This window comes from Porphyromonas somerae DSM 23386 (assembly GCF_000372405.1).
Taxonomy (GTDB): Bacteria; Bacteroidota; Bacteroidia; order Bacteroidales; family Porphyromonadaceae; genus Porphyromonas_A; species Porphyromonas_A somerae.
Genome location: NZ_AQVC01000018.1, coordinates 1 through 43259, shown reverse-complemented (window position 1 = coordinate 43259; position 43259 = coordinate 1). Strand labels below are relative to the sequence as shown.

General features: G+C 46.3%; 31 protein-coding genes and 1 pseudogene. 29 read left to right on the top strand and 3 right to left on the bottom strand.

The genetic code is table 11. From position 1 onward, the window contains the following. Positions 1–283: 283 nt before the first annotated feature. The 17 genes from A3GK_RS0104935 to A3GK_RS0104840 all read left to right on the top strand — a co-directional run bounded on the left by A3GK_RS0104935 (position 284) and on the right by A3GK_RS0104840 (position 24747). Positions 284–724, top strand: a complete 441-nt coding sequence (locus A3GK_RS0104935; protein ID WP_155799437.1) for a hypothetical protein — start codon at positions 284–286, stop codon at positions 722–724. A 20-nt stretch (positions 725–744) separates the two neighbouring features. Next, complete coding sequence (locus A3GK_RS0104930) at positions 745–1251, top strand: HU family DNA-binding protein (RefSeq protein ID WP_018028367.1); 507 nt, start codon at positions 745–747, stop codon at positions 1249–1251. Between the two features lie 736 nt (positions 1252–1987). Then, positions 1988–3196, top strand: a complete 1209-nt coding sequence (locus A3GK_RS0104920; protein WP_018028365.1) for a phosphoglycerate kinase — start codon at positions 1988–1990, stop codon at positions 3194–3196. A 170-nt stretch (positions 3197–3366) separates the two neighbouring features. After that, positions 3367–3912 carry a hypothetical protein gene (locus A3GK_RS0104915; protein WP_018028364.1) on the top strand — a complete coding sequence of 182 codons (546 nt, stop codon included), beginning with the start codon at positions 3367–3369 and terminating at the stop codon, positions 3910–3912. Positions 3913–3918: 6 nt separating this feature from the next. Continuing rightward, a complete protein-coding gene (locus A3GK_RS0104910; protein WP_018028363.1) occupies positions 3919–4887 on the top strand; it encodes a GSCFA domain-containing protein in 969 nt (322 codons plus the stop codon). After that, positions 4884–7352, top strand: coding sequence for a bifunctional UDP-N-acetylmuramoyl-tripeptide:D-alanyl-D-alanine ligase/alanine racemase (locus A3GK_RS0104905; RefSeq protein WP_018028362.1), 2469 nt, complete (start codon positions 4884–4886; stop codon positions 7350–7352). The genes A3GK_RS0104910 and A3GK_RS0104905 overlap by 4 nt, the downstream gene beginning before the upstream one ends. Positions 7353–7365: 13 nt before the next feature. After that, complete coding sequence (gene polA / locus A3GK_RS0104900) at positions 7366–10143, top strand: DNA polymerase I (protein ID WP_018028361.1); 2778 nt, start codon at positions 7366–7368, stop codon at positions 10141–10143. 132 nt (positions 10144–10275) lie between these two features. Beyond that, the gene (locus A3GK_RS0104895; protein ID WP_018028360.1) at positions 10276–12174 is read left to right on the top strand and encodes a ComEA family DNA-binding protein; all 1899 of its coding nucleotides are present in this window, start codon (positions 10276–10278) and stop codon (positions 12172–12174) included. A gap of 230 nt (positions 12175–12404) precedes the next feature. Next, entirely contained in the window at positions 12405–13118 is a 714-nt protein-coding gene (locus tag A3GK_RS0104885; RefSeq protein ID WP_018028358.1) for a porin family protein, read from the top strand. A 159-nt stretch (positions 13119–13277) separates the two neighbouring features. Then, a complete protein-coding gene (locus tag A3GK_RS0104880) occupies positions 13278–14432 on the top strand; it encodes a sensor histidine kinase (RefSeq protein ID WP_018028357.1) in 1155 nt (384 codons plus the stop codon). Then, entirely contained in the window at positions 14429–15202 is a 774-nt protein-coding gene (locus A3GK_RS0104875) for a LytR/AlgR family response regulator transcription factor (RefSeq protein WP_018028356.1), read from the top strand. The genes A3GK_RS0104880 and A3GK_RS0104875 overlap by 4 nt, the downstream gene beginning before the upstream one ends. A gap of 53 nt (positions 15203–15255) precedes the next feature. Continuing rightward, positions 15256–16659, top strand: a complete 1404-nt coding sequence (locus A3GK_RS0104870) for a TolC family protein (protein ID WP_051052311.1) — start codon at positions 15256–15258, stop codon at positions 16657–16659. An 18-nt stretch (positions 16660–16677) separates the two neighbouring features. After that, the gene (locus tag A3GK_RS0104865) at positions 16678–17754 is read left to right on the top strand and encodes an efflux RND transporter periplasmic adaptor subunit (protein ID WP_018028354.1); all 1077 of its coding nucleotides are present in this window, start codon (positions 16678–16680) and stop codon (positions 17752–17754) included. 4 nt (positions 17755–17758) lie between these two features. Continuing rightward, on the top strand, positions 17759–20905 hold the full coding sequence (locus A3GK_RS0104860; protein ID WP_018028353.1) for an efflux RND transporter permease subunit: 3147 nt from the start codon (positions 17759–17761) through the stop codon (positions 20903–20905). 1 nt (position 20906) lies between these two features. Next, the gene (locus A3GK_RS10470) at positions 20907–21245 is read left to right on the top strand and encodes a PG0541 family transporter-associated protein (RefSeq protein ID WP_244860724.1); all 339 of its coding nucleotides are present in this window, start codon (positions 20907–20909) and stop codon (positions 21243–21245) included. A gap of 441 nt (positions 21246–21686) precedes the next feature. Beyond that, positions 21687–22379: a toprim domain-containing protein gene (locus A3GK_RS10465; protein WP_018028351.1), complete on the top strand. Its 693-nt coding sequence runs from the start codon at positions 21687–21689 to the stop codon at positions 22377–22379. A gap of 955 nt (positions 22380–23334) precedes the next feature. Continuing rightward, positions 23335–24747, top strand: coding sequence for a hypothetical protein (locus A3GK_RS0104840; protein WP_018028349.1), 1413 nt, complete (start codon positions 23335–23337; stop codon positions 24745–24747). Positions 24748–24822: 75 nt separating this feature from the next. Here A3GK_RS0104840 and A3GK_RS0104835 read toward each other — a convergent pair whose 3' ends face one another. Then, positions 24823–26952 carry a hypothetical protein gene (locus A3GK_RS0104835; protein WP_018028348.1) on the bottom strand — a complete coding sequence of 710 codons (2130 nt, stop codon included), beginning with the start codon at positions 26950–26952 and terminating at the stop codon, positions 24823–24825. Positions 26953–27507: 555 nt separating this feature from the next. Here A3GK_RS0104835 and A3GK_RS0104825 point away from each other — a divergent pair. From A3GK_RS0104825 to A3GK_RS0104770, 12 genes are all read left to right on the top strand, one after another. Further along, positions 27508–28584, top strand: coding sequence for a DUF7222 domain-containing protein (locus A3GK_RS0104825; RefSeq protein ID WP_018028346.1), 1077 nt, complete (start codon positions 27508–27510; stop codon positions 28582–28584). Positions 28585–28954: 370 nt separating this feature from the next. Next, on the top strand, positions 28955–29710 hold the full coding sequence (locus A3GK_RS0104820) for a hypothetical protein (RefSeq protein WP_018028345.1): 756 nt from the start codon (positions 28955–28957) through the stop codon (positions 29708–29710). 20 nt (positions 29711–29730) lie between these two features. After that, positions 29731–30189 carry a TraQ conjugal transfer family protein gene (locus A3GK_RS0104815; protein WP_018028344.1) on the top strand — a complete coding sequence of 153 codons (459 nt, stop codon included), beginning with the start codon at positions 29731–29733 and terminating at the stop codon, positions 30187–30189. A gap of 115 nt (positions 30190–30304) precedes the next feature. Then, positions 30305–30853, top strand: coding sequence for a DUF3575 domain-containing protein (locus A3GK_RS0104810; RefSeq protein ID WP_018028343.1), 549 nt, complete (start codon positions 30305–30307; stop codon positions 30851–30853). A gap of 9 nt (positions 30854–30862) precedes the next feature. After that, a complete protein-coding gene (locus A3GK_RS0104805) occupies positions 30863–32992 on the top strand; it encodes an OmpA family protein (RefSeq protein ID WP_018028342.1) in 2130 nt (709 codons plus the stop codon). Between the two features lie 17 nt (positions 32993–33009). After that, a complete protein-coding gene (locus A3GK_RS0104800; RefSeq protein ID WP_018028341.1) occupies positions 33010–33474 on the top strand; it encodes a hypothetical protein in 465 nt (154 codons plus the stop codon). Between the two features lie 100 nt (positions 33475–33574). Next, on the top strand, positions 33575–34006 hold the full coding sequence (locus A3GK_RS0104795; RefSeq protein WP_018028340.1) for a hypothetical protein: 432 nt from the start codon (positions 33575–33577) through the stop codon (positions 34004–34006). Beyond that, positions 34003–34689, top strand: a complete 687-nt coding sequence (locus A3GK_RS11430) for a hypothetical protein (protein WP_018028339.1) — start codon at positions 34003–34005, stop codon at positions 34687–34689. Before A3GK_RS0104795 ends, A3GK_RS11430 begins: the two co-directional genes overlap by 4 nt. Positions 34690–34730: 41 nt before the next feature. After that, the gene (locus A3GK_RS0104785; RefSeq protein WP_018028338.1) at positions 34731–35975 is read left to right on the top strand and encodes a hypothetical protein; all 1245 of its coding nucleotides are present in this window, start codon (positions 34731–34733) and stop codon (positions 35973–35975) included. A gap of 81 nt (positions 35976–36056) precedes the next feature. Further along, complete coding sequence (locus A3GK_RS0104780) at positions 36057–37313, top strand: hypothetical protein (RefSeq protein WP_018028337.1); 1257 nt, start codon at positions 36057–36059, stop codon at positions 37311–37313. Between the two features lie 133 nt (positions 37314–37446). Then, positions 37447–39177: a hypothetical protein gene (locus A3GK_RS0104775; RefSeq protein WP_081605312.1), complete on the top strand. Its 1731-nt coding sequence runs from the start codon at positions 37447–37449 to the stop codon at positions 39175–39177. A gap of 317 nt (positions 39178–39494) precedes the next feature. Next, positions 39495–40922, top strand: a complete 1428-nt coding sequence (locus A3GK_RS0104770; RefSeq protein WP_018028335.1) for a hypothetical protein — start codon at positions 39495–39497, stop codon at positions 40920–40922. Between the two features lie 48 nt (positions 40923–40970). Here the strand turns inward: A3GK_RS0104770 and A3GK_RS0104765 are convergent, their stop codons facing one another. Next, positions 40971–41603, bottom strand: coding sequence for a hypothetical protein (locus tag A3GK_RS0104765; protein ID WP_018028334.1), 633 nt, complete (start codon positions 41601–41603; stop codon positions 40971–40973). A 261-nt stretch (positions 41604–41864) separates the two neighbouring features. Beyond that, positions 41865–43259 (bottom strand): annotated as a pseudogene (locus A3GK_RS11515) (hypothetical protein); the annotation flags it as partial.

The window sequence follows — 43259 nt, the reverse complement described above, 5'->3', positions numbered from 1 at the left end:
AAGGCCTCACATGAGTCTCGACTATAAGACACCTGTTGAAGCCTCAAAGTGCAAAGGGAAAATCCCCAAGAGGTGGAAAAGCTATAGAGAGGAGTACCTTGAAAATCAAAAAAAAGGATAGGTGCCCAAGTTTTGGTACCTTTAGTCCTGTGAGGGGTTTCCTTCCGGGCTACGCCCTCCAGTCAACCCCTCACAGGACTAAAGGCTAGAAAGTCAACATAAAGCAGGATTAATAACAACGTAACATTAACCGAGTCAACCTTTTTCAGGAAACCACAGTGATTTGTGGCATTGTTTATTGATCCTACTGTTGCCACTTATGGTGGGGTGTCGCCCGACTAAGCAGGTGGTGGCGACACAACAGCAGGCGGAGCAGCAAGTGGTCGCCACTCGGGATAGCGTGGGGCTCTTGGAGCGACAACAGCGTAGGGTGGTGGAGCTGCAATGGTGGGGCGATACGCTTCCGCTGCCGAAGGGGCCTGAGGGGAGACCCCCTTCCGTATCGGGTGGCTATCGGATCACCTATCTCGATGAATCGCTCTCGGAGCATCGGGAGGAGTCTCAAGCTAAGGAGACGCTGACGAGGCAGGAAACTGCCGAAAACTACCTTCTCCAAAAGGGGAAGTCGACACGACAAATCTACCTGGGGCTTGCCCTTGGACTAACCATCTCTCTGCTCCTAATTTTGGTGGGTAGGAGAATCAAGAAACAACTATTTTATTAACAACTTAAAGATTTAAGACTATGGCATTTATCTACAATGTGTATGAGCGTGACAACAAGATCCCTAACGCTAAGAGCCCACGTGTGGCTTTGGCGGTGAGCAGACAGATCCGTCAGATCTCCACTAAGGAGCTGGCTGAGGATATCGCGGACAGATGTACCGTGCACCGTGCCGATGTGCAGGCGGTGTTGGATGCACTCTCTATCTCTGCTACGAGCTATCTGCTCAATGGGTTTGGTGTGAAGCTGGGGGAGCTGGGCTCTTTCTCTATGAGGATCAACTGTAAGTCTGCCCCTACTATGGAGGAATTTACCCCTGACCTGATCAAGGGGGCTAAGGTGCGCTATACCCCTAGCCGTGATATCCTTGCACGTATCAAGGAGACTGGCTTTGTGAGAGGTTCTAGCCTTTCTAATGGCGAGGTGGTAGCCCCTGCTCCTAAGCCAGGTGCTACGGAGGATACCCCTAAGGACCCTAATGAGGGCTCTACTGGTAACCCTCAGACTGAAGGCGATACCGGCTATTGATCTTTTCGGGGGTACCTGTGGCGGGGGCGGGGGTAGCCTTTCTCGGACAAGTCGGTGGCGGGGGTACCTATCTCGGACAAGTCGGACGAGTCGGACAAGTCGGACAATTCGGACAGGTCGGACGCCGCGATAGTGCACCCGAAGGGTGCCATTCAGCTAGCCCCCAGTCGAGGCTCGCAGAGCCGAAGACCGGCGGGTCATGAGGCACCCCATATTTCTCGACCCTTGTGGTCGCACAAGCCCATGTGAGTGCGACCGCAAGGGTCGATTATGTTATTACCGATTCGTTTCCCGCTGGTCTTCGGGGGCGTTTGCCCCCTCCGACGCGGGGTCCCGGCTGGTCTTCGGGCTTCGCCCTTGACCAGGGGCTAGCTGAGTGGCACCCTTTCGGGTGCTCTCGGGGGTACCTGTGGCGGAGGTGCCTATTGCGGGGGTACCTTTCTCGGATAGGTCGGACGAGTCGGACGAGTCGGACAGGTCGGACGCCGCGATGGATGGGTGCTAGCTGTGGTGGCTGGCTGGGCGTCCGACTCGTCCGACTTGTCTGACCTGTCCGACTTGTCCGATAAAGGCACCCCCCTTGTCCGATAAAGGCACCCCCCCTTGTCCGATAAAGGCACCCCCCCCCCTGTGTGGTTTGGGTTTCGTGGGTTGGGGAAAAAAGGTTATCTTTGCAGTGAGGGGCGGGGGGTGTTTTGGATAGGTAACCATTAAATATATAGAAAGATTTATCAGGATGGCTAATATTGACAATTTTGACTTTAGGGGGAAGAGGGTCTTTGTGCGTGTGGACTTTAATGTGCCGCTAGATGAGGCGGGACAGATCACTGATGATACGCGTATGCGTGGGGCTTTGCCTACGCTTCGTAAGATTGTAAAGGGAGGCGGTCGCCTCATTATCGGTAGCCATATGGGTCGTCCGAAGGGGGTGGATAAGAAACTGAGTCTCTCTCAGCTCCGTGGACACCTGGAGGAGCTCCTTGGTAGAAAGGTGGAGATGGCTGAGGATTGTGTGGGCGATGCTGTTTTGAAGCAGGCTCAGCAACTGAAGGATGGTGAGGTGTTGCTCCTTGAGAACCTTCGTTTCCACCCTGAAGAGGAGGGTAAGGGCGATGGCAAAGCTGGTCAGCCTGAGTTTGTAAAGCAGTTGGCAGCGTTGGCTGAGGTTTATGTGAATGATGCCTTTGGTACAGCACACCGTGCTCACGCCTCTACCGCATTGATTGCCGATTATTTTGATAAGGAGCACAAGATGTTTGGCTACCTGATGGCACGTGAGGTGGCTGCTGTGGACCGTGTGATGAAGGAGGTAGAGCGTCCGTTTACCGCAATTATGGGTGGTAGCAAGGTCTCTACAAAGATTGAGATTATCGAGAACCTCCTAACGAAGGTAGATACCTTGATCCTAACGGGTGGTATGACCTACACCTTTATGAAGGCGAATGGTGGCGAAATCGGTAATTCAATCTGTGAGGAGGATAAGCTGGACCTTGCCCTACAGATTCAGGAGAAGGCGAAGGCTAATGGGGTAAAGCTACTGATCGGTAGTGACTCTGTGGTGGCTGATGCTTTTAGCAATGATGCGAATACGAAGGTGGTGCCTAGTGATCAGATCCCTGCTGGTTGGGAGGGCCTGGATATTGGTCCTAAGACTCAGGAGCTCTTTGCTGAGGCGATCCGTGATTCGAAGACGATCCTTTGGAATGGTCCTTTCGGTGTCTTTGAGATGGATACTTTTGCCAAGGGTACTCAAGCAATGGCAGAGGTGATCGCTGAGACCACTGCTAAGGGCGCTTATTCACTTGTGGGCGGTGGTGACTCTGTTGCTGCAGTCAATAAGTTTGGATTGGCCGACCGTATGAGCTATGTCTCTACTGGTGGTGGTGCGTTGCTGGAGGCGATTGAGGGGAAGGTGTTGCCGGGTATTGCGGCAATCAACAAATAATGCTGCGCTGGGGGGGCGGGGGTACCTATCTCGGACAGGTCGGACAAGTCGGACAGGTCGGAGGCCGCAATGGAGATTTGCGATGGAGATCTGCGTGCAAAGTATTGATGAAGTAATATGTTACGCGAAGGCCACGAAGAGCGTGGCCTTCGCTATTAATAGGAGAAGAGATGAGTGAGATAGAGATGAATGAGCAGTGGGGTGATGATGAGCTGACGGCGATTGATATCCCTATCCCCTTTCTGCTAGAGAAGGCTGATTGGACCAGTTATTTCAATAATAAGGGGTATTCGGGTGCCTACCCTTACCTCTTATATATGCATGAGGACGCGGAGGTGCTGAATGACCGATTGATGGCGGAGGTGAACAGGACGCAAACGCTAACGGGGCACAATAAACTTCAGGTGGACCTCTTCACCCGCTTTTCGGATCATAATGAGGAGGCGGTGGGATTTGTTTGGTTGTTAATCAGTGGCACTCGTTCGTTTGCTCCCGATCTACTGGATGACCTGGAGTGGCTCTTGAGGAGTGGGACGACCTATTATCTGCAGCACGCTTACACCTCGCATGGGAAACAGGGGGTGGTGACCTGGGTAGAGGAGCTCGCATCGCACCCAGCCTATGCCCAAGTGGAGAAGAAGCTACCTCCTCGTGGCAATCTAAAATTGGCCGACCGCCTTGCTGTGGCAACCCTTTCGGCTGAAGAAGAAAAGTAAAAGGTGATGGAGTGGCAGAAACGGGTCGAGGTGCCCCCGCTGAGCCGACGATGGAGTCGTAGAGATGCGATCACGCTTTGGGGTTCGTGCTTTGCCGATGAGCTACAGCGGCATCTCTTTAGGGAGCTCTACGACTGTAGCCCTTCGCCCTATGGCATCCTCTATAATCCCCTCTCTATGGCGGAAGGGGTGGAGCGGTTGCTGGCGGATCGACCTGTGACGCTTGAAGAGCTGATCGAGCATGAGGGGCTTTGGCATAGCCCGATGCATCACGGCACCTTTTCTGCACCTACTCCCGAAGAAACCCTGGCACGGATAGAGGGGGCGTGGAAAGTGGCGAGAGAGCGGCTGTCGACCACCAAGCTATGGGTCTTTACCTTTGGCACCTCTTATCTCTATGAGTGGGCCGAGGCACCGCATGCAGTGGTGAGTAATTGTCACCGTCTGCCAGCAAAGTGTTTTCGGCGTCGCCGTGCCGAGGTGGGGGAGATCGTGCATCGCTGGTTGCCGTTACTTGAGGAGCTCACTAAAGGGGGAGCGGAGGTGGTGCTGAGTGTGAGCCCTATCCCGCACTACCGTGATGGAGCCCACGAGAGTCGACTCTCGAAGGCGGTATTGCTCCTGGCGGTGGAGCAGATGGTGGAGCAGTTTCCAGAGGTGCATTACTTTCCGAGCTACGAGATACAGCTAGATGAGCTCCGTGATTACCGCTTTTTTGCGGAGGATATGGCACATCCGTCGGAGGCGGCGGTGCGGTATATCTTAAGTCGCTTTGAGACGTTTGCCCTAGAAGAGGACCCCGCTTTCAATCAAGAATGGCACGCTCTTATCAAGTTAGCAGAGCACCGTCCCCTCTCCAGCAATCCTGAGCGGGTGGCAGCACATCAGGAGGTGGTGCTGAGGAAGATTCGCCACTTTTCCCAACACCATTCGCACCCATTTCTTACGTCATTGATAGAAAAATTAGAGGTATGAGACGCTATTTACTTTCAGAGATCACTGCACTTCTTAAGGCTCCAAAGCCTCGTAAGGAGCAGGAGATAGAGGTTTTGCTGACCGATAGTCGGTCGCTCACTTTTCCGCAACGAACCCTCTTCGTGGCACTGGTGACGGAGCGGGGTGATGGGCATCGCTATATTGGAGAACTTTATGAGCGGGGAGTGCGTGCCTTTGTGGTTTCCAAAAAGGTGGAGGGAGCCTATCCCGAGGCGACAATGATTGAGGTGCCAGATACGTTACAGGCACTCCAAACCTTGGCGAAGTGGCGACGGGAAGCGCTACAGATGCCTATTGTGGCGATCACAGGAAGTAATGGCAAAACAACGACAAAGGAGCTTCTCTACCAGCTCCTTTCACCGCATCTTTCCGTGGGTCGCTCACCCCGCAGCTACAATTCGCAGATCGGGGTGCCCCTCTCCCTTTGGGGGCTAGAAGAGGGCGAACAGTTGGCGTTGATTGAGGCGGGGATTTCCAAACTGGGTGAGATGGCACGTCTGAAGGCGATAATCGAGCCGACGATTGGGCTGATCACCAATATTGGAGAGGCCCATCAGGAGCACTTTGAGAGTAAAGAGCAAAAGGTGCGGGAGAAACTATCGCTCTTTACCGACTGTGAGACGATCATTGCCCCACTGGATCAACCTTTGATTGTAGAGGGGTTAGAACAAATGGGGCTGACCGCCAAGAGCCACTTCTGGAGTTTCTCCGATGAGCGTGCAGAGCTCTGGGTAAGGCAAATTGAGTACCATGCTTCGGGAGTGACCCTTTCCCTAAGCATGGATGGGGTAGAGCGGGAGTTGCATCTTCCTTTTTTGGACCAAGGCAGTATCGCCGATGCGGTGGCGGCACTGTTGCTACTGAAGTATACGGCACCTTCGCTTCTTGAGGACTTGACCCCTTTTGCGACGCTTCAACCGATCTCAATGCGACTAGAGGTAGTCCAAGGAAAGCACCATACCTTACTCATTAATGATAGTTACAATTCGGATTACGACTCGCTGGCAATTGCCCTTGACTTCCTCAACCGTCGGAATAGCGACCACTGGCCTACTGCCCTCATCCTTTCCGATATGCAGGATAGCACGCATGACCCTCGCGAACTCTATGAGCGGGTGGCAGAGCTGATCAGTCGTTATCAACTAGACCGCCTCTACTTAGTTGGGCCTGCTTTGGGGCAGTATCGTGAACTTTTCCCAGAATTAACGCAGTGGTATCCCGATTGGAGTTCGCTCGATAAGGAGCTGTCACTAGCACAATTGGCAGGGCATATTATCCTCTTAAAGGGAAGCCATACCTCGCAATTTGAGCGGGTGATAGAGGATTGGAAAGCACTATCGCACCAGACCATTCTTAGCATCAACCTCAACCGACTTACGGAAAACTACCACACCCTTCGGCAACAACTCCCCAAGTCGATGCAGACCATCTGTATGATTAAGGCCAATGCCTATGGAGCTGGCTCCTATGAGGTGGCACGGACACTGGAGCGGGCGGGTACCGAGTATCTCGCTGTGGCGGTGGTGGATGAAGGTCGGGAACTACGAGAGCAGGGTATTCAGCTCCCCATCTTGGTGATGAACCCTGAGCTATCCGCCTTTCGGCAATTGATTTGGCACCAACTAGAGCCAGAGATATTTAGTCTGGAGATGCTGCGTGCCTTTGAGGAGGCGGCAGAAAGGTATGGCGATGGTATCCTGCCGATCCACCTGAAGTGGAATACAGGGATGAACCGACTTGGTATCACTCTTCCCGAAATTGATGAAGTGGTGGCGGTACTCCGACGCTCTAGTGCAGTGCGGGTCGCCTCTATCTTTACCCACCTCGCTGTGGCGGATGATCCTACGGAAGATGCTTTTACCCTTCAGCAATTGGAGCGACTAGATACCGCCCACCATATCCTGGAGGAACGACTGGGGTATTCCATTAAAAAGCACGCCCTCAATACTGCGGGGGCGATACGTTTCCCGAATTACCCCTCCGACTTTGTGCGACTGGGGATCGGGCTGTATGGTATTTCTCCGCTTGAGCAGACGCCCTGTGTGCTCGAACCAATTGCCACGCTCACCACGCAGATTCTGCAGGTGCAGGAGGTGCAACCTGGGGAGACGATTGGCTACGGTCGTCGCGGAAAGGTGACTCGCCCCAGTCGTATTGCGATTATTCCGATTGGGTATGCCGATGGATTGCCACGTCGCCTAGGCAATGGTCGGATCTCCTTCCGCCTTCCCGACGGTACCCTTGCCCCTACGATTGGAAATATCTGCATGGATACCTTGATGATTGATGTTACCGATGCCGAGAGTGCCGAGGTGGGAAGCGAGGTAACCATCTTTGGCGAGGGGCTACCGATTACCCGCCTTTCAGATGCCTGCGACACCATCCCTTACGAGATTCCTTCACGGCTCTCCTCGCGGATTGCTCGGCAATATTTTACCGAATAAAGCTATATTATTTATGGAAAAGAAACTATATCTACTCGATGCTTATGCCTTGATCTATCGTGCCTATTATGCGATGATCAGAAGCCCCCGAATCAACTCTAAAGGGGAGGATACCACAGCGATCTTTGGTTTTCTCAATACCTTTGAGGAGATCCTGAACCGTGCCGATGGGGCCCCCATAGCTGTGGTTTTTGACCCAAAGGGAGGTAGCTTCCGAAGTGAGCTTTATCCAGAGTACAAGGCTCAGCGCGAAAAGACACCCGAGGGGATTAGTTTCGCCCTACCTTATATCAAGGAGTTGGTCAATGCCTTTGGCGTACAGCACTACACGGTGCCGGGGTATGAGGCGGATGATGTGATTGGTACGATTGCTACGCAGGTGGGAAGTCGGGAGCCTGACCGTATGGTCTATATGATTACGCCGGATAAGGATTATGGGCAGTTGGTACAAAAGAATGTCCGCATCCTCAAACCCAACCGATCGGGCGGTGGCTTTGAAGAGTTGGGACCTGAGGCGGTAACGAAAAAGCATGGGTTGCAGGAGAGTCGGCAGGTGATCGACCTCCTGGCCCTCTGGGGTGATACTTCGGACAATGTGCCTGGGGTGAAGGGCATCGGGGAGAAGACAGCGGCAACGCTCCTCACGGAGTATCATGATATTGAGGGGATCTATGCCCATATCGATGAGATCAAAGGGAAGAGAAAAGAAAATCTACTGGAGGGACGTGAGCAACTCAAACTCTCGCGCGACCTTGTGACGATCCGTACCGATGTGCCTTTGGAGTATAGTCTGGAGGAGATGCGGCGGAAGGAGACGGATCAACAAGCTCTCCTCGACCTCTACGAGCGGTTGGAGTTTCGTTCGAAAATCGGGAAATTGCAAGCGGATGCCACCCCTAGTTCCACTCCACAGCCCCGTTCGCTTTTTGATGAAGGACTAGTAGAAGAGCCTGTGATAGAGAGTAGCTTTAAGCGTTTTGATAGCAGTGAAAAGCAGTATCACCTCGTAGAGAGCGAAGAGCAGATTACTGCCCTAGCAGAGCGACTAGCAGCCGCACCCGCCTTTGCTTTTGATACGGAGACGGATGGCTTGGACGGCATGAGTTGTGGCATCGTAGGCATCTCCTTTGCGATAGCACCTCATGAGGCGTGGTATATTCCGCTTTCGGAGCTGCCGATGGAGGCACAGATGCAGTTGGCTCCTTTTCAAAAAGCTTTTGGCGATCCTAAGGTGCTCAAGATAGGGCAAAACTTAAAGTTTGACCTCAAGATCATAGAGCGGTTCGGCCTTCACCCTGTCGGTCCCTACTGGGACACGATGATTGCCCACTACCTCATTCAGCCTGAGCTACGGCACGGTATGGATGCGATGGCGGAGAGCTACCTGGGCTACCAACCAATCCCGATTGAGGAGTTGATAGGGCCGAAAGGAAGGCAGCAGAAAAATATGCGACAGCTACCGCCCGAGCAGGTCTATACCTATGCTTGTGAGGATGCCGATATCACGCTGCAACTCTATCACAAATTGCGGGAGGAGCTGGAGAAGGAGGAGCTGGAGTCGCTCTTTTATGAGGTGGAGATGCCACTGATGGAGGTGCTACTGCGTATGGAGCAGACCGGCGTGCGGCTTGATGTGAAGCAGCTCACCGATACGGTGGATGAGCTCTATAAGGAGTTGGGAGAACTGGAAGGGGAGATTCAGCGACAGGCGGGTATCCCATTTAATATCAATTCGCCTAAGGAGGTGGGAGAGGTGCTCTTTGACGAGCTGAAACTGGTGGAGAAGCCGAAGAAAACCAAGACAGGCCAATATGTGACCCGTGAGGAGGAGCTACAGAAGCTGGCACACCTCCACCCGATCATTGGGTTGATCCTACGTTACAGAGGGCTCCGTAAGCTGGTGAGTACCTATATTGAACCACTGCCACAGCTAATCAATCGCCAGACTGGACGTATCCATACCACTTACAATCAGACGGCGACGGCGACGGGGCGTCTCTCAAGTACCGACCCCAACCTGCAGAATATCCCTGTCCGCGATGAAGATGGTCGGCAGATACGTAAAGCCTTCACTGCCCTCTATCCTGAGCGGGGCGACCGCTATATCTCGGCCGATTACTCTCAGATAGAGCTCCGACTGATGGCGCATTTCTCGGGCGATGAGGCGATGATTGAGGCCTTCCGTGAGGAGCAAGATATCCACGCCATTACCGCCGCCAAGATCTATCACCTGCCACCAGAGCAGATCACGCCCGACCTCAGGAGGCGAGCCAAGACGGCCAACTTCGGGATTATCTATGGGATCTCTAATTATGGGCTGAGCAGTCGGCTAGGGATCCCCTTTGGCGAAGCAAAGGAGCTGATTGATGGCTACTTCCGTACTTTTCCTGGGGTACAGAAGTATATGGAGGAGATCGTGGAGAAGGCGAAGGAGCAGGGCTATGTGGAGACGATTATGGGGCGACGGCGCTTCCTTAAGGATATCCACTCTGGCAATAGGGTGGTGCGAGGTTTTGCTGAACGCAATGCCATTAATGCACCGCTCCAAGGTTCGGCTGCTGATATCATCAAGGTAGCGATGATACGGATTCAAAAGCGACTTCAGGAGGAGCAGTTCCAAGCTAAGATGATCCTACAAGTGCATGACGAACTCAACTTCTCTTGCCCTGTGGAGGAGCAAGAACGGCTGGTAGCTATGGTACGTGAGGAGATGGAGGGAGTCTGCCCTGAGCTTCGCGTCCCTCTGAAAGTGGATGTCGGCATTGGTGATAATTGGCTGGAGGCCCATTAACACAATCCCAACTGCCGAGGATTCCTCGGTAGTTAAAAGTTCAGTGACAAGTCCAATCAACTCAAAAATAATCTCTGACTTTTGACTTTGACCGACAATTACAATTGCTTCAAGGATCAGAGAACTATTCTGATGATCAGCCCGAATCATAGTCTTTCTCTGGTTCGTTTCCTACTTGTAATATCTTTTTTGTGGTGGGGACGAATCATCACTGCAGAGGCACAAGAGGTGGCGACGGGGCAGGCGATTCAATTACTATTGGAGGAGCTGCCTGAGGGGGAAGAGGCACTCCAGCTAGAGGAGACCCTTCGGCAACTATTGGCGGAGCCCCTTGACCTCAATCATGCGACGGAAGAGCAGTTGCTTCAGTTGCCTTACTTCGATGCCTTCTTTGTGCGGAATTTACTGCTTGCCCGATCCAAGGGGGGCGGACGTTTCCGATCTATCTATGATCTGAAGGCGGTTCCAGGTGCTCCGATAAGTCACTTACCCCTCCTAGCCCCCTTTCTCAGGGTGGGGAGCGATCGACCACGTACGGTGGCACCACTGCGGCAGGACTTTTACTTGGGTAGTGAGCTAACGCTTCCCCATCGTCGTGACCGCTACCAAGGGATTGGGGTGGGGCTGAGGTATGTGGGAAGTCGACAAGAGCGGCACTCGTGGTCGCTGGTTCTCGGACAGGATCGTGGCGAGTCGTGGCTCCCGCTTCGTAAGGGGGTTGCTGACCACCTCTCTTTTAGTTACCAGTATCGGCAACCGCACTGGCAGGTGGCGCTGGGTGATTATCGGTTACAAGCTGGGCTGGGAGTGCAATTGGGTCAGGCCAATTCATTTTTCTCCCGAAGTGAAATGACGGGGCAACCCCCTTCCCTTAGTGGAAGGTTAATTCGCCCTCACACCAGTTTTCGTGAGGAGGGTTATCTCAGAGGGGTGGCAACTAGCTGGCAGGGTGGTCCTGTGCAAGTAGCCCTCTTCTATGGATTTGAGCGACTAGATGCACGGATTGAGGGGCGGCGACTCCTTACCCTCTACCCCGGTGGTATGCATCGTACTGCCAAGGAACAACGCTACCGACACACTGCTCTCCGCTCTAGTGGTGGAGCCATCGTGAGCTATCAGAAAGGAAAGCTAGAGGTGGGGTCTACTCTGATGGGGCGGCGATACCGCACGGCGAAGGGACAGCCAATGGTCGCCTATCGCCGAGAGCCAAAGCCGGAACTAAATCACTCTGCTTCGCTCTACTTTAGGTATCTCCAAAGGCACTGGCTCCTTACTGGAGAGACTTTATTGGCTCCAACTAATCGGCGTGCTTCTCTGCTCTCGATCAGTTATTTTCATGATCATATCGGTCGCATTACTCTCTCAACTCGTTATCTAGGTGCTGATCACTATTCCCCCTTGGGTATGATAGAGAGTCGTAGTTCCTCTCGCCGTGACGAACGGGGAATGCAGCTCTTTTGGAGTGGGGAACTGGCACGCTGGTGGACCGGTATGGTGCACCTTGACCTCTCGCAGAAGGCTTCTGTGAAGAGTGGATTAAAGCCAGAGCAGTGGCGGTTAACGGCACGAGCTGATTACCGTGAGGGGCGCCAAGCCTTTCAAAGCCGGCTGACCTTCACAAAAAGAAGTCAGCTGCCACTCCGTACCTCCTTTCGGACCACTTATCACTATCAACTGACCTCTCTTCTGTATATAAGGAGTGGTATTCAACTAACCCACCTCCCCGATACCCCACTTACTTGGGCGCTCTTTGGTAGGGTAAGGTATCAGCCCGATCCGCAGTTTTCGCTAGAGGGTGGGGTGCACTACTTCAATGCCACTTCGGGTGTGATACGTGCAGACCAGCCCTATCTCCCATGGCGATACTATGTGCCGATGCTTCGGGGCAAGGGATTACAAACGACCCTACAAACTCATTACCACCTTGGCAACCTGCATGCCTACCTCCGTGCCTCCCTCACCCACTACCAAGAGGCTCCCACCTCGCTCCTCCCCTCGCTATTGGAAGTGGCCTTTACCTATCGCCTATAGAGATTGTAGGGTAGGGTGTGGATGCTATTTTCTTGTAAGGGCAAAGTTATTGGTTATCCATTTAGTCGTTTCGGTAGGGAATATGGTCGTTTCGGTAGTCTTTCCCTTGTGGGATGCTACTCGGCTGGCTACCTTTGTGCTGTAATTAGATGGTTCGGCGATGCTGGCTGGGCCAATCAAAACAAAAAATGGAACAATTATTTAGAAACAAGTAAGAAAAGAAAAAGCTTATGAAACGACAGATGATGACAATCGCCCTCGGTATGGTGATGGGACTGCTAGGAACTTCGGCAATGGCACAGAGCAATGTGTCGCTGGACTATGGTGTGAAGGCAGGTGTAAACTGCGGCCACCTAGCACTGAGTGATGACTTCAAGGTGCTAGATAGCAAGATGAAGGCGGGTGCAGACTTTGGTGGATTTATGAGGATCAACCTACACCAGAACTTCGCCATTCAGCCTGAGCTAGAGTTTTACTACCGTGGTAGTGGTCTAGAAGCTAATGTAGCTGGCAAGGAGTTTGAGAATAAGATCAATCAGTGGGGTATGCAGATCCCTGTATATGCCCTTGGTAAGGTAGCTGTGGGTAATGGTACACTTTACGGTGGTGTAGGTCCTTTTGTGGGCGTAGGCTTCTCAGCTAAAACCGATGAGATTGAGCTCCTCGGTAACCGAGTAAAGATAGATCCGATAGACCTCTATGAGGAGCACAATGAAAAGTCGGCGCTTCAGAGATGGGATGTAGGTATCGCTTGCCAACTAGGTTATGAATTTGCCAATGGTATCCAGATCAATGCCGGGTATAAGTATGGTTTTATCAATCAGGTAGACGACCTTAAGAGCTCTCTGAATGACGTCACTTCAAAGCTAGGTATGCCTCTAAGTAGTGATGACTACAAGGCCAATGCTAGTGTGCTGACTGTAGGAGTGGGTTACCGCTTCTAATCTAAGTAATCTTTTTACAATTCTCTAAGTTAAGTAGTGTGACGAGTCGTGCCGCTATGCCCTCTCTGCGTGTGTGGAAAAGTGTGTGTAAAAGTGGGAGAGTGTGTGGTGGTATGGCTCGTTACTTTATGCTATATTTGCTAAAATAGGAGGGAGCAGATGGTAGCGATTGAAGAAGATATGGAGGCGAAGAGTATTTGGAAGAAGGGTCGATTGAGCCGGCGACGTGGTCGGGGCTTTATATTTCTAAGCACGGAGCGTAGAAGTGTATGGCTGGCGACGCTGATTGTGAGCTTTTTGCTTGCCTTTGTGATGCTGTCGTCGTCAATCTATTATTACAGTCTGCTTGATGAGAGTCGGCAGATTGATTTTGGGGCGATCTTATCGCTCAACTTCTTCGGTTCGCTTCTGGTGAATATGCTCTTCTTCTACCTCCTCCTTTCGATCCAGTCGTGGGCGATCAATAGGTACAATATCCGCCAGTATCAGTTTTGGCTAATACTATTAGGCCTTTTGGGAGGTATGGTGTGGCTATCCCCCTACCTTTCAAGGTTGCAAAGGTGGTGGTTTAGAGACTACCTCAATTACCATACCTATGCGACATTACAGTACGTAAAGGACTTGGTGATCTTGGTGGTGACTTTCCTATTCTCCATGATTATCTACCTGATGAAGCAAAACCACGTGGCAGTGGTGGGGATGCAGGAGCTGGACTTGGAGCGATTGCAAAATAGATACACAGCACTCAAAAACCAAACCGACCCGCACTTCTTATTCAACAGCCTCAATACACTGATGGGTCTCATCGGCAGAGATGACGAAAAGGCAGCGGAGTATGTGGAGGAACTGGCAGCAGTATTCCGACACACGATGCGCGACAAAGTGGTGGTGAGGCTCTCGGAAGAGCTGGAGTTGGTGAAGTCGTACCTCTACCTGATGTGCCTTCGCTACTATGATGGACTAAAGGTGGAGTGGGGTATTGAACAGGAGTATCTCGACTACTACGTGATCCCATCGGGAGTGCAGATCTTGGTGGAGAATGCAATTAAACACAATATCGCGAGTAGTAAGCTGCCACTAACCATCTCTATCCGTACTGAGGAGGGACGACTAGTGGTGGAGAACCCTTTGCAACTCAGAGAGCGAGCAGCCTCTAGTAGTAGCGGGGTGGGTCTGGATAATCTTATGGAGCAATATCGATTGGTATTTGGCAAGGATATTGAAATCGTCTCAAGGGGTGGGACGTTTAGAGTCTCCCTGCCATTGATAGAAAGTTTGAATGAATTGGCACCCCGTGCAAAGTCACTCTTATGAAGGTCATTATAGTAGAGGATGAGTATTTTACCGCCAAGCGCCTTGAGTCGCTACTCAAGGAAGGGGATAGAGAGGTGGAGGTGCTTGCTATCCTGCAGAGTGTAGAGGAGTGTGAGGAGTGGTGGCAATCCAATGATGAGCCCGACCTCGCCTTTATGGATATTCACTTGGCAGATGGAGAGGTCTTTTCGCTCTTTGAGCGGGTGGAGGTTACTTGCCCTATTATATTTACCACGGCGTATGAAGAGTATGCCCTGAAGGCCTTTGAGGTGAATAGTATTGACTACCTCTTGAAGCCAATCAAGGCGAGTGATTTGGAGCGTGCCTTGGGAAAGGTGGAGCGCTTTAGTAGAGGTGGTGAGAAGGTAGACAATCAGGCAGTGGTGAGCCAATTGATGGCGGCACTTGGTAGCTCGCCGATGAGCTACAAGAGTCATTTCCTTGCCCCTTTTAGGGATAAGCTCTTGCCTATATCGGTGGATAAAATCGCCTACATACGATCTGAGAATAAGGCTTGTGTGGTGGTGATGACCGATAAAAAGGAGTATGCCATGGACCTTTCACTGGAGAAGATGGGCGAGGAGCTCAATCCTAAGCTTTTCTTTAGAGCCAATCGACAGTATATCGTAGCCCATAGTGCTATTGTGAGTATGTCGGTATGGTTTGGAGGAAAGCTCACGGTGTCGCTTTCAGTACCCACGCCCGAGGCGATTATTGTTAGCAAAGCCAAGAATAGGGAGTTTCGGGAGTGGTATCAAGGGATGTTGTGACCCCCTTTTATTTACTTATAAAGTAAGTGTAAGTATTTTTTTTAGTGTAGATTATGTTTCGGAATTTGAATATAGGGATGACCTATTGTCTATTTATAGCAATGGTACTCTCTATGGGAGAAGCTGTGGCTCAAGCTCCAGCACCGCTCTCATTGGAGAAGTGCCGTGAAATGGCTTTAAGCCACAATAGGGAGATACAGATGGCAGAGTCGGAGGCGATCACCTCGGACTACTTGGTGAAGTCGGCCAAGACGAAGTATCTGCCACGAATCGACTTTGCTGGGGGTTGGGTCAATCCTGGCGATCGGGCGTTGAAGCCATTTGCCATTGACTTTAATATTCCTGGAGTGACACCTCCAGGGCTTTCATTGCCACTGGACTTTATCAGTGTTGCTCCAAAGGAGGTATTCACGGGTGGCTTTGTACTGAAGCAACCGATCTTTATGGGGATGAAGATCGTGGAGGCCAATAAGATGGCATGCTCTGCTTCGGAGCTGGCACACGAAAAGGTAAAGCTGACGGAGGCGGAGGTGCTGACCACGGTGGATGAAGCCTACTGGAGAGTGATTTCGGTGGAGGAGAAGGTGTCATTGGCTAAGAGCTACAAGTCTCTACTTGAGCGATTGGCGCAGGACCTGCAGAACCTTTATGCCGAGGGAATGACCACTAAGAATGAAGTGCTCAAGGTACAGGTGAAGCAAAACGAAGTGGAGCTCTCGCTGATGCAGGCTGAGAATGGTCTGGTACTCTCTAAGATGCTTCTGGGGCAGATCATAGGCGTAGATGCCGAGCAGATCTCTCTGGATAAGAGTGTGATTAGTGAGGAGGAGTTGAGTAGTCGCCTGGTGGCACTCACCGACCCCTATGCTGTGGAGCGTGCCGAGGTGGCGATGCTTCGGAAGAAGTTGGCCATCACGCAGTCGGCTAAGAAGATGGTGCAGTCGCAGTTTTTGCCCAATGTGTTTTTAGCTGCTGGTTACAACTGGACGAGCCCCAACCTCTACAAGGGGACTCAGAACAACCTTGGTGGCGACTGGATGATCGGAGTAGGGGTGCAGATCCCTATACTCACGTGGGGCGACCGCCTTCATCAGGTGCATATGGCGGAGCAGCAGGTGACCAAGGCCCAATTGGAGCTACAGGAGGCGCAGGAGAAGATTGGCTTGCAGATTCAGCAGAATCGATTTAAACATACCGAAGCGCTCAAGAAGATGGAGTTGACCAAGCTTTCCAAGGAGCAGGCGGAGGAAAACCTCCGTATCACTCGAGACAACCTTCTCGAGGGAATGAATAGCATCCGAGATATCCTAGAGGCACAAGCGATGTGGGAAAAGGCGGCTTCTGCCGATATCGATGCAAGGGTGGAGGCAGCGGTGACCCTATCGCAACTAGAGAAGTCCACTGGGGCTCTTTATCAGTATGCAGAGGAATACCATCAGAAACAAAATCACAAATAGATAAATAGACATTAAGATATGTACTTCAAAGGAATAAAGCAGATTTGGCTACCCCTTCTACTATTGGGAGTAATGGGTAGCACCGTCTCCTGTAGCAAGAAAGGAGATAATGAGCAGACGTCGGAGGCGGATAAGGTAGTGCCTGTAACGATAGCACAGGCCAAGGAGATGACTTTCACACCAAATATCCGATTCTCGGGTAGTGCCGAGGCCTCTAAGAGTGCCAACCTAGGAACCGCCTTGCCAGGTAGAGTGGAGCGTATTCACTATACCAAGGGAAGCTACGTACCACAGGGGGCTCTGATTGTGGAGATGTCGGATGAGATGCTTCTACAAGCTCAAATCGAAAATGACGCGATTAAGCGGGACTTTGAGCGGGTCACTCGACTCCGTGAAAAAGAGAGTATCAGCCAGATGGATTACGACCACGTGAAAGCCAAGTATGATGCTTCGGTAGCGAAGGTGGCGATGCTGAAAAAGAATACCTCCATCACCGCACCATTTAGTGGGGTGATTACCGATATATTGATCAATGAAGGGGAGACTTATGCCTTTACCCCAAGTGTAACAAGCGACCTCAAGCTGGAGAGTGGTATCATAGAGCTTCGTCAGGTGAATCCACTGAAGGTGACGATCGAGGTGAATGAAAAGGAACTAGGATATATAGAGCGTGGACAGGTGGCGGCGATCACTTTTGATGCTTACCCCGACCAAGTGGTGGAGGGTAAGGTCTCCTTCCTCTCTCCTGTCCTTTCGCCAATGTCGCGTACTGCTTCTATCGAGGTGAATATCCCCAATAGCAGTCGTACCTTCAAGCCAGGAATGTACTGCAATGTTGCCATCGCTCTTCCCGAGCGTGAGGGTCTCTTTGTACCGCTCAATGCGATCTATCGTTTGGCGGGTACGGGCGAAGAGTATCTCTTTAAGCTGAGTGCCGATGGCACCACCGTCACTCGTATCCCTGTCACTCGTGGCGAAATTAGCGACGGTTGGGTCTATATTGAGAGTGCCGATATTAAGAGTGGCGACTCGGTAGTGATTGATGGTAAGAATAAGCTCAGTGAGGGCTCTAAAGTGAATGTAGTAAAGAAATAAGCGTATGAAGCTACCTGAATTTGGTGTGAAAAGACCTATCGCCACCGCCATGATCTTCGTGGCGATTATGGTGATCGGGGTGTTTTCGCTATTGAAATTACCACTGGACCTGATGCCGAATATGGAGTTCCCCTCCCTTACGGTGATTACGGTCTATCCTGGAGCCTCGGCTGTGGAGGTGGAGGAGCAGGTCTCCAAACCTCTGGAAGCGGTGCTTTCGGCGGCGGAAAATCTGGTGGAGATCAAGTCGATCTCTAAGGAGAATGTCTCTTTTATCCAACTTCGTTATGAGTGGGAGGAGGATGTAACGGCTGCTGCCAATAACGCTCGTGACCTTTTAGAGTTGGCGAAGTCGCGAATGCCTTCGCAGGCTTATACGCCGATTATCTATAAGATCAATGCCTCGATGATGCCTGTGCTTGGTTTTGCAATCAATGCCGATGAAAACTACAACGGGCTAGAGGAGATCGTGGAGGATAAGATTGCCTCCCCCCTGAGAAAAGTGGATGGCGTGGGTACCGTGATTTATCTCGGTCAGCCTGAGCGGGAGATCCGTGTGGAGATCGACCCTACCCGTATGCAAGGGTATGGAGTATCGGTGGCACAGGTCTCTATGATGCTGAAGGCCAATAATGTCAATGTGCCGGCTGGCTTTGTCTCTGAAAGTGCTTATGACTTCTCTGTGCGTATGCCAGGAAAGTATGAGAGCGTGGAGGAGCTGGAGAATACGGTGATCAAGGCGATGAAAGGCAAGGTGGTGCGTCTGAAAGATGTGGCCACTGTCAAGGATACTTTTAAGGAAACCGATGCATCGGCTTTTAACCATATTGGCCAAGGCATTGCACTCCTGGTGCAAAAGCAGTCGGGTGCCAATACGGTGGATGTGGCGAATGCGGTGCGTGACAAGATTGCTAGTATCCAGGGCGATCTGCCTTCTGACGTACAGATCTTTGAAGTGATTGGTTCGGACGAATTGGTCACCTCTTCGGTGAACAACCTGAGCTCTTCTATCTGGTATGCCCTGATATTTGTGACGCTGGTGGTATTGCTCTTCCTAAGAGAGTGGAAGTCAAGCTTGATTGTCTTCCTCACCATGCCAGTCTCACTGATTTCAGCCTTTATCATGATGAGTCTGCTCGGCTATACCATCAATATCTTCTCACTGGTAGCCCTAGTGATAGCCATCGGTATGGTGGTGGACAATGCCATTGTAGTTCTGGAGAATGTCACGCAGCATATCGAGCGTGGGGCGATGCCTAAGCAGGCAGCAATGTTTGGTGCCTCGGAGATGGGGCTAGCTATTGCCGCCTCTACCCTGACCACTATTGTGGTATTTATGCCACTGGTATTTATGGGTGGTATTGTGGGTGTGATGTTTAAGCAATTGGCGATCCTTACGGTCGTCTGCCTGATTACCTCGCTATTTACGGCACTTACGCTTACCCCTATGCTCTCAAGTGTGTTGCTGAAGCCAGCACCTCGGGGTGGAGAGGAGCGAAAGCATGGCAAGCTCTACAATTGGAGCGAGCGGATGTTTGAGCGAATTGAGCGGAGATACCATAGATTCCTAGGTTGGGCAGTATTCCACAAGGGCGTTACTCTAGGGAGTGCCCTCATCATCTTTGTCCTCGTGCTACTACTCGGGAAGTCGGTAGGTACCGACTATATCCCCGATATTGATGCCGGCTCTATTTCTGTACAGTTCGAGACAGAGCAAGGAAGCTCGCATGCTGTGACAGAGGCGGTGGGCAATCAGATTGTGAAGCTCATTGAGGAGAATGTACCTGAGGTGGCTGTGGGTGGCCTTGCTAGTATTTCTGGTCAGACCCCTGATGGAGCTCTCACGGCAGTAGGATTTAAGGAGGGTAAGAATATCGGTACCATCTTCTGTCACCTCAAGCCTGTAGATGAGCGTAGCCGAAGCAGCCAGGAGATTGCCAATGATATCCGCCCACTGGTGGAGGCAATCCCCGAGATTGAGAAGGTAACGGTGTCGGGAGGTAGTGCCATGGCGACTGCCCTCACGGGAAATAAAGCCCCTATCGAATTCGTTATCTTTGGTAAAGATATCGAGGAGATGAATAAGGTAGCACTCGGTCTTGAGAGCAAGGTGAAGGAGCACCCAGAGTTTACCAACGTAGAGGCCCTTGTCTCCGCTGGTAATCGTGAGGTGCATATCGTGGTGGACAAGGATAAGGCGGCCCAAATGGCACTGAACCCTGGTGTGATTGGTATTCAGGTGCGTGAAAATCTGTATGGTGCCGATGCCGGTGTCTTTACAGAGGATGGTCGCGACTACGATATCAAGATTCAGTATGCCCCCGACTTCCGCCACTCTATCAATAAGCTCAAGGAGATGCAGGTGACCAATCTACTCGGTCAGCAGGTGCCTCTGATTGCTGTAGCAGACCTACAGGAGAAGGAGGGCCCAGTGGAGATTGAGCGAATGACACAGCAAAGGTATGTCAAGGTGACGGCCGACCTCAATGGCATCTCTCTAGGTGAGGGCGCTAAGATCGCTGAGGAGATTATCAATAATACCAGTGCTCCTGAAGGCATCGAGATTTCCCTTGGTGGACAGGTGGAGGATCAGAGCGATACCTTCTCTTCGCTAGCCACAATCTTCTTAATTGGGCTGATGCTGGTGTTTATGGTGATGGCTGCTCAGTTTGAGTCGCTACTCGACCCATTTATCATCTTCTTTGCTATACCATTCACCTTGGTAGGTATCATCCTTGCCTTCTTCATCACAGGGACTACCCTAAGTGTGGTTACCTTTATCGGACTCATTATGTTGGTGGGTATCGTGGTGAATAATGGTATTGTGCTGGTTGATTATACCAATATGCTGGTACAGCGTGGATACAGCATCCGCGATGCCGTGATGGAGGCAGGTCGCTCACGACTACGCCCTGTATTGATGACCTCTATGACCACTATCCTCGGTATGCTACCAATGGCACTTAGTACCGGTATGGGTAAAGAGATGTATGCCCCTCTTGGTATTACCATTATTGGAGGTCTGCTGATCTCTATGTTGGTAACCCTCATTTTGGTGCCTACCGCTTATGCCTTTATGCACCAGCGGAGACTCAATCGGGAGCGCAGACTATTTAGAATGAAAAGAAACAGCAGTGACGATAATGAATGAGATGAAATTTACATACATCACCTGTAACATCAGTATGCTTGAGCAGATGGAGGAGCTCCTAAAAGAGCTCGAGATCCAGGTGTACCAAGTGATTCCAAAGGCTTTGGCAGAGAGCAACTTCGATATCCCACACAAGGATACTGCCGTATGGCCAGGCTTCAATGCCTCTCTACTGGTACAGGAGGAGGTGCTAGCTAAGTCGGAAGCACTGATGAAGCGGATCGAAGACGGGACTCATTCTTATTTTATAATTTCTTGTGTTTCACTCTATTATGGAACATCTAAAATCGCCTTGTTGCCAAAATGTTGCCAAAGTGCTAACCAGAATCCTTTCAGTTGACTTGTTTCACTCTCCTTCACGCTAGAAGGACCAATAGAAACTTGTCTGGGACAAATATACGAATTTTTATCGTATACGCAAACACAACCGAAAAATAATTTAATCATTTGCATTATCTATGCGGCAAATTGAGAACCTGTCCACCTGTGAGGAGGCTAAGTTATCTTGCTGGAAACTTATTAAACAAATAATGATATGATGCAGATGAATCTTGAAGACATTTCGATTGATGAAATTCTTAGTCGGTGTGGACATACGCCTGTCTACCAAAAGGGTAGTTCAACATGGTATCTAAGCCCATTTCGTGAAGAGACGAAACCATCGTTTCAAGTACGAGGAAGTGTATTTACAGATTGGGGGAACCCTGATTATAAGGGTGGAGTCTTAACTTTATGCTCTTTAATTTTTGATATACCACGAGAAAACACTAGGGAGATTTTTATGAAGTTGCAGGAGATTAGTAATGGTATTCCTCTTGGGGTGCAAACTAGAAAAGACGCCTCTAGTGCTACATTGGAAAAAGAAAGAGAAAAGGTGGTGGCAACTTATCCACTCAATAATCCTCTCCTATTGGATTATCTCAATTCTCGAGGGGTTCTTCCGAGTGTTGCTCAGAGGTTTACAAGGGTGGTCGTTTATCTTGACCCAACTCGCACGAAAAAGCTTTATGGAATTGGTTTCGGAAATAGATCTGGCGGTTGCGAGCTAAGAAGTAAGTATGCGAAGCGAAGCTTTGCACCTAAGGATATATCCATCTTGAATGGTGGCAATCCTTCTGACAAGGGGTGTGCGGTTGTCTTTGAGGGTTTTATTGACGCACTATCTTATATCTCTGACAGAGTCCGGAAAGGTCAATCCTTGAATTTTACCTCTGTCGTTTTGAATGGGGTAGGGATGGTGGATAAGGCTATTGATGAGCTCAAGGACTACAAGTGGGTCTATGGGTTGCTTGATAACGACCGTGCCGGTGACCTCGCAACTTCCCATTTGTCGACTTTGCCTAATTTTGTTGACAGTAGAGATTGGCTCGGCAAGTTTAAGGATGTGAATGAAAAAATCATGAGTGACTTGAATCTTTCAGAGCAAAAAATGATCCGCAAGGAAGTTTCGCAACAAAAAGGCCGCAAGATCTAAATTCGCTGTTCTCACTTTTTGTTTTAGCCGACTCCCTTTTTGGGGATCGGCTTTCCTTTTTCTTTTTTTCATCCACCTAAGCTGGGCTTATTTTCTCCGGAATTAATTTAAGGGGAATATAAGGGGTTATTATTTACTTTACTATACTATACTATACTATACTTTACTTTGTGGTATTTCCGTCACAGAAATCCGATGTTCCTTGCATTCTCGTCACAGAAATGCAATATACTTGTCGTTTCTGTGGAATGTTGCTCCGATAATTGAAGTAATTAGTATTCTTACCCATCTTGGGTGGTGGGGGTTGTGTTCAACAGAGTCTCTTCTTTTCTTCTTTGGTGATGTCTAAGTTGGGCTCAATTTATTAAAACATGCACGCCCATTCGCATTTATTTCTGAAAATGGGTAAGAGGTGGGCTAGGGTAGGGTGAAACACCTTCTAGTTTCTAATCGTCTTGGTTCGTAGCTCGTGCCATTGTTTCGGAATTACTGTGGTGGAAATGCGAGGTACATCGGATTTCTGTGACGGAAATACAGTGTATGTCGAATTGTCGCTACATATTGGGGCGATAATCTCTATGATACCGCACATGATACACTTAGCTTTGCTAGATATGATTTGATTTTGTATTGGTGGCTACCCCATGTCTGCCACTATCCTTTTCCCTTTTTCAACTTCAATCTCATGCGACAATTGGAATAGTGTTGGGTTTGTCTTATAGGGTAGTACCTTTGTGGCGAATGGATTCTTTTTCATTTTTGATTGAACGTATAATTTGTTGGAGAGGGTGGAGATGTGAGATCTGCACCCTCTTGCTTTTTATTCTTAATCGTATGCGGCAATTTGCAAGTCTGGGCAACACATAATCCATCAGGTACATTTGCCTAAAATAAGTGATGTGTCTATGCAATGACACAATAATATATATAGTACACTTTTAATTAATTAAAAAGTATGAGAATAAAGAAGATTAATTTGATTTGGCAAGGGCTGCTTCTTTCAGCTCTTGCTTTGGGGTTCGCAAGCTGTGAGCCCTCGGACACTCCTTGTCCTAACAAGAAGGAGGCTGATGGTGACACTAGTCAGGGAGTGGCAGTGATGCTAGAGATGGAGGATGTGGTGACGGGTGAAACCACTAGAACAGCTCTAGGAGAGAATGGTTATAACTTTACACCTTATGAAGCAGGTGCGAATGGTGATGTACAAGTTCGTGGGTTGGGGTGGAGGTCAAAAAAACCGAAAAGAAATGACATTGACGTTGGTCTTACCTACTATGCTAAGGAAAATGTTGTTTTACAGGGCTACAGCTGGCGATATGCTGATGACTACGTTGGGTTTTTTAGAGATGCCAAGGGCGAGCGTTGTGACGACTATCTCCAACTTTTCTATGTTCAGGGGTTAAATAACATACAACAGGTGCGGCTTCCACAACCCATGACTCTCTTTACATGTAAATACAGAGAAGGCAAGGAGAATAAAGTTTTAGTTAGAGTGAAATATAAACGTTATGATGCAAAAGTCCGCCCCTTTTTCCCAAGCCCAAGAGGACACGTTGTCATGGGGCCTTTTTTCGATGGTGTCGAGCTTACAGATGCTAGGATGGATGGGTTAATAAACTATGCTAGATCTTTACGTACTAAACTAAGCTCTTCATCATGTCGATCTCCCTATAAAGCTGACTTGCTAAATGAGCTTAATGAACTAGATGGTTATATGAAAGATTGGCGTAGTCGAATTGTTTCTTATGATAAGTATCAAACAAATTTTGATTTTGTCTATAAGAAGCTATCTGAAACGTATCTCTCTGAGCTTAAAAAGGGGGGAGAGCAGAAGGGAGCATTAAGGCGATTGTATGTACAAATGGGGATTGCTAACCTACCTTTGTTTAAGGGTAGTGGAGAGAGTGGAGGGCTTGGCCGTCCATTACCTTCTTTCCCGGAGTTGGAGAGTTCTGAATTGGACCTCCCTGTTAATGCCTGTGTAAGAGCCATGAGCTGGTATATTGACCAGACGCTTTACTGTTTGCCATCTATAGAGGAGTTTTATGTCGGGTGGAAGCACTGTCAAAATATTGACAAAAAATACTCTGCAACATTCACTGACCCATCATACCCAGAACATAGGGAGTTTGCTAGTTATTTGAGAATGTATAAAGATTTCTTTGCCCCAAATGTGACTAATGCAGGTCGGCTATCACGATTTAGTTACTTCACGTATTCCATTGAGGCTCGTTATGCTTTTGAACAAATCAAAAAGTTCCAAGAGGAAAAGGCTCTTTGGGCACCCGGTTATTGGGTGTACGTTTCACAAAACGATCCTATGACTTTGTGGACAAACTTTCTTAAAGGAAAGGGTGAGACTATATAGCAACTAGTTCCATGATGCTATAATTAGAAAAGGATCGAGACGTTTGTCCCGATCCTTTCTATTTTTCATAAACAACTAGTAGAAGTTAAAACCATTTGCTTCGGGTGTAAACCTGCTTTCTGATGGTCCATATCCCACCTTATATTCTCTCCAATTTAGATTTTGATACCAGCCATTACTATAATTGAAATTGCGATTCGTTGTTGGGTCACCGAAGTTGTCCTTCTGGGCATTATTCATGTAGCCATAATCTACACGTTTCATCATCTCTTCATTTCCGTTTTCATCCACCCAATAAAGGTGTACGTACTTATCTGGACCGAGCATTTCCATTCCACACTCTCCATCTTTATTCCACTTCCAAGTATAGTTAATTACCTCCACTTGAGCCTTATCCTCGCTGTTGGGTGCTAATGTAACCTGTGTTCGACCCACCTCGTGGCTCCAAGCATTCCAAAATTTTATTACAGCACCCTCTCCAGAAATTTTTCTATACCTGTCGTTGTGCAAGTCAAACCTCCAATAGCCTATTGGGTTAAACATCGGCAGATACTCGCATTTAGCAACGATTGTTCCTCGCAAGGTGTTATTGCTGTTGTTTACGAGGGTTGCTTCTAAGATGGTGCCTACATCAATTTTTCGGTCGGGGTGCCCATCAATCCCATTTGTATAACTAGGGTTGTTATTCTCAAAGTCCTTCCTATTCTGATAGGTCATACCCATTCTCCATCGTGGGGCAACACTATGCTTAGCCGCTCTATCTACCACCGTAAGCCTCTCAGTGCCGTTATAAGGTGACCTTTCCCAAGGTATTCGCTCATTTAGATACTTCTTGCCAACGCCTCCCAAAAGACAAGTTTCACTGTAGTCCCTTGAGTCAAGATAAGGCAACTTATACCACTTTTCATTTGCTCCATTTTGGGTGCCGACATAATCTTTATGATATTTCACGAAGCAGACCATACGATACTCCCCTGCGGGTGCTGTGATATAACAGTAGTTGTCATAATATCCATCGTTTCCACCATTCATTGAAGGTATATATCCCCCAATGGTGTTAAAATAGAGAGGTGGATAGACTTCAACTAGTGCCCCATCTAGTGTCTCCAGTCCGAGCATTAGTCCCCAATCTCTTCCATTCATCACTTGCTCCTCCTTCATCTCTGCCACCCAAGCTAAAAGGTTGACATCATCCTTATAAAGAACCTTGGTGTGCATTGCTTCGTCCGTTAGTGGGCGATAGTTTGTCCAACCATAGTATTCTCTTGCTGTCTTTTCATCAAGCTCACCACCATAGTTAGAGTGTAGGAGGTTCCAAGCCTTTTGATTTGCCTCCAACCAATACTTCGTGTCTATTGGTATGGTATAGGCTAGAGGAGGATTAACGATCTCTTCCTCATGAAATCTGAATAGTAGCTTTGTAGCCGCTCCTTGTGCTAGAGACACCTCTTTCTGCTCTTCCTTACTTTCCCCTTTTTCATCTCTATAATGAATTGTCGCCGTTACGTTGTTGGTAGCCGTTGGGATAGCGAAGAATAGGGTATCGGCTTCATTGCCCTTCCAACCCTCCTTCCTGTCTTGATAGCTAATCTTTAGAGTGGTTGGTTCACCTTTCCACCCCTCTTTAGATAGAGCAGCGTTAGCTAGCACCTCCTCAATCTCCACCTCTATTCCATTGACCTTTTTAGAAAATGTGCTATTCTGTAAGATCAGCTGCACCTGCTTGTATGGTGAAGAGAGAGCAGTGGAGATCTGCTTTTGTGGGTTCTGTTCCTCACCTATCAATAAGTCATTATAATAGTGTGACAGCCTAAAAGCACCAATGACCTTGTTGGTCCCCATTGGAGGTTGGAAAGTGCCCTTTGTTGGATCGTAGTTAGTTGTTGGGGTAGGCAAGTAGGCGAGAGCTACCCTCTCCACCGACTTCCATTCGTCAGCAGGAGTGGTTAGTGCAGACCATTGACCATAAGCCATCCATCTTGCTACTAGTGGTATTGCTTTGTTGCCATCTTTTGTTATGCCCCACAGCTTCACCTCATCACCGCTGTTCCACTCATTGACCAGCTTTCCATCAGCGATGACCCCTCCATTTGTCAGTGATAGGTTCAACTTCACCATCCCTCTAGGGGTGGGCGAGGGAGTAGGTGGAGGTGTTGGTTCGGGAGGAATTGGTCTATCCTTGCCGTTACAACTCACCAATGCCATACATCCCACTAATGTATATAGTGCTACCTTCGCAAATATATTTTTTTGCGATCTCCATCTTAATTGTTCCATTTGCTTTCCCATAATTGTCTCGTTTTTATTTGGTTTGTCAATATACTATTTTATCCTCATAAGTGACTGGCACTCATCTTCTTTCTCATACCTAAAGATACCAATTTTTCCCCAATTCGCCAAACATTTCGACCACTTTTTAACCCTATAACTAGCTGCTATATAGCAACTTACATCAGTAGTTTTCAATCTATTTATCCATCTTCCTTTTTTCTCTTTTACATCCTCATTCTCATGCGGCAATTGGAAGAATGTTGGAGTTGTCTTATAGGGTAGTACCTTTGTGTTGTGTTTTTGAGACACTCTCACGTGTGTAGATTTGTTGTTCATGAGGGGACGAGGGTTATGCCCTCGTCCTTTTTATTTTGATGTTGCCCACTTTCCTTTTTTCATCCTCCATCGTATGCGGCAATTAGGCAACAATTGCTGTGCCTTTAGAACCCGGTTATTTTTGCCGTAAGTGGGTACTTCCCCATAGTGTAGATGTTTAATGTTTTAGATGATGTATTTATTATGAGCTTAGAGGACTATACTGACTATCGTACTTTAACGTACAAAGAGCAGTCTAATGACAAAGGAGGTATTGATGTGTTTTGCGATGATGCCGTAACTGGTCAAGTTGAGCGGAGGTTTAGCTATGACCGGAATGGTAGACTTGATGGTTTTTATGAGCAGTGGGATAAGGAAGGAAAAATCCAGCTACAGACTAAGTATCAAAATGGTCTTGAAGTGGGTCCTAGAGTTTCAAAGTTGAAGGGTATCGCCCCCGACATTTGGGAGCATACATCCATCGGTGAGAATGGAGCACTCGGTGAGTCTGTCTATTCATCAAGAGCGTTTAGTGCAGAAGCCAGTTATGTTATCCCTAAAGAAGAGGTGCAGACGATCTTGGAAGCTCGCACTAAGGAGTTTGATGACAAAAAGTTAGCCTTTGACCCAGAGGAGTTTATTTCCAATCTTGTTTGGGAGACCTTAGATGACCTAATGGAGGGTTGTGGCGTGAACGACTTCTCATTCAGCGATGAGCTGAAAGAGATTTTTCAAACTCATATTGTAGACTACGATCAGGGTGCTGGCTTTTTTGACGACCTTGCCCGTGGGTGTGCCTCAGGTATCTTGGGTGAGTTTATATACTACTCTCAAACTAAAGACTTTTACTTAAGGCACATGGATGATATAGAGGACTATATTAATGATCTTGGTCAGCAGTTCGGAGAACCTTTGTCACTAGGGGATCCTAGATCCAATTATGCTGTTTGGGCAGTTGTTGATGATTTAGCCTATCGTGTTGGTGATGACTTCCAACGAGCCTTTGAGGAAAAGGTCTATGATAACGTACAAGAGCTAAACCTTGAAGACGCTAAGGCTTTGATGGAGTATAGTAGTATGGAAGAGGTCACTGAGATTGTTAAGGGTTATGTCAATGATTTAGAAGAGGATTTGAGGGAGGAGCAAGAGCAAAATCAAGAGATGTCAATGGGTCAGGCGTCTACAGGTGAAGAGCCCAAGAAGATAAACCTTCCACCACCATCAGATAAGAAGAAAGGTCGCTCTATCTAAGTCCGGTACAAGGAAGCCTGTCAAATACTAATTAAGGCCACGTGGCAAAGAGCCACCCGTCTATGACCATTAATTGAGTTTGTGATTAAAGGGATAGTGGGAACAGAAACAGTCACGTTGTTGACTAGTTCTGTTCCTTTTTATTGCTCAATTCTTGAATAGGAGAGATAGGGATTAACCCTATTCTCTATGACGATAACATCTCCTTCGTAGTGTGATTGCCAATCACATTGCTCCCTTCATAGGTAATTCTTTCCTTTTTTCCAAAGAGTATTCCCATGCGACAATTGGATTTTTTATGGTGGGGTATATAGAGGCCTTAGCTTTGTGTGCTTATTGACGTGAAGTAACACTTTAATTTATTGTGGATATGGATATAGAAGGTAATAAGGTTGTTCCTACTGTAATGGCAGAGGTTGCGGATCGGTGGCCTCCTTGTTTTGAGTTTGACTACATAGGAGAAGGTGGTATTGATATGAGAAAGCTCTTTGAGGTCGAACAAGAGTGGGTAGGTGTGGAGGATGGATATATCCCTGAGGATTATAGCCTTTGGTCACGCTCTGATTATGAAGAGGTAAAAAAGAATGGTGAAGAATATTGGCTTGGAGTACTCAAGGCCTTTGAGGACCCTAGTGTGGAGTGGGTGGTTACTAATGATGGTGATGTTGACTCTGTCTACGATGAAAAGTACCCCAAGTCTGTGGAGTTCTTTGGAGTGGAGCTAACCTATTTAGAGGACCTTTCTCCTATAGCAGGAGAGATTGCCTTTGATTTTATAAAGAAGGCTAGCTTGGTCGAGGGACTGTTTACTGACGTTGTCAACTTTGGTGGTGATAAGATGAGAGAGCTTGCGGAGTGGGTTCTTGATAAGAATGAAGTCTGTTTGCCTGTCTTTATCCAGTCTATCGAGAAAGAGAGTGGTGGCAAGAAACTCAACTGGCTACTAAAGGAGGAGATGGAGAGATCCTTAGAAGGTAGAGAGTCTCTACAACAAGAGATTAGTTCCCTCGACCCACAGGAGGCTTATGAGAGATTCAATGCAACGAAAGAGAGGTGGTCTCCACAAGTGCCACTTAGAGAAGAGGTTGAAAAGGAGATAAAGAAGTCAAAGGGAAGAGGAATATAACAACTAAATAGATTAATGATATGGATTACAAGAAAAGTTATTGGCTATTATTCGCGACCCTTTTTGTGGGGTGTTTGTTTGGTCTCCTGTCGTGTCAATCGAATATTGAGGTTGCAACAGAGGCGGGATTTAAGGTTGTTCCAGATGAATACCGAGAGAAAGTTTCAATTGGGTCAAGTAATAAAATCCGCATCCAGCTCAAGGAGAATATCTCTTTGAGAGATAATTATTATGTGGTGAAGTACTTTAGTGCAGAAGGAGAAGGACGAGCCTACTACAACAAAGAGCTTAATGAGTTCAAGGCTAACGATTGGGTGATACCTACGTTGGAGGTAGACCCTATGACAGGGGATAAGTTTTTCACGCTTGTCTATGCTCCATACTCACATGGGGCACATAGATTTTCTCTTACGGTTCGAGATAGCTTTGGAAATGAGGAGAAGGTTGATTTCAAGTTCAGTGTTGAAAAACCTAATTAATGATGAATAATCGTATGCGGCAATTTGTATTAATTCCTGGCCTTAGGGATAGGAGCTACTTTTGCCATATAGAAATAATAGTTGAATTAATTAATAATTAAATGAAAAGACAGAAATGAAGAGACTTTTTATTTTTCTCTGTGTAATTGCATTCTCCTTTGGCTTTAGGCAAGAGAGTAAAGCACAGTTTTATTCGTTAAGTACCAACGTCCCCATGTTGGGTTGGACAGGTATAAATGGAGAGTTTTCAGCGACAGTAGATAGAACGTGGAGCTTGCATTTGGACCTTTCCGTTAACCCCTTCCGTGTTGAGAAGCTAAGGACACAAAATTATGTGTTTAGACCACAGGTGAGGTATTGGTTTGATGAGACTTACCGCAACCTTTTTGTTGGTCTACACTATATCTATGCGAACTATCATATTGGCATTCCTTCAATTATGAAGTCTAAGTATGCAGGTTGGGGTGTAGGCGGAGGATTGGATGTCGGCTACGCTCTTCCAATTTGGAAGAACTGGAATGTGGAGTTTCAGCTAGGTGGTTCGGTTATGTATTTAGACTATCTAAAGTCTGAATGTAAGAATTGTGGTGATTTGAAAAAAGATGGTCATGGAGTTTATGTGCTACCTACAAAGGCAGCTGTATCTCTTGTTTATTTATTCTAATCTACTGGCATGAGACAGACAAGAATTAATAGCCGTTTATTGCAAATTGGAACCGTTCTAGGGCTAGCTACAATTATCTTAGCTGGCTGTGGTTCTCTGACAAGTAAGCTAGAGAAGCATGATCCCAATGATAATAGGTTGGGGTTAAAGTTCGCTGATGGTACTACTCATTATAGTGGTATGGACACATTGAAAAGTTCATTGCCTCAATATTTTGAGATAACCGATGATACGGGTAATGTGCTATATGCTATTGAAAAAGATCAACGCAAAGATAACGATGTCAGTGCTAACTTTATGCTTCAAGGTGTAGAGGTGACGACTACTCGCAAGGGAATCGTAGAACGTAATGGCAAGGTCGATTTGGACTTTATTATTACCGTTCCTAAGACTTTGATTGATGATAGGTGGCAACTTAGAGTTTACCCAACCGCCTTTAAGGATAACGATGAGACTATAGAGTTTCAGCCAGTACTTCTATCGGGTGCTGACTTCCTACGTAAGCAGAAGCAGGGGTATGAGGAGTATCAGAGGTTTATTACTTCTATTATCCCCGACTCTTTGTATTGGCAAGAGATGCTCAATCACAAGGGCTACAATAAAGCTATGAGTGACCTTGAGGCTGAGTATCATGCTGCATGGCAGAAACAATTGATCCAGCGAGACCGTTGGATTGATTGGGAGAATAAGATCAATGAACGCTATCGCCTATTTAATAGTAAGGTAGATCGTAATAGGGGTAGTGTTGATGCGAATGATTGGAGATTGGTACTTCCTTCATATTGGTTGTATAGAAACCTTGAAGATGATATGATCCCAAAGTCTTTTGCAGAGTTTGCTTTTGGCGATAAGAAGATTGTGAAGCAGAAAGTGACCCCAGAGGATAGCGTTCGCATTCAAGAGAAGTTTTGGAACTATCAGCGAATGGCAGAGAATGAGCGTAAAAAGGAGGAGCAGGAGGCTATGAAGGACAAACTTGTGAAGTTTCCTCATATAGCTGCTCGCCTTGATACCATAGTTGACGCAAATAATAGTTGGCAATACCATTATACCCAAGAGTTGACCACAGACCAATATATGAAAAAGGTTCGTCTGGCACTCTTTGGAGAGATTGTTGCTATTGACCAAAGTCGGTATGAGGTCCCCGGCTCAGATACTCTTCTATACAATATCTCTGCAATGGTAGACTTCATTGATGAAGCTCCTCGTTATATGAAAGAGGTAGTGTATAGGCAAGTGGATAAGGTTGAAAAGCTATATATAGACTTCCCTGTTGCCAAGTCTGTGGTGGATCCAAGTTTTGCGAATAATGCTCAAGAGTTAACTAAGTTGGATAGTCTAGTTCAGTCCATTGACTTCACGGGCGAGCTGGTGTTAGATAGTATCACAATGAAAGCTTATTCTTCGCCAGAGGGTGGTGCGAAGTATAACCGCTCACTGTCTGAGCGAAGGGCTCAAGGCCTGAGGGATTATCTAATTAAGAATAAGGTGTTTAATGACTTGAAACCTAGTCATGTTAAGGCTCATTCAGAGGGTGAGAATTGGTCTGGTGTTCAGAGCTGGGTGCTTCTAAACGTCTATCCAGAAGAGGTGAGAGATGGAATTTTGGCATTCATCAATAATGAAAGGGACGAGGATGTGAGGGAGCAGAAGATCCGCTCGTCTTATCCTGAGGTCTATAAGCAACTTAGAGAAGAGGCTTATCCTAGCTTACGCTGTGTTGACTTCGTGCTTCATACTCATAGAAGAGATATGGTGAAAGATACCATTCACACGACTGTGGTTGACGAGAAGTATAATGAGGGTCGTGAGCTACTTCGGGCAAGAGATTATAAAGGTGCATTGTCCATCCTTTCAGATTATCCTAAGGATTTTAACTTGGCTATTACCTATATGAGCTTAGGGTATGATGATGAGGCACTTCCAATCCTAATAAATCATGAGGAGAAGGAGGGTGCAGATATTCAATATCTTCTAGCCATTCTGTATTACAGAAAGGGAGAGATAGAGAAATCTCTAAAATGTCTTTTGAATGCTGGTAAGTTGGATAGGTACAAGATATTCAGAGCACAACTTGACCCAGAGTTGAATGACCTTATCAAGGAATATGGATTGTTCAAAGAGGAACTAGAGTTTTAATCTAAAAGAATAAGTATATGAAAAAAGGAATTGTTATAGGGGTGTTTGCCCTATTAGCGTTGTTTATATCGTCATGTATGAGATCGGGATCATGGTTCCCAGATATGGATTGTGTGACGAAGAAGGTGGAGATTGTGGCTTCATTATCACCAGATCAGCTTCCTCCTCAAGGTGGTAAGGTGCCTCTAGTTGTATCTGCGGAGAAAATTACACATTATTGGCAGTATGGAAAAGAGATTAATTCTGAGCGTGGTCCTGTTCCATTTGAGTTGGTTCTAATGAATAATCCTGAGGGTTATGTTTTAGAATATGTGAATGGTCGTTACGTTTTGACTTGCCCTGTTAACAATAGAAGAACTGCTGTACAACTTACCTTAGTTGTTGTGGCTGATGGGGAGAGACATAGCTTTGAGTTAACGCAAAAACCTAATACCTATGATGTCAATGTTGAGATACCGGGTGAGGACCCTGACGGTAAGTAAGGTAGTTGTAGCTCTCTTTACATTGCTGCCTCTCGTTTTGGCAACACAAGGTTGTCGTAAAGCTGAGAGGTCGCTAGGTAGCGTTAGCGTTGGTACAACTATGGAAATCATCGGAGTAACTACTGATGGAATGTCCATGAGGAGTAGTACAATCAAAAAGGATGGTGTTGGACAGATAGTTGGTGGCGGTTCCTACTTGCATGGCGAGAGAGTAACAATTCAAGCAAATGTGTTTCCCAATAGTAAGTTTAAGCTAGTGGCTCTTTACGAGAAGTCGGGAAAGAGTGGTTATACGAAGGAGAGGGGTCTAGTGAATGAGACATCTCTATTGGAGGGGTATAAAAAGGTGAAGGACACTCTCTGTGCTATAACATTTAATGTTATGGACGATATGACGTTCGTTGCCACATTTGCTTCTAGTGATGGTAATTTAGAAGATTTGAATATAGAGATTGGTGGTGTCAAGGTTGTAGACGTTGAGAATGCAACTGATACCATATCTTTTGGAACAATTGAAGGTAATAAAGTATGAGACGATTTGGACGAATAGCTGCGTTGATGTTCTTTGGTTTGCTGAGTTTGGCATTGTTCTCTTGTGAGAACTTAAGCTCAAAAGACGAACCCTCTCACGACCCTAGAGGAAACTATACATTGACAGCTTTTGTAGATGATGGCGATGGACAATTCCATAAGACGGAGTTTTCCTCAACATCATTAAGGGCACTAGAGAGAGGTCCCGTGAATATTGGGTCGGCCGTGGTTACAGGTTTAGGAGACTATTTCTCTAATGAGAAGTGTGAGATTGGAATTAACCCTAAGCCCAACTCGGGTAAGAAGGTAAAGTGGGTGAGATTTGACTATCAGGCGGCCTATGACCCTAAAACGCTACCAACTAGTCTTATTGAGTACAATAACCGCATAAAGCCATCAAATCCTAAGGGATATGATGTAAACTTTGTTTTCCTCGTCATCGGTGATGTGAAGGTGTTTATCACTATGGAGGACAAAGAGGATGGTGTTGACGTGGTGATTGATGGTGATAGTGATAGTGGAACTGGTGATGGAGATGGCACTGGAACTGGAGATGGCCCCGGAGATGGAGACGGCACTGGAACTGGAGATGGTCCCGGAGATGGTGATGGTACTGGCACTGGAACTGGAGATGAAGGTGGTAATGTGGAGAACCCCGGTATCAACTTGGGTATTGACGAGTGATGCAATGTATTGAATTTACAAACTAATTAATAATTTATTTTATGAGAAAAAAGTTTTTTATTTGTTCTATTTTTGGGCTCTTTGCCACAATGCTTGGCTTTAGCTCTTGTCAAAACGAAGCGGTTCGGGACATTGAGGTTCCAGCCGAGAATGCGGTAAACGTTAAAGTGGAGACTTTTGTTAAAGAGGCAGATGGTTCTTTATCTCCATTTACAACTGACCTAAGGGCTGTGATTGGTGACGCTAGTAAGGCGACAATCACTGGTGATGGTAGTTATTTCTATAACGACCTAGTGAACTTAAAGATTGTGGCCAACAATCCTTATACGCTTCATCAGCTTTATGAGAAGCAGGAGAAGGGTGGTTTCACTAAAGCCAATGGCACTGTAGACGAGAAGGAGAAGACCCTGTCATTTAATATCACGGAGGATATGACATTTGTGGCAATCTTCACGAATATTGATGAGCAACAAAAGGGGTACCGCAATCTTAAGGTTGACAATAAGAGTAGTGACTTTACTCTTGCACTAGTGACGGATGAAAGCAACTCAAAGAGTCCTCAGACCAAGGAGATGTTTGCGATTGGTGAGGAGGTAGCTGCTATCAAGACAGCAACAGGTGAGATCACAGGTCTAAGTGTAGTCAATAGTGCTTATAAGGCATGGAACACCGTTGGGCCAACTCCTGCAAGTGATTGGCTAACCGTAAACATTGATAAGGCGACAGGTAAGGTTTCATTTGTAGCCAAGCCATTCGTAGCAAAGGCTCCTGCAAGAAAGGCTGTCGTAAAGGTTGGTAAGGATGCTACAGACCCAGCTCTTCCAAGTGCGTGGGTGTCAGTGACTGTTACTCAGTCATCTTTCTACAAGGGGATTGATGAGTTGACACCTGATTCAGAGTTTACTTATGGCGATGGTACTATTGCTGACATCAAGGCACAGATTGAGGCTATTTTTGACCCTAATGGTGATAAGAAGGACTTCAAAGACCTTGATAAGACTCTAAAAGGTCCTATCTATGTGTTGGTGCCAACCTATAAGGATGGTGAGCTACTGCCTAAGGACCAGTGGGTGAAGGAGAAGGTAGAGATAGACTTCGGCAAGCCATCACAAGATTGGCTCAAGCAGAAGGATTCTACTTATGCTGCATCTGCGAACCAAGGTAAGGTAGAGCGTTCCGCTGACGTGGTTGTTAGCTTTAAGGTGGATGGTAAGACGGTTGACACTACTACTGTTAATGTTAAGCAGAAGCCAAAGACTTACGATGTTAATGTAGAGATAGACTAATCAGATTTATTATAAGTGGAGGGGGTGTCCCCTCCACTCACTAAAACAGTAATTTATTTATAACTTAAAACAGAAGAAATTATGAATGTAAAAAAGCAGATTCTAAATGCTATTATGTGTGCTACAATTGGCACATTCGGTTTGGGGCTAGCAAGCTGTGACAACAGTCGAGAGCTCCCAGTGGATCAAAGCGAGCAGAGCTTTGTAGTGACTACAGAGGCGCTCCTCATGCAAGAGGATGGCTCCCTAGTCCCATTTGTTGCTAATGACCTAAAGGCGGCAACAGAGAAAATAGATAATGAGAGGGGTACTATCACTGGAGGTGGTACATACTTCTATCGAGAGAATGCTACTATTACAGCAACGGCAAAGGGTGAGTATAAGCTTTTTACCCTTTATGAGAAGGGAGCGGCTGGTAATCATACCCAAGAAGCGGGTCAAAAGCTTGGTAATGATAAGACCAAGACCATCACAATTCCTGTAGAAAAGAACCTAAATTTTGTTGCTATATTTATTGGTGTCAAGGGTGAAGACCGTGAGTATCGCAACCTAAAGCTTGACGGAAAGCTTGAAAATCTAACCAAGAGTAATATTGATGGGAAGAAAGGTACTAATGGTACTTTTACAACTGTTGGCGAAGAGTACTCTCCTTTGAAGGATCCTAAAGGTAAGATCCAAGGGTGGACAGTTACTAATTCTAACTTTAAGAATTGGGATGCTAAGACTCCTTCCGCTGATTGGCTAACGATTACTAAGGGTAATGGTTCAATGTCCTACACTGTAAAGCCATATATTAGTATGGAGAAGGGTCCTCGTACTGCAACTGTAGAAGTTGGTAAGGATGGCGTTGGTCAAGGAAAGGGTACATGGCGGACATTCACCGTTAAACAGGATTCTTACTATGATAGTAGTGTAGACCCAAACAATGGAGGAAAGACCCCTGATAAGATTGTGGATGAAAACGGTAAAGCGGTTTCTCTACCATCGGATAGATCTTACGAATTCCCAAGTACTGGCGGACAGAAGAATATTAAAGACTTTGGATATGGCAAGAAGTATTTTGCTCTCTATAAGTCGTATAAAAATGGTGCTGTGCAACCCGAGGCTCAATGGTTGAAGGTTGAATTGGTGCCAGAGTATGGTAAGGTTGCAGCTTGGATTAAGGTAGACACTACTAAGAATATCTATGCAGCAAGTAAGAATACTGAGCAGAAGGTGTCTCGCTCAAGCGTTCTTTCTGTAACATGGAAGGGTGCGAAGGGTGCCGTTGTTAAGACTACAAAGGTAACCTTTACCCAAAAGGCAGTGACCTATCATGTTGGAGTAGGGGAAGAATAATCTCTTGTTTTTCATTTTTACAAAGTTAGTGGGTGGGGTGATTCCCCCCCACTAACGCTTTTGATAAAGGAATGGTGGGGAGTGACCCCCACAACAAGATTGTAAAATGATTAAACAAGTTAGAGCTAAGTCTATGAATCAAATTAAAACGTTGTCATTTCTGTGTTTGGTGGCTTTAAGCTTCTTGTCGGCATGTACGAAAGAGCTTTATGAGCCACCTCATATTGACCCTCAATCATCAGGTGTTGTTACAGCGATAACATCACTTAGGGCGGAGGGGGCTATTTTAGGTGAAGAGGGTCTCTACTTTTCAGTATGGAACAAGAATTTGGAAAAGGAGAAGTTGTTTACCACAGCCAAGAAGAATGGACCCCTATGGCAGTTGAAGGAGTCGTGTGTGATAACAGAGCCATCTCTAGTCGTTTCTGTTTATCCTAATACTCTTAAAAATGTTGATGGTAATGTTCTCGTACAAGAGGCGGAGCAAAAACCAGTATATTATGCTCGTCTTGACCTAGACCAAAGCTCTGATAGGACACTATGCCTAGAGTTTAAGCAGTTGCAGGCGACCCTTACTTTTCTATTTGATTTCTCTTCTTTTTCATCTTCTTCAAGGGTGGATGAGATCCGCTTCTCTCCAAGATACTCTTATGGTTGGTTAGATCTCCATAAAGGGGTTTTTAATCGTATGAATATACCAGAGTATGAGAGGATCACTATCTATCGTCCTATAAATAGTTCAATTCAAGAATTGGCTACGAATGGGAAGCTATATAAGCAGACTTTTCTGATGATGCCTCAGGCTAATACCGAGATGACGGTGTTTGTCGTGATCGATGGAGTTGAGCATTATTTTTCAATGAAGCTTGAAAAGGTGGAGAGCAATAAGGAGTATGTGGCAGTGGTAGATGTATTCAATAGTAAGGAGGTGGTTCCATTAACACCTAAGGAGAAAAATAAGGGGATCGGCTTGCCTGTCCCTGAGATTGATGATATATTCTTTACGGATTATGAATATACCGCTACACATCAATATATGCAAGACTTGAGTAATAACTCAGGCGTGGTAATGAATTTTTGGTTGGATAATCGTACGGATAGAGAGGAGAATATAGAGTATAGGGTCTTGGTCCGTGATGAGCAAGGGAATGTGGTTTGTCAGTCGCCAATCTATAGTGGTTTATCGGTGCTACCTTATCATTACGATGGCTTTTCAGTACCATTCTTCTTGTCTGTTCCAAAGGTTGGACGGTACCGTCATCAACTTCTTCTCAGAACAAATGGAGGGAAATGGTATGAACCAGACCAGAAGGATGATGACATACCAGAGGATAAATACTTCAATGTCCATCCTGAGCAGTGTGTGTTCTCATCTACAATCTATCTAAATGCGAACTCTGGTAAGATCCATAGTAGTACGATCACCACTCCACAATACAATGTTCCTGATACATCCTATTGGTGGCTCAATAATTATTCTGATAAGGAGCAAAAGGTGACTATCCGCCTGTACAATAGGCGAAAGCCATTTGAGAACCATAGCCGTTTGGCTCTCGATGAGATGACTACATGGGAAGATAAGATCGGTGAGGGTGAGTATGTCATTCCTCCACTTACGTCACATCAAGTTGCCATCCCCTATAACATCAAGGTGAGGAGACCTAGTGTGAATAGGTATCTATCTTATATTTGTGCTACTATCACGTATCATACACCAAATGATAAGGGTTTAGTAGTCGGTAAGGAATATCCTTTGCTACAAGATGGGAACCTACTATATAGGAAGAGCTATATGTTTCGTAACCCAAGCCCATTTGTTGGGTCGTCATGGGTAAACAATAAGATTATTATAGACCCAAAGTGAATGTGATTGGAATATTATGCGGCAATTGGATTTTCTCTCCATTGCCCAAGTTGATAGGTAGCTTTGTAATAGCTTTTGATAAACTCATAAGTTAATAGATAGGTGAAATTATTTTAGAGTGGGTGAAGGTGTGAATCTTTGCCCACTTGCTTTTCACATGAGCATCTCTTCTCTGTCGTTGCTTTAGCTTTTCAATCGTATGCGGCAATTGGAAAGAGTGGGTGGTACATGTGACATCAGGTATTTTTGTGCTAAGTGAATAGTGCATCATTATGATGACACAAGATATATAGTGGATTTTTAATTAATTAAAAAGTATGAGAATGAAAAGATTTAGTTTGATGATGTGGCAGGGGCTAATGCTATCAGCCCTTGCTTTGGGGTTCGCAAGCTGTGAGCCCTCGGACAAGCCTTGTCCTAATAGGAAGGGTGCTGAACCCAACACTAGTCAGGGTGTGACAGTGATGCTGGAGATGGAGAATGTTGAGACGGGTGAGACCACAAGAACTGTATTGGGTGAAAGAAATTATAGCTTTACCCCGATGAATGGAGGAGGTGATGTGGAAGTTGAAAACCTTGGATTTTATCCAAAACCAGAGCTGGGAAATGACATTGATGTTAACCTTACCTACTATGCCAAGGAGAATGTCGTGTTCCAAGGGTGGAGCTGGAGGTACAGTGATGACCCTGTTGGTACTGCAAGAGGTAAGAAAGAGGGCGAAAGTGGTTATGTTTCTTCTCCTGCTCTACAAGCTAAGAGTGGTGTGCAGAAACTAGAGCTTGGTAAAGATGCTACAAAGTTCACCTGTCAGTATCGTCCTAATACCGATAATCGTGTTTATGTAAAGGTCAAGTATGTAAAAATGGACTTATCAAAGGCGATTTACCACTGGGAGGTGGGGGAACCAGCCTCTCCAGCAGGGTATTCACCGGGTCATTTTGATGCTGCCTACCTCAAACCTTCATTTCGCAACCCAAAAGTGATCCCCGTTGTGTCTTATGCGACATTTCCTAACCTTTACTCACTTGATGGAGAGTTACTAAAGTTCCCTATAGAACCAATTGTTCGTGATGTACTATCGAGTGGTACATATTTAGTATCGTGGATTTATCCTATTCCTGACGACAAGATTAATGGAAGGTTTTTTATTTATTTTCTACAGAAAAAGTCAAACATTACAGACAATACGTTAGAAGCAAAATTCCGTATAGAGCAACCTCGTCTAGGGTTTAATGGTTCTAATATTGCGAACTCTGACATTAGAGTTCAACAGTACCCACCATTCCCAATGGATAAAAGCAAAGCTCGTTTTAAGAGAGTTGACAATAATCCTTACAATCCATATTATAAAGTTGCTGTTCGCTTAGGTGGTGGGTATACAGGTCAAATGTTGCTCTTATATGCTCCAAACTCTCAATATTCCAAACGACATGTTGGCTCCCAAATATTAGTAAGATTTACAACGGAGGATGGTCGAAAGTATGACCGTGTATTTAAGATTGGTGATGAGAATGGGAATCTAAAGAAAAGGATAGACTTGTTGGAATATCAGGTGTATTATGGACAACAGGGTAAGGCAGCCGGAGATGTAATTTGGAACGAAGGAAAGTTTGAAATAATTACTTTTTTCGGAAGTACTAAATTGTATAGTGCACCTGATAATCCTATATATACCGACCCATATTTTGGACATGATAGTACTTGGTTCGACTTTGACGAAGGTATTAAGACTGTTAAAAAATAAACAAAACGAAACAGAACACTAATTAGTGTTCTGTTTCTCTGTAAAGTATTATTGCATAAAGTCAAACCATGTTTGTTTAGGAGGATCCTTTTTTACTCCTTGATGGTCTGTAAAGGTAAGCTCGCATTTGCTTTCAAGCAGTTTTATATATTTCAAACCAACACTAAGGTTCCCTATCGATACAGGTGTACAAGTAATGACATCTGGTAAGAAATCAATCAATTTTGGATTGTCCCTCTCTACATCAGACAAGGAGATTTCGTATCTTTTCTCAGTCGTATAACCATTCGTATATGCAAACTGGACTGTTATATTCCCTTTTACAAAGCCATTCCACATATTCCTTATGCTAGCGACACAGTCATAATTCATATCAAACCTTATTACCACATGATTGCCATTCCAGCCACCATAAACTAAATCCCTTGCCGTTGCACGAGGTATAGTAAGTATTCCACTCGCATTGCGTTCTTCTGAATAACCTAAATATTTTTTATAGTTGGGGTCTTGATTTATCGCCCAATTGTATTGAATATCTTTATCGTTGATAAGACTTTCACTGTGTAGGAAGGTGACATAAAAACGTCCTAATCGACTTGGTTCCTTAAAATAGAAGTTTGGAAACACAAGCCCATTGTCATCCATTTTTACAATTGGAAAGACTTCAAATACTGTGTCCATTCCTTCAATAGTGACATAAGAGTCAACTATAAATATTTCAGGCCTTCTGTGTCTTATTAGACCGAAGTAAGGGAACCCAGTTTTAAGAGCACCCTGTAAAGGACCTTTGACATCCCAATGATAGGTTACCTTAGATGGGTTCGTTTTTACATACTTGATCTTAACATAAACAGTATTATATAAATAACTTGTGATTGTATATCAAGATGGGTGGGTGGGGTGGGGTATTTTACTCAATTCCCACCTCTTATCTTTTCCGTTTTAGTAGAAGTTAAAGCCATTTGCCTCGTGGGCAAATCTACTTTCTGATGGTCCATATCCCACCTTGTACTCTCTCCACCGACCAATGCCACAATCATTGAATACATTCGTATTTTGCTTGTTCTTAACTGGTTCCCCGAAGTCTACTTTTTGAGAGTTGTTTATATAGATATAATCCACCCTTTTCATCATCTCTTCATTACCATTTTCATCCACCCAATAAAAGTGTATGTACTTATCTGGTCCTAGCATTTGACCTCCACAATCTCCTTCTTTATCCCATCTCCAAGTATAGTTCGTTACCTCCACTTGAGCTTTATTCTCACTGTTGGGTGCTAGGACGACTTGTGTTCTTCCCACCTCATGGCTCCAAGGTGTCCAAAATGGGGTTAGACCACCTACATTTTTATAATGCTCTTTGAATATATCAAATCTCCAATAACCTATCGGGTTAAACATCGGTAAATACTCACATTTAGCAACAATGGTTCCTCGTAAAGTGTTGTTGCTATTGTTCACTAATGTTGCTTGCAAAATCGTTCCAACATCAATCTTTCTATATGGATGTCCGTCAATGGCATTAGTGTAGCTTGGGTTATTATTTTCAAAATCCTTTCGGTTTTGATAGGTCATCCCCATTCTCCATCGTGGTGCCACGCTATTCTTAGCCACTCTATCTATAACAGTGACTTTTTCTATGCCATTATAAGGTGACTTATTCCAAGGTATTCTCTCGTTAAGATACTTCTTGCCGACCCCACCCATTAGACAAGTTTCACTGTAGTCTCTCGAGTCAAGGTAAGGTAGCTTATACCACTTCTCATTAGCTCCATTTCGAGTGCCGACATAATCTTTGTGATACTTAACGAAACAGACCATACGATACTCCCCTGTGGGGACAGTAGTGTAGCAGTAGTTATAGTAATATCCGCATCTCCCTCCATTCATTGAGGGAATATATCCCCCGATTGTGTTAAAGTAGAGAGGGGGATAAACCTCCACGAGCGTTCCATCTAGTGTCTCGAGCCCGAGCATCAGACCCCAATCCCTTCCGTTCATCACCTGCTCCTCCTTCATCTCTGCGACCCAAGCTAAAAGGTTTACATCGTCCTTATAGAGAATCTTGGTGTGCATCGCCTCATCTGTTAGCGGTCGATAGTTTGTCCAACCGTAATACTCTCGTGCTTTCTTTTCATCTATCTCACCACCATAATTAGCATGTAGGAGATCCCAAGCTTTTTGATTTGCTTCCGACCAATACTTCGTGTCTATAGGTATGGTATAGGCAAGAGGAGGGTTGACGATCTCTTCCTCATGAAATCTAAATAGCAACTTTGTGACCGCTCCTTGTACTAGAGACACCTCTTGTCGCTCTTCCTTGCTTTCTCCTTTTTC

Coding starts and splice junctions, on each gene's coding strand:
- A3GK_RS0104910 (WP_018028363.1), top strand. CDS start 3,919: ATGGAGTGGCAGAAACGGGTCGAGGTGCCCCCGCTGAGCCGACGATGG.
- A3GK_RS11430 (WP_018028339.1), top strand. CDS start 34,003: ATGAGACGATTTGGACGAATAGCTGCGTTGATGTTCTTTGGTTTGCTG.
- A3GK_RS0104870 (WP_051052311.1), top strand. CDS start 15,256: ATGTTTCGGAATTTGAATATAGGGATGACCTATTGTCTATTTATAGCA.
- A3GK_RS0104880 (WP_018028357.1), top strand. CDS start 13,278: ATGGTAGCGATTGAAGAAGATATGGAGGCGAAGAGTATTTGGAAGAAG.
- A3GK_RS0104785 (WP_018028338.1), top strand. CDS start 34,731: ATGAGAAAAAAGTTTTTTATTTGTTCTATTTTTGGGCTCTTTGCCACA.
- A3GK_RS0104810 (WP_018028343.1), top strand. CDS start 30,305: ATGAAGAGACTTTTTATTTTTCTCTGTGTAATTGCATTCTCCTTTGGC.
- A3GK_RS0104905 (WP_018028362.1), top strand. CDS start 4,884: ATGAGACGCTATTTACTTTCAGAGATCACTGCACTTCTTAAGGCTCCA.
- A3GK_RS0104765 (WP_018028334.1), bottom strand. CDS start 41,603: ATGGACACAGTATTTGAAGTCTTTCCAATTGTAAAAATGGATGACAAT.
- A3GK_RS0104860 (WP_018028353.1), top strand. CDS start 17,759: ATGAAGCTACCTGAATTTGGTGTGAAAAGACCTATCGCCACCGCCATG.
- A3GK_RS0104895 (WP_018028360.1), top strand. CDS start 10,276: ATGATCAGCCCGAATCATAGTCTTTCTCTGGTTCGTTTCCTACTTGTA.
- A3GK_RS0104825 (WP_018028346.1), top strand. CDS start 27,508: ATGTTTAATGTTTTAGATGATGTATTTATTATGAGCTTAGAGGACTAT.
- A3GK_RS0104835 (WP_018028348.1), bottom strand. CDS start 26,952: ATGGCATTGGTGAGTTGTAACGGCAAGGATAGACCAATTCCTCCCGAA.
- A3GK_RS0104840 (WP_018028349.1), top strand. CDS start 23,335: ATGAGAATAAAGAAGATTAATTTGATTTGGCAAGGGCTGCTTCTTTCA.
- A3GK_RS0104865 (WP_018028354.1), top strand. CDS start 16,678: ATGTACTTCAAAGGAATAAAGCAGATTTGGCTACCCCTTCTACTATTG.
- A3GK_RS0104815 (WP_018028344.1), top strand. CDS start 29,731: ATGGATTACAAGAAAAGTTATTGGCTATTATTCGCGACCCTTTTTGTG.
- A3GK_RS0104805 (WP_018028342.1), top strand. CDS start 30,863: ATGAGACAGACAAGAATTAATAGCCGTTTATTGCAAATTGGAACCGTT.
- A3GK_RS0104780 (WP_018028337.1), top strand. CDS start 36,057: ATGAATGTAAAAAAGCAGATTCTAAATGCTATTATGTGTGCTACAATT.
- A3GK_RS0104800 (WP_018028341.1), top strand. CDS start 33,010: ATGAAAAAAGGAATTGTTATAGGGGTGTTTGCCCTATTAGCGTTGTTT.
- A3GK_RS0104920 (WP_018028365.1), top strand. CDS start 1,988: ATGGCTAATATTGACAATTTTGACTTTAGGGGGAAGAGGGTCTTTGTG.
- polA (WP_018028361.1), top strand. CDS start 7,366: ATGGAAAAGAAACTATATCTACTCGATGCTTATGCCTTGATCTATCGT.
- A3GK_RS0104775 (WP_081605312.1), top strand. CDS start 37,447: ATGAATCAAATTAAAACGTTGTCATTTCTGTGTTTGGTGGCTTTAAGC.
- A3GK_RS0104885 (WP_018028358.1), top strand. CDS start 12,405: ATGAAACGACAGATGATGACAATCGCCCTCGGTATGGTGATGGGACTG.
- A3GK_RS0104915 (WP_018028364.1), top strand. CDS start 3,367: ATGAGTGAGATAGAGATGAATGAGCAGTGGGGTGATGATGAGCTGACG.
- A3GK_RS0104875 (WP_018028356.1), top strand. CDS start 14,429: ATGAAGGTCATTATAGTAGAGGATGAGTATTTTACCGCCAAGCGCCTT.
- A3GK_RS0104770 (WP_018028335.1), top strand. CDS start 39,495: ATGAGAATGAAAAGATTTAGTTTGATGATGTGGCAGGGGCTAATGCTA.
- A3GK_RS0104795 (WP_018028340.1), top strand. CDS start 33,575: ATGGAAATCATCGGAGTAACTACTGATGGAATGTCCATGAGGAGTAGT.
- A3GK_RS0104930 (WP_018028367.1), top strand. CDS start 745: ATGGCATTTATCTACAATGTGTATGAGCGTGACAACAAGATCCCTAAC.
- A3GK_RS10470 (WP_244860724.1), top strand. CDS start 20,907: ATGAAATTTACATACATCACCTGTAACATCAGTATGCTTGAGCAGATG.
- A3GK_RS10465 (WP_018028351.1), top strand. CDS start 21,687: ATGAAGTTGCAGGAGATTAGTAATGGTATTCCTCTTGGGGTGCAAACT.
- A3GK_RS0104820 (WP_018028345.1), top strand. CDS start 28,955: ATGGATATAGAAGGTAATAAGGTTGTTCCTACTGTAATGGCAGAGGTT.